The organism is Allobosea sp. P2_A10, from assembly GCF_056405115.1.
The window spans coordinates 110,119-167,016 of the sequence record NZ_JBFUCS010000008.1 but is presented as its reverse complement, the minus strand read 5'-3'; the positions used below and the strand labels follow the sequence as shown (position 1 = coordinate 167,016).

Below are 56,898 nucleotides of genomic sequence, written 5' to 3'. Positions count from 1 at the left end.
ATTCCCGTCGCCTTCAAGGCCGATGTCGCCGACCCTGCAACGGGCCTCTCGGTCCGCCGGCTCGTCCCGGACGCTGAGGGCATCGCGGCGCTGGCTGATCTCGCCTCGGGCTGGATATCCTTGTCGGCCACGCCTGTCGCGGAGCGCCAGCTGGCGCTGGTGATGTCGGATTATCCCGCGCGCGGGGGCCGGGCGGGATTCGCGGTCGGGCTGGACACGCCGGCGAGCGTGGCGACGATCAGGGCGTTGCTGGCAGGGGCGGCGTATACCCTCAGCCCTCATCCTGAGGAGCCGCGCAACGGCATCTCGAAGGATGGTCCAGTTCTCTCCGGGCTTGCTGGAGCATCCTTCGAGACGCAGCTTTTGGCTGCTCCTCAGGATGATGGCTCGCATTTGATGGCCTCCCTCACCACCGGCCCTGCCGAATTCGCCGTGCCACTCGCGACCTATCGCGACTGGCTCGCCACCATTCCCGCCACGGCCCGCGACGCGCTCATCGCCGCACATGGCGAGCCCGCCCCGCAAGACGGCGCGTTCCATTACCGCGTCGTCCGCAACGGCAACCTGACCATCGCGCTGCAGCCGCCGCGCGATGCGACGCCCGACCGCAAGGCGGTTTATCACGACCCCGATGCGCCGCCGGGCCATGCCTATCTCGCCTTCTATCTCGGCCTGCGCGAGATCCTGCGCATCGACGCGCTGATCCATCTCGGAACCCATGGCACGACCGAATGGCTGCCGGGCAAGGCGGTCGCGCTCTCGGCCTCGTGCTGGCCGCGCCTGGTCACAGGCGGGCTGCCGGTGATCTACCCTTATGTGGTAGACGATCCAGGCGAGGCCGCGCCGGCCAAGCGCCGGCTGTCGGCGATCACGCTCGGCCATCTGCCGCCGCAACTGGCGCAGACGGACGCGGCGGGCGAGGTCGCGTTGCTGCGCGATCTGGTCGAGGAGTTCTCGCAGGCGCAGGTGATGGATCCGCGCCGAGCCGACATCGTCGCACGCGAAATCCGCGACCGGGCCAAGGAGAGCGGGCTCTCCGAGAGTTGCGGCGTCACCGACGACCTCGATATGAGCGAAGCGCTCACCCGGCTCGACGCGCATCTCTGCGACATCGCCGAACTGCCGTTTCGCGATGGTCTCCACGTCTTCGGCCAGGCGGCGCATGACCCCATCTCCTCGCAGGCGGAGCGGACAAACCTGCTGCGCGCGCTCGACGGGCGCTTCGTGCCGCCGGGGCCGGCGGGATCGCCGCATCGCGGTCGCGCCGACGTGCTGCCGACCGGTCGCAACCTCTCGACGCTCGATCCCCGCGCCATCCCGACGCGAGCAGCCGCGCGGCTTGGTGCTCTGGCGGCGAAGGCGGTGATCGCGCGCCATCTGCAGGAGCATGGCGATTATCCGCGCCGGATCGTGATGGACCTCTGGGCCTCTCCGACGCTGCGCTCCGGCGGCGAGGATATCGCCCATGCGCTGGGGCTGATGGGTGTCGAACCGCTCTGGGACAGCGCCTCGACGCGGGTGACCGGCTTCTCGATCATCCCGCAGCCAAAACTTGCCCAGCCCCGACTCGACGTGACCATCCGCATCTCCGGGGCGTTCCGCGACACGTTCCCGGGCCAGATCGCGCTGCTGGATGCCGCCGCACGCGCGGTCGCGGCGCTCGACGAGCCCGACGCGTGGAACGAGCCAGCCGCCGCCCGGCGTCGCGGCGAAGCCGGTGCGCGCATTTTCGGCGCCGCGCCCGGCCGCTACGGCGCGGCGACCGCCGATCGCGCGCTCGATGGCGACTGGACCGCCCGGGACGAACTCGGCGCGGCCTATCTCTCCGCCTCCAGCCATGCCTATGGCGGCGTGGAGGGCGCAGCCTCCGCCGATGCCGGCTTCGCGGCGCGGGTGCGGTCGGCCGACGCGTTCGTGCATGTCAGCGACACCGCCGGCCGCGACATTCTCGAAGCCAGCAGCGCCGCCGACGTGATCGGCGGCTTTGCCGCAGCGCTGGCCACGCTCGGCGGCAAGGCAGCGCTCTACAGCCTCGATTCCTCAAATCCGGACGTGCCGCGGGCCCGCACCCTGCCCGAAGACATCGCCCGCATCGTGCATGGCCGTCTGACGCATCCGCGCTGGATTGCGGCCCATCTCGCCCATGGCTGGCGCGGCGCGGCTGAACTCGCGGAAGCCGTCGACACGCTCTTCGTCTTCGCGGCAAGCACGGACGCGGTCTCCGACGGCCTGTTCGACGCGGTCTTCCAGGCTTATTGCGCCGACGCCCAAGTCTGGAGCGCGCTGGAAGCCGCCAATGCGCCGGCCGCCGCCTCGATCCGCTCGCGGCTGGAGGAGGCGCGCCGGCGCGGCCTCTGGACCAGCAGGCGCAATTCGGTCGGGGCTTTCCTCTCGGCGCGCGAGGCGGCGGAATGAGCGCGCTGCCGCAACCGGCGCTCAGGCGCGGCTGGTGCCCGAGCACGCTGAAGCCGATGGAGACCGGCGATGGCTTGTTGGTCCGACTGCATCCATCGGGAGGCGTGCTGACGCCGCCGCAACTCGTCCGCATCGCCGAATTGGCGCGAGTGCACGGCAACGGGCTGATCGAGATTTCAGCGCGGGGCAACATGCAGTTGCGCGGGATCACGGCTGGCACGCATCCGGCATTGGTCGCGGCGCTACTCGGCGAGCTGCTCGTCGAAGAGCATGACGGCGACGGCCCACAGCGGCTGACGCTGGTCTCGCCGCTGGCGGGGGCCGATTCCGGTGAGTTGATCGATGCGGCTGCGCTCGCCAGTACCGTCGAGACTGCCGCTCGCATGATCCCGGGGTTGCCGGCGAAAATCCTCGTCGTTGTCGATGGCGGCGGGGCGATCTCGCTGGATGCTTTCGATTGCGATCTGCGCATCGTCGCGATCGCGGGGCGCGCAATCGCCCTTTGCCTGCCGGGCGGTGACTGGCGCGGCCCCGTTGCCACGGCCGACGCGCCGGCGATTGTCGCTGCGGTCCTGCGGCGTTTCGCAGGACATCATATCGCCTCGCCCGATACGATCCGACGGCTACGCGATCTCGGGCCGTCGGCGCTGATGGCGCTGAGCGAGTTACCCACGACCACAGCCCCACCGCCCCGGCCCGCGCCAGCACGCGCCGGTCTCTTCGCACTCGGCGACGATCGTTTCGCCGCCATCGCGGCCCTGCCCTTCGGCCGTTGCGACGCCGCGACGCTTGCCGGACTCGGCGAGGCGGCCGCAGCCAGCGGAGCAAAGCGCCTGCGCCTCTCGCCCTGGCGCGGCATCGCCTGCCTCGGCCTGACGAATGCCGCCGCGCGCAACTGGCTTGCCGCCGCCGACCGGCTCGGCCTGATCAGGCAGAACGACGATCCGCGCCTCTCGGTGCAGGCCTGCGCCGGCAGGCCGGCCTGCCTGCGAGCCGAGACCGACGCCATGGCCGACGCCGCGCTGCTGGCCGAGGCCGCGCGGCCACTGCTGGCCGGCGGCTTGAGCCTGCATGTCTCGGCCTGCGTCAAATCCTGCGCAAAGCCAGGCGCGTCCGGCCTCACACTCGTTGGCCGGGAGGGGCGCTACGGCGTGGTTCTGGACGGGACGGCGCGCGATCCGGCTCTTGCCGAGCTTGACCTTTCCGAGATCCTGCGGCGTCTGCAGCCCGGACAGGATCTTTTCACCCGCCTGCAACCGGGTTGTGCTTCGGGACCAGAGTGTTGACCACGCGTTACGACTACATCCAGGACGGCGTCGCGATTTATGAGCGCTCCTTCGCGATCATCAGGGCGGAGGCCGACCTGTCGCGTTTTCCGGGCTCGGCGGGGCGCGTCGTCGTCCGGATGATCCATGCCTGCGGCATGACCGACCTGCCGGCCGACGTGGCGATGTCGCCCGATTTCTGCGTGGCGGCCGAGACCGCCCTGCGGGCCGGCGCGCCAATCCTGTGCGACGCCAAGATGGTCGCCAATGGCGTGACGCGCAGCCGCCTGCCGGCGAAGAACGAGGTGGTCTGCACGCTCGACGAGCCCAGCACGGCGGTGCTTGCGATCGATATGGGCACAACGCGTTCGGCTGCGGCGATGGAGTTGTGGCGGCCCCGGCTTGCCGGCGCGCTCGTCGTCATCGGCAATGCCCCGACGGCGCTGTTTCGCCTGCTCGAAATGCTCGATGCCGGCGCGCCGAAGCCCGCCGCCGTGATCGGCATCCCCGTCGGCTTCGTCGGCGCGGCCGAATCGAAGGAAGCGCTGGCGCAGGATGGGCGAGTTCCTTTCCTCGTGGTGCGCGGACGACGCGGCGGCTCGGCGATGGCGGCGGCTGCCGTCAATGCGCTGGCGCAAGAGAAGGAGTGAGCCGGTGAGCCTGGAACCGGCGAAAGTGCTGCTCTTCGGCGTCGGGCTCGGCCCCGGCGACCCCGACTACATGACCGTGCGCGCCCGCGACATCATCCTGAAGGCCGACAGGCTGGTGCATTTCTGCAAGCGCGGCCGGCGCGGCAACGCCCGCATCACCGCCGACGCCGTGATCGCGCCCGACGCAGCCCGCGAGATCGAGCTTGCCTTCCCCGTGACGATCGAGGTTCCCGTCGAGGATGCCGGCTATACCGGGCCGATCGCGGCTTTCTACGACGAGGCCGCCGAGACGCTCGCAAACGAGATGCAGGCAGGCCGCACCATCGCCGTGCTCTGCGACGGCGACCCGTTCTTCTACGGCTCATTCATGCATCTGTGGCGGCGGCTTTCGCACCGCTTCCCGACCGAGGTGGTGCCCGGCGTCACCGGCATGGCGGGCGCCTGGACGCGCGCGAACGCGCCGATCACCTGGGGCGACGACGTCATGACCGTGCTGCCGGGCACCTTGTCCGAGGCGGAGCTGGTCCGACGTCTCGTCGACACCGACGCCGCCGTGATCATGAAGCTCGGCCGCAACCTGCCCAAGGTCCGGCGCGCGCTGAAGATCGCCGGGCTGATCCATCGCGCTGTTTATGTCGAGCGCGCCACCATGGCCGGGCAAATCGTGCTGAAGCTCGGCGACAAGCCCGACGACGAGGCGCCGTATTTCTCGATGGTGCTGGTCCCCGGCGAAGGGCGGCGGCTGTGAGCGGCTCGCTCGCCATCGTGGGCCTCGGCCCCGGCGAGGCGCATTGGCTGACGCCGGCCGCGCAGGCGGCGATCGAGGCTGCGACCGATCTCGTCGGCTACGGCCCCTATCTCGCCCGCATCCCGCTGCGGGAAGGCCAGACCAGGCACGGCTCCGACAATCGCGTCGAGATCGTCCGCGCGGGGCATGCTCTGGAACTGGCGGCCTCGGGCAAGACCGTCGCGGTGATCTCCGGTGGCGATCCCGGCGTCTTCGCCATGGCGGCTGCCGTGTTCGAGGCGCTCGACGGCGGCGATCCGGCCTGGCTTGCGCTGCCGATCGCGGTCGAGCCCGGCATCACCGCCATGCTGGCCGCGGCGGCGAGAGCCGGCGCACCGCTGGGCGGCGATTTCTGTGCTATCTCGCTGTCTGACAATCTCAAGCCCTGGGAGGTGATCACGGCGCGGCTCGAGGCGGTGCTGTCAGCCGATCTGGTGATCTGCCTCTACAACCCGATCTCGAAGGCGCGGCCCTGGCAACTCGGCGCGGCGCTCACGCTCGCGGCCCGGCATCGCGCGGCGGACACGCCGGTCATCTTCGCGCGCGCGGTCGGGCGTCCCGACGAAGCCCTGCGTGTGCTGACCCTCACCGAGGCTGTGGCGGCCGCCGACAGCGCCGACATGGCGACGCTGGTGATGATCGGCGCATCCTCGACAAGGTTGATCGCGCGCGCGGGCGGCGCGCCTTATGTCTACACGCCGCGCTCGGTGACGAGCAGCCCCTGCGCCACCAGCCAGGGCAGGACCTGATCGATATGCTCGACGCATTCGACATCGGGCTTGCGCGGACGCTGCACCATGATCACGGGGAGCCTGAGCCGACGCGCCGCCACGAGCTTGCCGGCCGTCGCGTCACCTCCCGAGTTCTTGCTGACGAGAATCTCGACGCGCTCGCGCGCCATCAGCTCTTCCTCGTCATCGGCATGGAACGGGCCGCGCTGCTGGATCACCGTGACATCGTGCAGAGGCAGGCGGTCGCCGATCGGCTCGATGGCGCGGACGAGATAGTGGTGGCGCGGCGAATTCGCGAAGAGCGGCAGCTCGAGGCGTCCGATCGTCAGGAAGACGCGCCTGGGCTCGGTTCCCAACGCCGCAACGGCGGCCTCCATGTCGAGCACGCTGCGCCAGCGATCGCCGTCCTGCGGCGTCCACGGCTTGCGGCGGATCGCGATCAGCGGCACGCCTTCGGCCTTGCAGGCGGCCTGCGCATGAAACGGCATGATCGCAGCGAAGGGATGCGTCGCATCGACGACCGCGACGATGCCTTCCTCCCTCAGATAGCTTCGCAAGCCGTCGATGCCGCCGAAGCCGCCGACGCGGACAGGAAGGTTCAACGGTCGGGGATCGACGGTGTGCCCGGCCAGCGAGATGATGGCGCGAATTTCGGGAGCCTGCTCAGCGAGATGCTGGTCAAGCGCTGCCGCTTCGCTCGTGCCACCCAGGATGAGGACGGTCATGTCACTGTTTTCGCCTGAATCTGACGTGCTGTCGAGCAGTCCGTTCGCGCCCGCCGCGCCATGGCTCGCGCTGGTCGGCCTCGGCGAGGATGGTCGCGCCGGGCTGTCTCCGGCTGCAACCGCCGCGCTCGACGGCGCGGAACTCGTGGTCGGGGGCCGGCGGCATCTGGCGCTCGCAGCCCCGCTTGCAGCCGAGACACTGGCCTGGCCGAGCCCGCTCACCGAAGCCTTCCCGGCGATCCTGGCGCGGCGCGGCCGCAAGGTCTGCATTCTCGCCTCGGGCGACCCGTTCCATTACGGCGTCGGCGTGCAACTGGCGGCGTTCGTTCCCGCCGCCGAGATGACGGTTCATCCTCAGCCCTCGGCCTTCTCGCTCGCCTGTGCGCGGCTGGGCTGGGCGCAGCAGGATTGCGCGCTGGTCTCGCTGCATGGCCGGGCGCTGGAGCGCGTCATTCCGCATCTCCAGCCGGGCGCGCGGGTGCTGGCGCTGTCATGGGACGCAGCCACACCCTCGAAGCTCGCCGCACTGCTGGCGGCGCGCGGCCTGGGCGCTTCGCGCGTGACCGTGCTGGAGGCGCTCGGCGGACCGCGCGAGCAAATCCGCACCGAGCTTGCCCAGGCATTTGCGCTGGCCGGCATCGACCCGCTCAACCTCGTCGCGATCGAGGTCACCGCCGAAGCGCAGGCGCGCATCCTGCCTCTGGCCTGCGGGCTCGACGACGACTGGTTCGAGCATGACGGCCAGATCACCAAAGCCGATATCCGCGCGATCACGCTATCGGCGTTGCGGCCGCGCGCCGGGGAACTGCTCTGGGATGTCGGTGCTGGTTCAGGCTCGATCGGGCTGGAATGGTGCCTGCGGCATTCGCAAAACCGCGTCATCGCCTTCGAGGAGAAGCGCGAACGGGCCCAGCGCATCGCTGCGAACGCGACGGCGCTGGGGGCGCTTGCGGTCTTCATCGTCGAAGGGCCGGCTCCCGCGGGCTTTGCCGGCCAGCCTGCACCGGACGCCGTCTTCATCGGCGGCGGGATCGGCGACGCCGGTGTGTTCGAGACGGCATGGGCCGCGCTGAGGCCCAGCGGGCGGCTCGTCGCCAATGTCGTGACACTGGAAGGCGAGGCAAGGCTGGCGGAACTGTTCCGAGAGCATGGCGGATTGCTGCGCCGCATCGGCGTCGCCCATCTCGACCGGGTCGGGACGCTGCATGGCTGGCGAAGCGCAATGCCGGTGACGCAATGGCGCGTGGTGAAGCCGTGAGTTCCAGCCGCGCTGTCCCCACCCTCGGCGTCATTCCGGGCGCAGCGCTGCGGAGGCCCGGAATCCATCGTAGGGCGCCGTCCATGCTTTACGATGGATTCCGGATCGGCGCGGCTGCACCGCTTGTCCGGAATGACGGAGAGGGTGAACTGAGCGAGTTCCCATCATGACGGTCGGCCGCCTCATAGTCGGCATCGGATTGCGGCCTGGAACGGTCGAGGCCGATCTGCGCGACTGCCTAGAGCAGGCGCTGGCGGCAGCGGGGCTTGTCGGCCAGATCGTTTCGCGCATCGCGACGCTGAGCGCACGTGCCTCCGAGCCGGGGCTGATGGCGCTGGCGATAGCGCGCAGCGCGGATCTCGTCGCCATTCCCGACGAGGCGCTGAAAGGCTTCGAGGCCTCGTGCGCGACGCGCTCGACCCGGGTCGCCTCGCTCTACGGCGTCGGCTCGGTTGCGGAGGCTGCCGCGCTGGCCGCCGCCGGCCCGGGCGGAACGCTGATCCTGCCGCGCATCGCGACCGCGCGCGTCACCTGCGCGCTGGCGAGGGCCGCGTCATGACGGTCCATTTCATCGGCGCAGGGCCGGGTGCGCCCGATCTCATCACCCTGCGCGGTCGCGACCTGATCGCGGCCTGCCCCGTCTGCCTTTATGCCGGCTCGCTAATCCCCGGTGCGATGCTCGACTGGTGCCCGGCGGGAGCGCGCATCGTCGACACCGCCCCGCTCGATCTCGACGCCATCGTCGCGGAAATGCAGGCAGCGCACGCGGCGCAGCAGGACGTGGCGCGGCTGCATTCGGGCGATCTCTCGATCTGGAGCGCAACGGCTGAACAGATGCGCCGGCTCGAGGCGCTCGGCATCCCATACACGGTCACGCCGGGCGTGCCGGCTTTCGCGGCGGCGGCGGCCAGCCTGAAGCGCGAACTGACCCTGCCGGGCGTCGCGCAATCGCTGGTGCTGACACGGACTTCCGGACGCGCCTCGGCGATGCCGGAGCGCGAAAAGCTCGCGACTTTCGCAGCTTCAGGCGCGACGCTGGCGATCCATCTCTCGATCCACGTCATCGGGCAGGTCGTGGCGGAGTTGTCGCCGTTCTACGGCCCGGATTGCCCGGTCGCGATCGTATTTCGCGCCTCGTGGCCCGATGAGCGCGTGCTGCGCGGCACGCTGTCGAGCATCGCGGAGCAGGTCCGCGAATCCGGCCTCGAACGTACGGCGCTGATCCTGGTCGGGCCGGCGCTGGGCGCGAACGATTTCGGCGAGAGCGCGCTCTACTCGGCAGGCTACGACCGCCGCTTCCGGCCGGGGGGCGGGACATGACGGCGCGCGGGCTGATCATCGCGGCGCCGCGCTCCGGTTCGGGCAAGACCACGATCACGCTCGGCCTGCAGCGGGCGCTCGTCCGGCGCGGGCTGATCGTGCGCGGGCTGAAATGCGGGCCGGACTATATCGACCCGGCCTTCCATGCGGCTGCGACGGGCGCGTCCAGCGCCAATCTCGACTCGTTTGCGATGCCCGACGCGCTGCTCGCCGGCATCGCTTATACAGCGGCAGACAATGCCGATCTCATCATCGCCGAAGGCTCGATGGGGCTGTTCGATGGGGTGCCCGGTCCCGAAGGCCATACCGGGGCAAGCGCCGATATCGCCGCGCTGATGGGCTGGCCCGTCGTGCTGGTCATCGACGTGTCCGGACAGGCGCAATCGGCGGCTGCCATCGCGCTCGGCTGCATGCATTACGACCGGCGCATCAGGATCGCCGGGGTGATCCTGAACAAGGTCGCCAGCGAACGGCATCGCCGGCTCGTCGGACAGGGCATGGAACGGATCGGCCTGCCCGTACTCGGCGCGCTGCCGCGCGAGGCCAGCCTGATCCTGCCCGAGCGCCATCTCGGGCTGGTGCAGGCCGGTGAAACCGAAGACCTGCATGCACGACTGGAGGCGCTGGCCGACGCCGTCGCAGCGGCGGTCGATCTCGATGCGATCCTGTCCGCCGCCGGCGAGACGACGATGGCCGCGCCGCTTGGCCCCATCCCTACCCTGCCCGCGCCCGGACACCGCATCGCGATCGCGCGCGATGCGGCGTTCAGCTTCGTCTATCCCCATGTCGAGGCCGGCTGGCGTGCGGCGGGCGCGGAGTTCATGCCCTTCTCGCCCTTGCGCGACGAGCCACCGCCCGAGGATTGCGACGCCTGCTGGCTGCCCGGCGGCTATCCCGAACTCCACGCGGGGACGATCGCCGGAGCGAGAAACTTCCTTGACGGCCTGCGCGCCTTTTCAGCGACGCGTCCGGTGCATGGCGAGTGCGGCGGCTACATGGTGCTCGGCCACAGCCTGATCGACGCAGAGGGCGTCTCGCATGCGATGGCGGGGCTGCTCGGCGTCGAGACATCCTTCGCCAGGCGCAAGATGAACCTCGGCTATCGGCGCGCCGTCCTGCAGGCGGACGGCCCGCTCGGACAGGCCGGACAGGCCCTGACCGGGCACGAATTCCACTACGCCACGATCGTCGCGCAGGGCGATGACGAGCCGTTCGCGATGGTCACCGACCCGCATGGCTCGCAGCCAGCCCCCGCCGGCAGCCGGCGCGGACTGGTCACCGGGTCGTTCTTCCACGCCATCGCGGTTGCGACGTGAGTTTGTCTTTCCATCCGTCTCTCTCCAGCCCTCATCCTGAGGAGTGCTCCGCAGGAGCGCGTCTCGAAGGATGCTCCAGGAGCCTCCGGAGACATCTGGACCATCCATCGAGACGCCGCTTCGCGGCTCGTCAGGATGAGGGCTGAGATTGTGACGAGTCCTTCACCACCCGTCTTCGACGCCGCCTTCGCGGAGCAATTCGCCGCGCTGCTGGCGTGGCGGCGCGATGTCCGGCGCTTCCGGCGCGAGGCCCTGCCTGAAGGACTGGTCGAGCGGCTGCTGGCGCAGGCCGAACTCTCGCCGTCGGTCGGGCACTCGCAGCCCTGGCGCTGGGTTCGTGTCGGCGACGAGGCGCAGCGCGAGGCGGCGCGGGCCAGCTTTGCGCGCTGCAACGCCGATGCGCTTGGCGACTATGTGGGCGAACGCGCGCGGCTCTATGCTTCGCTCAAGCTGGAGGGGATGCGCGAAGCGCCCGAGCAGATCGCGGTGTTCTGCGACCATGGCACTGTGCAGGGCCACGGCCTCGGGCGCAAAACGATGCCGGATATGCTGGACTATTCGGTCGTCGCCGCAATCACGCAGTTCTGGCTGGCGGCGCGTGTCGCGGGAGTCGGGGTGGGGTGGGTGTCGATCCTGGAGCCGGAGGTGGTGCGGGAGGCGCTGGGCGTACCGGCCGAATGGAAGCTGATCGCGTGGCTCTGCGTCGGCTGGCCCGAGGAGGAGCAGGACGTGCCGGAGTTGGTCAGAGCGGGCTGGGAGCGGAGGCGCTGACCACATGTTTTGAGGGTAAAGCACTGGAAGAACCCCTCTCCTGTAAGGAGAGGGGCAGGGGTGAGGTGACGAACGTTTCGGGATCGGCTTCTACCGACGTGCGGATGGTATCGCGTCTCGCTGGTCGATGGACCGACCCCTCACCCTGCCCTCTCCCTACGGGAGAGAGTTCCCCGTGCTCTTCGTCCGAAGGGGTAGACCTTAAAGCGCGACCTTGAACGCCGCCTCGGTCTTGCCCCTGATCTCGTCGAGCGTGACGCCCTCGGCGAGTTCGATCAGGCTCATGCCGCCACCGTTCTCGTCGATGGCGAAGACGCCGAGATCGGTGATCACCATGTCGACGACGCCTGCCCCGGTCAGTGGCAGGTCGCAGGCCTTGAGGAGCTTGGCCGATTCCGAGCCGTCCTTGTTCCTGGCGACGTGCTCCATCACCACGACGACCTTCTTGACGCCGGCGACGAGGTCCATCGCGCCGCCCATGCCCTTCACGACCTTGCCGGGGATCATCCAGTTGGCGAGGTCGCCATTCTCCGCGACCTGCATGGCGCCCAGGATCGACAGGTCGATATGGCCGCCGCGGATCATGCCAAACGAGTCCGCCGAGGAGAAATAGCTCGTCGTCTTCAGTTCGGTGATGGTCTGCTTGCCGGCGTTGATCAGGTCGGCGTCCTCCTCTCCCTCATAGGGGAAGGGGCCCATGCCGAGCATGCCGTTCTCCGACTGGAGCTGCACCGACATCCCCTCGGGAATGTAGTTCGACACCAGCGTCGGGATGCCGATGCCGAGATTGACGTAAAAACCGTCCTTGAGTTCCTTGGCGGCGCGGGCCGCCATCTGTTCGCGGGTCCAGGGCATTGTGGTTCTCCTCAGGCCGCGCGCTTGCGGACGGTGCGCTGTTCGATGCGCTTGGCCGCGTTGGTGACGTGGACGATCCGCTTCACGAAGATGCCCGGCGTGTGCATGTGGTCGGGGTCTATCTCGCCGGCCTCGACCAGATTCTCGACCTGGGCGATCGTCATCCGCGAGGCGCTCGCCATCATCGGGTTAAAGTTGCGGGCGGTCTTGCGGTAGACGAGATTGCCCTCGGTGTCGCCTTTCCAGGCGTGGATCAGCGAGATGTCGGCAAAGATGCCGCGCTCCATGATGTAGCGCTCGCCGTCGAAGACGCGCTCCTCCTTGCCCTCGGCGACCAGCGTGCCGACGCCGGTCTTGGTGAAGAAGGCCGGGATGCCGGCGCCGCCGGCGCGGATGCGCTCGGCCAGCGTGCCCTGCGGGGTGAATTCGAGTTCGAGTTCGCCGGCGAGATACTGCTGGGCGAAGAGCTTGTTCTCACCGACATAGGACGAGATCATTTTGCTGATCTGCCGGGTCTCCAGCAGGATGCCCAGGCCCGCGCCATCAATGCCGGCATTGTTCGAGACGAAGGTCAGGTTTTTGGCGCCGCTGTCGCGGACCGCCTCGATCAGCAGATCGGGAATGCCGCAGAGGCCGAAACCGCCGGCACAGATCGTCATGCCGTCCTTGATGGCGCCTGCAAGCGCCGCCTTGGCGTCAGGAAAAACCTTCTTCGACATCGCTTTGCCTTTGCCGCTGGAATGGGAGCGCCGGAGTGTCCCACAGCACTAGCCGAGCCCAAGGGGCGGTTGCAACATGAAGCGTGCGTGAAACCCGATGAACTGTTGCGCACCGGGCAAGGCAGGCGGCGCAACGGGCCCGCCAGTCCTGCCAACGGCGTTTTTGCTTGATCCTGTTGCGACGCGGGCGGACAATCGGGCGATGTTCAAGCCGGCCAGCCCCTCGACATGACCTCGCATACGCCGATGCGCCCGGAATCGCCTGGCGGCCTGATCGAGACAGATCAGCGCTCGCGCGAGATCTTTCGCCAGATCGTCGATGGCTACCTCGCCAATGGCGAGCCGGTCGGCTCGCGCAACATCGCGCGCCTGCTGCCGATGACATTGTCGCCGGCGACGGTGCGCAACGTCATGACCGATCTCGAACTGGCCGGGCTGATCTATGCGCCGCATACCTCGGCGGGGCGCCTCCCCACGGAAAGAGGCCTGCGCTTCTTCGTCGATGCGATGATGGAGGTCGGCAACCTCACCTCCGACGAGCGCACGCGCATCGAAGCGCAGATGAAAGCCGCGGCCACAGGGCGCACGCTCGACGGCACGCTGACGGAAGCCTCGGCGCTGTTGTCAGGCCTCTCGCGCGGCGCGGGCGTCGTCGTCACCACCAAGGCCAATGCCAGGCTGAAGCATATCGAGTTCGTCCGGCTCGATCCGGCACGCGCGCTCGTCGTCCTCGTCGCCGATGACGGCACGGTCGAGAACCGTCTTCTGGCGCTGCCGCCAGGCCTGCCGGCGTCGGCCCTGATGGAGGCCGGGAATTTCCTCAACGCCCGCATCCTCGGCAAGACGCTGAGCGATCTGCGCCGCGAGATCGCCGAGCATCGCGCCCAGATGGAAAGCGAACTCGACGTGCTGACGGCGAGGCTGGTCGAAAGCGGGATCGCGACCTCGTCCGGCCCGTCGAGCGACCGCCACCTGATCGTGCGCGGACAGGCCAACCTGCTGGAAGACCTGAAGGCGCAGGACGATCTGGAGCGTATCCGGCTGCTGTTTGGCGACCTCGAGACCCAGACCGACGTGATCGACCTGCTCTCGCGCGCCGAGGCCGGCGACGGCGTGCGCATCTTCATCGGCTCGGAGAACAAGCTGTTCTCGATGTCGGGCTCGTCGATGGTGGCCGCCCCCTTCCGCGACGCCGAGCAGCGCATCGTCGGCGTCGTCGGCATCATCGGCCCGACGCGGCTGAACTATGCCCGCATCGTGCCGATGGTGGACTATACCGCCAAAGTGGTCGGGCGGCTGCTGGACGGGCCGCGGTGAGGCTGGCCGTCGCGGCGCTGGGGCTCTGGCTGATGGCAAACCCGGTCAACGCCGCCGACAATGAACTTCTGGCCGCCGTGGCGTCAGGCCGTTCGGCCGACGTCTCGCGTCTGATCGCGGCAGGCGCCAATCTCGAAACGCGCGATGCCCAGGGCCGCAGCCCGTTGTTGCTGGCCGTGGCTGGCAAGCACAGTGCCATCGCGACCGCGCTGATCGCCGCCGGCGCGAGCCCCGATGCTCAGGCGGCGAACGCCGACACGCCCTGGCTGCTCGCCGGTGCGCTCGGTGCGACCGACATCATCAAAACGATGCTGCCGCGAAAGCCCGATCTCTCGCTGCGCAACCGCTATGGCGGCACGGCGCTGATTCCGGCCTGCGAGCGGGCCCATGTCGAGGCCGTGGCGGTGCTGCTGACCAGCGGGATCGATGTCGATCACGTCAACAATCTCGGCTGGACCTGCCTGCTCGAGATCGTGATCCTCGGCGATGGCGGCGTACGGCACCAGCAGGTGGCAAAAATGGTGCTGGCGGCCGGCGCAAATCCCAATCTCGCCGACAGGGACGGCGTCAGCCCGCTCGCCCATGCCCGCATGCGTGGCCAGAACGCTATCGCCGCGATGATCGAGCAAGCTGGCGGACGTTGAGGCTATGGCCTGCGATTTGGCATTGGCTCCCCGACAGGTTACCTCTGCCGCGAAAGCGAGGCTTCTCGCGCACAGATCACGCTCGCCCAAGGCCTTAAGATCATGACCGATACCCTCCCCGACCGCCTGTCCTCGAACCCCAACAGCCCGTTCTACAACGAGGAACTGCTGTCGCGGGACATCGGCGTGCGCTTCAAGGGCGTCGACAAGACCAATGTCGAGGAATACTGCGTCAGCGAGGGCTGGGTCCGCCTGACCGCCGGCAACGCCAAGGATCGCTTCGGCAACCCGATGACGGTCAAGCTCAAGGGCGAGGTCGAGCCCTATTTCCGCCAGGCCGCGTCCGAAGCCTGAAGCTACTCAAGCCGGCTCTTGCCGAAGCAGGCTCTTGTAGAAGAACGTCGAGCCGCAATCGGCGCCATCGGGCATCAGCGCATAGCGCGGAATGGTGCCGACCTCGGTCCAGCCCAGTCGGTTGTAGAGTCGGCGCGCCGCGCCGGCCTCGTCGGTGTCGAGTACGAGCAGGCTGCGTCCGGCAGCGCGCGCCGCGTCCTCGGCCGCGCGCATCAAGGCCTCGCCGACGCCGCGTCGCCTCGCGCTGGAGTGGACCAGCACCTTGGCGATCTCGGCGCGGTGCGGCTGGTTAGGCTTGCCGACCAGTTGCAGCTGCGCCGTGCCGACGATGCCGGCCTCAGCCCGCGCCACGAAAAGCAACGTCCGGCCGGCTTCGACCTCATCGGCGACGCCTTTCCAGAACGCCTCGAAATCGGCTGGCCCGTTCCAGTCCATGAAGCCGACGGACGCGCCATTGGCGACGCTGTCGCGCAGGATCTCGACCAGAGCGGGACTGGCGGCCCGCAGCGCCGGCGCGGCGAGGATCTCGATTGCGATGTCAGGCATGCTGCTCATCTCCAGCTATCATCGGACAAGCCTACCGACGTGGTCAGCACGACGGCATAGCGGGCGGGCGTCTCGCCCGGATTGTGATAGGCGATCGGCCCGTCGAGCAGCATGTGCAGGCAGTCGCCCGTCGCCAGCCGGTGCTCGGCATCGTCCAGCGTCACCACCATCTCGCCCGCCAGAACCCAGACCTGCTGGTCGAGCCGCCGTGCCGTGCGCGACGCATCGAGCAGGACACGCGCTCCCGGCGGCATTTCGACCTCGACGATCTCGACGCGCGAACCCGTCCCCGGCGGCGTGACATTGCGCCGGATGTAGCCGCTGCCGGGATCGGTCCAGACCGGCTGATCGGCGCGTCGCAGCAGCGGGCCGGCCTGACGCTCCTCATGGAACAGGGCGGAGAGAAATATCCCCAGCCCGGTGCAGAGCCGGTCGAGCAGGGCGGCGGTCGGGCTCGATTCGCCGCGCTCGACCCGCGAGATCATCGCTCGGCTTACTCCGGCACGTTCGGCCAGACCATCCAGCGTCAGGTTCAGCCGCAGACGCGTCGCCTTGAGCCGCGCACCCAGTCGCTGGTCCAGTTCGAGATCGCTCATCCTCTCCATGAAAGAGGATTTATTCCACTATATAAGAAAATCAAGCGCAAAGCAGTGATCGCCGCCACCGGCTCCGTGACGCCGCGTGAACGCAGATTTCACTACATTTCGAGATATCGCGGCCGCGAGGCCCGATCGGCCCCGGTGTTTCCGGAAAAATCAGGGTTTTGCGCTTTGATGAACTTCAAACGACGCCTCGGAAAGGCGCAGGTCGCAAAGCAAGCGACAAGGTGGGGGGAAGCGACCATGAATCGCGGTCTGGAATGGTTCGGTCGTTCGGTCGTCCGCCTGATCACGCATGACAAGCGCGAGACCGTTCCGGTCGACGCCAAGGCGCTGGCGCGAATGCAGTCGGCTCTGCGACCCGGCGACGTGCTGCTGGTCGAGGGCGGCATGAAGGTCTCGACGGCGATCAAATACCTGACGCAATCGACCTGGTCGCATGCGGCGCTTTATGTCGGCGACACTGGCGAGTTCAGCGAAAATGGCGAGCCGCTGGTTCTGGCGGAGGTCGAGATGGATGTCGGCTGCGTTTTGTCCCCGCTCTCCAAATACGGCGCATTCGGCACCCGCATCTGCCGGCCGCAGGGGCTCGACGCAGAAGGCTGCGCCACGGTGGTGGCTTACGCGCTCAGCCGGCTCGGCACGCAATACGATTTGAAGAACATCATCGACCTGCTGCGTTGGCTCGTGCCGGTGCCGCTGGTGCCCTCAAGCTGGCGCCGGCGCATGATCGCGCTGGGCTCCGGCGATCCGACGCGGGCGATCTGCTCGACGCTGATCGCGCAGGCCTTCGAGGCGGCGCGCTATCCGGTGCTGCCTACCGTCGAATACGCGCAGGCGATGGACGAGGAGGATTTCGAGGAAATCCTGCATATCCGCCACCATTCGCTGTACATGCCGCGCGATTTCGACATTTCACCCTATTTTTCCGTGGTGAAACCGACGCTGGAGGCCGGCTTCGATTATCGCGCCCTGACCTGGGCCAAGCCGGAACAGGTCGGGCGCGAGCAGCAGGCGCCTGCCGGCAGGGTGCAACTGGCCTAAGAGTTAGTCCGGGCGGCGCGAGCCCTCGTCTCCAAACCCTTGGCGCAATGCAGCAACGCTGCTATTCCCGCGCCCATGAGCACCCGCAGTTTCGACAATATCCGCAATTTCTCGATCGTGGCCCATATCGACCACGGCAAATCCACGCTTGCCGACCGGCTGATCCAGCAGACCGGCACGGTCGCGGCGCGCGACATGAGCGAGCAGATCCTCGACTCGATGGACATCGAGAAGGAGCGCGGCATCACCATCAAGGCGCAGACGGTGCGGCTCGACTACCGCGCCGAGGATGGCAAGGACTACATCCTGAACCTGATGGATACGCCCGGCCATGTCGACTTCGCCTATGAGGTCTCGCGCTCGCTTGCGGCCTGCGAGGGCTCGCTGCTGGTGGTCGACGCCTCGCAGGGCGTCGAGGCGCAGACGCTCGCCAACGTCTATCAGGCGCTCGACGCCGGCCACGAGATCGTCACGGTCCTGAACAAGATCGACCTGCCCGCCGCCGAGCCCGAGCGCATCAAGCAGCAGATCGAAGACGTGATAGGCCTCGACGCCTCGGAGGCCGTACCAATCTCGGCCAAGACCGGCATCAACATCGAGGGTGTGCTGGAGGCGATCGTCAAGCGCCTGCCCGCTCCCAAGGGCGACAAGGAAGCGCCGCTGAAATGCCTGCTCGTCGACAGCTGGTATGACGCCTATCTCGGCGTCGTCGTGCTCGTGCGCGTCATCGACGGCGTGCTGAAGAAGAACATGACCATCAAGATGATGCGCGCCAACGCCTCCTATGGCGTCGACCGCGTCGGCGTGTTCAAGCCCAAGATGCTCGAGGTCAAGGAACTCGGCCCCGGCGAGGTCGGCTTCTTCACCGCCTCGATCAAGGAAGTGGCGGACACCGCCGTCGGCGACACCATCACCGACGACAAGCGCCCCGTCGCGCAGGCGCTGCCGGGCTTCAAGCCGGTGCAACCCGTGGTGTTCTGCGGCATCTTCCCAGTCGATGCGGCCGATTTCGAGGTGCTGCGTTCGGCGATGAGCCGCCTGCGCCTGAACGATGCGAGCTTCTCCTATGAGATGGAGACCTCGGCTGCGCTCGGTTTCGGCTTCCGCTGCGGCTTTCTCGGCCTGCTGCATCTTGAGATCATCCAGGAACGGCTGGAGCGCGAGTTCAACCTCAACCTGATCTCGACCGCGCCTTCGGTCGTCTATCACCTGAAGCTGCGCGACGGCACGGTGCTGGAACTGCACAACCCCGCCGACATGCCCGACGTGATGAAGATCGAGTTCATCGAGGAGCCCTGGATCAAGGCGACGATCTTCACGCCCGACGAATATCTCGGCTCGGTGCTGAAGCTCTGCCAGGATCGCCGCGGCGTCCAGACCGACCTGTCCTATGTCGGTAGCCGCGCGAAAGTCGTCTACGACCTGCCGCTGAACGAGGTGGTGTTCGATTTCTACGACCGGCTGAAGTCGATCTCGAAGGGCTACGCCTCGTTCGACTACGCCATCACCGACTATCGCGAGGGCGACCTCGTGCGCATGTCGATCCTGGTCAACGCCGAGCCGGTCGACGCGCTCTCGATGCTGGTCCACCGCTCGCGCGCCGATGCGCGCGGCCGGGCGATGTGCGAGAAGCTGAAGGACCTGATCCCGCCGCACATGTTCCAGATCCCGGTGCAGGCGGCGATCGGCGGCAAGATCATCGCGCGTGAAACCATCCGCGCCCTGCGCAAGGACGTGACCGCCAAGTGCTATGGCGGCGACGCCTCGCGCAAGCGCAAGCTTCTGGACAAGCAGAAGGAAGGCAAGAAGAAGATGCGGCAGTTCGGCAAGGTCGAAATCCCGCAGGAGGCGTTTATCGCCGCGCTGAAGATGGATTCGTGAGGCGGCGGTCCTTGCTTCAATAGGGAGCGGCCGTTCCAACGCCGATCGGCGCGCGAAATCCCCGCTCGCGTTCCCGCAGCGGCTGTCATGAGGGGCGGCGGAGCGCCGCGAGGCGCGTTGGTATCGTGCCGCTTCGTTGAGCCAGAAGCGGCGCGGCAGGGTTGAGCCACCTGCCGCACGCCCCGTGGCGCTCCGCCCGTCGGCGATTTTGGACTCCGGGCCGCGCTTATCGGGTCGAAAGCCAGCCATCGCCGCGAGCCGTTTCGACGCCAGTTCCCCTCATCGGGTTGTCGCGTCTATTCGGGCATGGGACGAAGGCGTGATGCCGCCGACCGTTCCAGCGAGCTCCTCGCGCAGGGGCCGTAGTACCCCCAGGGCGGTGCCCCGAAGCCTCCCGAGTGTGGGCTGCAAACCCACCCGCAGGCGCCGCTCACATCCCGGTCGCCAGCATGCCTCCGGACGGCCGCCCCTCGGGGATGAGGTGGTGGCAGGATAGGGGCCTTGAGGTGGGGCGGGGATAAGTTTCGCTGGAGGCGCAACGGTGTTTTCCTGCTCCCCCCGAGGGGAGAAGGGGAGCGCACGGCTGCGCCGTCGCTTTTGCGATCAGCGGCAGTCCCTCACCCCTGCCCCGCTCCCATCCGGGAGAGGGGTTCTTCCAGCGCGTCATCTCAAAGCATTGCGGATGGCGGCGATCACCGTATCGCGGTCATCGAGCACCGGCTCGTTGGAAAAGAGCAGTTCCGAGATCCATCGCAAGGCACTGTCGTGTCCGACGATGGCTCCCGGCTCGAGCTTCGCTCGCCCGGGATGACGGGAGTGGTTCCGGAGCAAGTCAGCGCGCGCTGGCGCGCGACAGATGGAACCTCGGAATCGTCCTCGCGTTCCTTATGGGGGCGACGTGCGGTCGCGACCGGAAGGGTTGCAACCGGAGACCAAGGAGGGACCGGAATGGACAGACGTTCCTTTATCACCACCCTGATCGGCGGCCTGACGGCTGCCAGCGTGGGCGGCGTGACGATGGCTGTCGCCAAGGAGGCTGCGCCAGCGATGGCCGGGCCGGCCGATGACGGTGTGGAGCTCGATTCGGCAGCGCTCGACAAGGCCGACGCTGATTTTTCGCAATATTACTATCGCCGGCGGCGATACGCGCGACGGCGCTATTATCGGCCGCGCTTCTATCGCCGGCGCTATTATGGCCGGCCCCGCTTTTATCGCCGTCGCTGGCGGCGCTGGTAGCGCGATCACAGACCCCGGGCGCATTGCGTCCGGGGCTTTTTTTCGTCTGGAGCATCTGATCGCAGGCCGGGCCTGAGCGCGCGCCGCCGTCTCAGGTGAAAAAGTCCTTGGGTATGTTCAGGAACCAGGTGCTGTCATAGCGGCGCAGGCCCGATTGCTGGTCCCGGAAGGCGCGCTGAAGCATCGCGTTGACCTCGGTGTTGAACAGCGAGCCCGAGGTTTTCGGCAACTGCTTCTCCTCGTCCGCGTTCAGGCTCGGCGCGCCCTCGACGATGGCTGAGAAGGTCTTCGTCGAGCTGTTGCGGACGATCTGCGGCTTGCCCTGCCGATACTTCAGCTCAAAACCCCATGCGACCTCCCAGCGGAAGCTGGCGACCGGGGTCAGCGTCGCCCCGGTCTTCTTCCTCTCACACAGCAGGGCGTGGAAGGAGAGGCTGTATTTGACGAGTTGCAGGAGATTGGTGATCGCCGGACTGTTCTTGAAGTCCTCGTTCCTGTTCACCATCGTCAACGGAAAGATGATGTTGGGATGGTCCCTGTGCTGGCAGGTGATGACGTCACCCGCCTCCTTCTGCCGGTTGGCCGCGTTAGGCGAACTCCAGGGCCGGTGCGTCGTGCCGCCATCGGGAAAGGTCGTGGCGTCCAGACCGAGGCCGACGCTGATCGAGCCCAGCTGCGGCTTTTCGCCAGCATACTGAGCATAAAACGTACCGAAGGTCGCGGTCTGCGTGTAGCCGTACTCGAAATCGGCCGCCCTGGCGCCGGCCTTGAGCTTGAAGTCGCTTTGACCGCTCCAGGCCGCGCCGCTGATGACCTCCTCGACCTTGCGGCCTGCGTCCAGCGTCGGAATTTCGCTGGTTTTGCAGCCTTGCGTCAGATGCAGCACGGCCCATGTCCGCGACAGGTCGAGCGCGGGCTTGACCAGACCGAAGTTGAAATTGTGCTTCAGGGTCGACATGTCGACGTTGTGGGCCATCGGAAGGCTACCTTCGGGTCGAGGGGGTCGCGGCCTGCATCGTCAGTTGTTCCAGTTCGTCAGCTTGCCCGCCGCGGGCCGGCCGAAATCCAGCCGCCCCTGCAAGCGCTCGATCAACCGGATTTCCGCATCGAGGGTCTTGATCGTCATGATGCCGACGACGTTGTCGGGCTTGGTCTGATAGCTCGCGTTGATGATCGACCGTTTGGTCTTGTATTGCAGCACGGCGGCGGCCGTGGTCTTGCCGTAGCTCCCGGCGTCGAGCTCGGCATCGGTGATCGCCGCCTTCTCGATCACCAGCAGGGCATACTGGATCAGCGCGACATGCTCGCCCTTGTCACCCGTGAGGATGTGCTGCGGGTTGGACACCGAACAGGCGACGAGGCGCTTGTTGCCCGAAAAAAGCTGGCTCGTCAGCATGACGCCCTCCCGCCGGGCATCCGGCGCGACCCTATCCTGTCGAAGACGCAAATATTGCGGCGGCGAAGGTGGTGGTCAAGCCGGAGGCTGGCTCGAGAGCGCTGCGAATACCTGCGCTCCGCCTGACAGTTCTTCCAGATGCAGGCTGCTACAGCGCAACGCCGTGCGCGCGCAGTCTAGCGCGCAGATCGATCGGCTCGACGAAGTGGACGGCCTTCATGCCGACGGAACGGGCAGCCTCGATGTTCCTGGCGCTGTCGTCGACGAAGACGCAGTCGCCTGCTTCCAGCCCGTAGCGTTCAAGCAGCACCCGGAAAATCGCGGGATCGGGCTTGATGAGACGCTCATGGGCCGAGACGATCGCGCCGTCGAAGCTCTGCAGGAAGGGGAAGCGGATCAGGCATTCCGCCCATTTTTCGCGCGAGAAATTGGTGATTGAGTAGACTTTTTCGCCCTTGGCCTTCAGCTCGGCCAGAATCGCGACGCTGTCTTCGACGATACCGGGCACGGTCTCGTGCCAGCGCACGTCATTGGCCCTGATCTGCGCCTCCCATTCGGGATGGGCGGCGACGAGCAGGGCTACGCCCTCCTCCCATGAACGGCCGCGATCCTGCTCGATGTTCCAGGCCGCCGTGCAGACGTTCTGCATGAACCAGTGCAGCTTTTCGTCTTCGGGGATCAGGTCGCGGTAAAGCAGGCGCGGATCCCAGCGCAGCAGGACGTTTCCGACATCGAAGACGACGACTGGCGTGTTGGTGGGCATGGCGAGGTCCGTGGCGAGGCGTTGCGGAATCGGTCGTTCACGCTGTTGTGTGCGAACGTGCAAGACAGAGGCAAGGCCTGTCGCGTATCCCGGTCACCGAATGCAAGTGAGATCAAGAGACGCGAGATGAGAGACGCATGACGGGGGTCGATCTGCGCGCCTATGCGCCATGGCTGGACCGGCAGGGACGGGTGTCGCCCCTGCGCGCCATCGCGTTCGCGCTGGTGCTCGTTCCGGCGCTGATCCTGATCTACGAGGCGTGGACGCATCAGCTCGGCTCGAAGCCCTGGACGCGGGCGGTGCACGACACCGGCACCTGGGCGATTCGCCTGCTGCTGGTGACGCTGGCGATCTCGCCGCTGCGAAAGCTGCTCGACTGGGGCAAGCTGATCGGCATCCGCCGCATGCTCGGCCTTTCCGTCCTGGCCTATGCCGCGGGCCATCTGACGCTCTATTGCATCGATCTCGCCTTCGACTGGGGGCTTATCGTCTCCGAGATCGTCAAGCGCTTCTACCTGACCATCGGCTTTGTCGCGCTGCTTGGGCTGGTCGCGCTCGGCGTGACCTCGACCGACGGCATGATCCGACGCATGGGCGGCAAGAACTGGCAGCGGCTGCACAATCTGGTCTATCTGATCACCGGCCTCGGCCTGCTGCATTTCGCCCTGCAATCCAAGATCGACGTCACCCAGCCGGCGCTGCTGAACGGGCTGTTTGCGCTGCTGATGCTCTATCGCGGGCTCTACCGCTTCAAGCTGAAGGTGACGCCGCTGGTGATCGCCATGGCTGCTATCGCAACGGGGCTGGCGACCGCGCTCTGCGAGACGGCGTGGTATGCGCTGACCACCGGCGTTTCCGCCTGGATGGTGTTCCAGGCCAATTTCGACGCGGTGACCTATCAGGACATCAGCTTCCTGCGGCCGGGCCATTGGGTGGCGCTGGCGGGGCTCGTGGTCGCGGCCGGCCATGCCTGGCGCGCGCCTGCGGTGAAGCCGCCGCGACGGGCGCGGCGCAGCGAAGGACTTTCCGCGCAGACGGGGTCGTGATCACGGTTGGCAGTGCTGCCGTGAGCCTCTAACCGTTAGGGATGCCTGACGATCCCAACGCCCAGCCGATAGCCGACGATCTCGCGGCGGAAGGCGTCAGCGTCTCTTCGCAATCGACCTCGCCTTTCCTGCCGCTGCGCCAGCCGATCTTCCGCGCGGTCTGGTTTGCCAGCCTCGCCTCGAATTTCGGCGGATTGATCCAGGCCGTCGGCGCGTCCTGGATGATGACCTCGATTGCGGCCTCGCCCGACATGGTCGCGCTGGTCCAGGCCTCGACGACGCTGCCGGTGATGCTGTTCTCGCTCGCGGCGGGCGCGGTCTCCGACAATTACGACCGCCGCAGGATCATGCTGACCGCTCAGGGCTTCATGTTCGCGGTCTCGATCGGGCTAGCCGTCTTCGCCTGGTTCGGCTGGCTGACGCCATGGTGGCTTTTGAGCTTCACCTTCCTGATCGGCTGCGGCACGGCGCTGAACAACCCCGCCTGGCAATCGTCGGTCGGCGACATGGTGCCGCGCAGCGACGTTCCCGCCGCCGTGACGCTGAACAGCGTCGCCTTCAACATCGCCCGCAGCGTCGGCCCGGCCATCGGCGGCGCCATCGTCGCCGCATCGGGGGCGTTTGCTGCCTTCGCCATCAACGCCGTCAGCTATGTCGCGCTGATCGCCGTGCTCTGGCGCTGGCAACCGCCCAAGGTCGAGCGCCTGCTGCCGCGCGAGACGCTGGGCATCGCGATGAGCGCGGGCCTGCGCTATGTCGCGATGTCGCCCAATATCCGCAGCGTCATCCTGCGCTCTTTCGCCTTCGGCTTCGGTGGCATCGTCGTGCTGGCGCTGCTGCCGCTGATCGCGCGCGATCTCGTCAAGGGCGGGCCGCTGACCTTCGGCGTGCTGCTGGGCGCATTCGGAGCCGGCGCGGTCGCTGGCGCGTTCATGAGCGCGCGCCTGCGGCGGATGTTGACCACCGAGGCGCTGGTGCGGGCGACCTTCTCGGCCTTCGCCGTATCGACCGCGCTCATCGCCATCAGCACAAGCCTGTGGCTGACCATCCCGGCGCTCTGCGTCGGCGGGGCCTGCTGGGTGCTGACGCTCTCGACCTTCAATGCGACCGTGCAGCTCTCGGCCCCGCGCTGGGTCGTCGGCCGGGCGCTGGCGCTCTACCAGATGGGCGCCTTCGGCGGCATGGCGCTCGGCAGCTGGAGCTGGGGCCGGGCGATCCTCTATCTCGGCACGGAGCAGGCGCTGCTGCTCGCCGCCTTCACCCTCCTGGCCGGCGCGGCGCTTGGGCTGCGCTATGCCCTGCCGCCGCTGGAGGCGCTCAATCTCGACCCGCTCAGCCGCTGGCGCGAGCCCCAGGTCGCCGTCGACATCGAGCCGCGCAGCGGGCCGGTGATCGTCACGATCGAGTTCCTGGTCGCGGAGAAGGACGTCGTCGCCTTCCTCGGCATCATGGCCGAACGCCGCCGCATCCGCCGCCGCGACGGTGCGCGCCACTGGGCGCTCCTGCGCGACCTGACCAATCCCGAGCTCTGGATCGAGCGCTACGACAGCCCGACCTGGGTCGAATATGTCCGCCAGAACCAGCGCGTCACCCAGGCCGACGCCGAGATCGGCGACCGCGTCCGCGACCTGCACAAGGGGCCCAATCCGCCGGTCGTGCATCGCATGATCGAGCGCCAGACCGGCTCGCTGCCGCTGGCGGCGGCGGTCCGGGCGCGGATGGTTACGGATGCGATCGCGGCCGACCCGCCCTCGGCGTAAGGCGCTTTTCAGCCCGGCGTCGACACCCAGGCGTGACGATGCTCGCCATTCACGCTCTTCCCCGGCGCCGGAAAGTCCCGATCGCCGAAAGCGCCGACCGCCACCGCCACGAGCTCTGGCTTACGCGAGGGCTCCCAGTAGACAGTGCTGCCGCAGCCCGGGCAGAAATGATGCGTCACGGCATGGCCGCTGTCGGATGGCCGCGTGAAACGCGCCGCTTCGCCGGAGACGTGGATTCGATCGCGAGAGAAGAAGGCCGCAATGCCATAGGTGCTGCCGGTTCGCCTCTGGCAGGCGAGGCAATGACACAGCGACACGCTGGCGGGCTCGCCATCGCAGGCGACGCCGAGCTGGCCGCAAGCGCATCGTGCCAAGCGTGTCCTCATGGAGCGCAGCTTATCAGGCCAGCCAACGACCACAACGCGATCGTGGATTCCACTCAGGCCTCAGCCGACGATCCACAGACCCGCCAGCCCGACCATGCCGACGATGATGCGCCACCAGGCGAAGAGCGAGAAGCCGCGCTTGGAGACGTAGTCGAGGAAGCTCCTGACCACGATCAGCGCCGAGAAGAACGCCGCGACGAAGCCGACGACGATCAGCAGCCCATCGTCGAAGGTCAGCAGCTTGTAGCTCTTGAGCAGGTCGTAGGCGAAGGCGCCCGCCATGGTCGGCATGGCGAGGAAGAAGGAGAACTCCGCCGCGGCGCGCTTGCTGGCGCCCAGCAGCATCGCGCCGACGATGGTCGAGCCCGAGCGCGAGACGCCGGGAATCATCGCCAGGCACTGGATGAAGCCGATCTTGAGATACATCGGCAGCGGGAATGTCGTGGCGTCGGTGTGCTTGACCTCGAGTTCGAGCTCGTCGACGACGAGCAGCACGAGCCCGCCGGCGATCAGCGCGCAGCAGACCAGGAACGGGTTGAACAGCACGCTCTTGATGAAGCCGTGCAGCACGGCTCCGATCGCAGCCGCCGGCAGGAAGGCGATCAGGACGCCGATGACGAAGCGACGCGCCGCCGGATCGCTCTTCAGCCGGAGCGCGATGTCGAGCAGGCGGCGGAAATAGACCAGCATGATCGCCAGGATCGCGCCGAGCTGGACCAGCACCTCGAAGCTCTTGCCGTTCGATTCGAAGCCGAGAAAGTGGCCTAGCAGCAGCAGATGGCCCGTCGAGGACACCGGCAGGAACTCGGTGAGGCCCTCGACGATGCCGAGCACGATCGCTTCGATGAGATTCTGCATGACCGCTGGTCCTTCAGGCGATTCGCGTGCGCTGCGGTGCTGGTAGACCGCGCGCCTTCATGGGCCAAGCTCTTTGCAATTCGGTTACCAAGTCGCAAACGGGATCCCGCCAAATCGGATCATCCGGGCGCGACCGGGTTGTGACACCTCACGCCTGCGACTATAGCAAGCGCCCGGCGCATGACTGCGCAGCGAATTCATGTCGGCCCCGCTTCAGCCGCACCTGCCTGCTTCAAGAGTGCCATGGCGACCCTGCATCATTATCCGCTGTGCCCGCATTCGCGTTTCGTCCGACTCGTTCTCGGCGAGTTCGGTTTCGAGGCCGAACTGGTCGAAGAGCGCGTCTGGGAGCGCCGGCGCGAGTTCCTCGAACTCAATACGGCGGGCACGACGCCGGTCTTCCGCGAGGATAGCGGCCTGGTCGTGCCCGGCGGCGGGGTGATCGCCGAATATCTCGACGAAACGCGCGGTCTGGCGCTGGGTCAGGGCAGGCTTCTGCCGGAAAGTCCGGCCGAGCGCGTCGAGGTGCGCCGCCTGCTCGACTGGTTCAACATCAAGTTCGACGCCGAGATCACTTCCCCGCTCGTGCTGGAAAAGGTGATGAAGCGCTTCATGGGCCGGGAAGAAGGCGGCGGCCCGCCGGAGATGAGCGCGATCCGCGCCGCGCGCGCGAATGTGCGCTATCATCTGCGCTATATCGCCTGGCTTACGGCCAAGCGGAACTGGCTGGCAGGGCCGGATTTGAGCTATGCCGACCTTGCGGCGGCGGCGCATATCTCCTGCGTCGACTATCTCGGCGACGTGCCCTGGGAAGAGGATGAGGCCGCGCGCGCATGGTATGCGAGGATCAAGTCCCGGCCGAGCTTCCGGCCGCTGCTGAGCGACCGGGTGCCAGGCATGGCCCCGAGCGCGCATTACGACAATCTGGACTTCTGAAGAACGAGCGCCTCAAGCAGGCGGTCGTAGAGCGCGCTCGCGCCGAAGGCTTCTCCATCGCCCGCATCGCCTCGGCCGCCGCGATCCCCGATGCGCCCGAACGCCTCGCGGCATGGCTCGCCGCCGGCCACCATGGCGAGATGGGCTGGATGGAGGAGCGCCGGACTGAGCGCGCCGATCCGCGCGCGCTCTGGGACCAGACCCGCTCCGTCGTGATGCTCGGCATGAGCTATGCGCCGGACGGCGACCCGCTCGCCATTCTCGGCCAGACCGACAGGGCCGCGATCTCGCTCTATGCCCGGCGGCGCGATTATCACGACGTCATCAAGGGCAAGCTCAAGAGCGTGGCGGGCCTGCTTGCGGCCAAGGGCGGCGTCGACGTCAAGGTCTTCGTCGATACGGCCCCGGTGATGGAAAAGCCGCTCGCCGAGGCCGCCGGCCTCGGCTGGCAGGGCAAGCATACCGTGCTGGTCTCGCGCGAGCACGGCTCATGGCTGTTCCTGGGCGCGATCTACACCACGGCCGAGTTGCCACCCGACGCGCCCGAAGCCGATCATTGCGGCTCCTGCACGCGCTGCCTCGATATCTGCCCGACGGACGCCTTCCCGGCGCCCTACCAGCTCGATGCCCGCCGCTGCATCGCGTATCTCACGATCGAGCATGCCGGCCATATCGATGCGGAACTTCGTCCCGGCATCGGCAACCGAGTCTTCGGCTGCGACGATTGCCTCGCCGTCTGCCCCTGGAACAAGTTCGCACAGGCCGCGCAGGAGACGCGCCTAGCGCTGAAGGACGAACTCGACGCCCTGCCTCTGGCAGAACTCGCAGCGCTCGACGACCTCGCCTTCCGGAAGCTCTTCGCGGGAACGCCGGTGAAGCGCACCGGCCGCGACCGTTTCACCCGCAACGTCCTGATCGCGATCGGCAACAGCGGCAAGCCGGACCTGTCCAGCGTCGCCGAAAGGCTGCTCGGCGATCAGTCGCCGCTGGTGCGCGCCATGGCAGCCTGGGCCTTGCTCAGGCTCGCGCCCGGCCGCGCCTGCGCCCTTGCGCCAGCGATGCTGGCGCGGGAAAGGGACGAAGCCGTCCGCACCGAGTGGCTGCCGGCCCTGCCCCAACCGGATATCGCCTCATGAAGCTCGTCATCATCGGCCTCGGCTATACCGCCGGTTTTTTCGCGCGCGCGGCGCAGGAACGCGGCTGGGAGGTCACCGGGACTGTGCGCTCCGCCGACAAGGCCGGGCGCCTGAGCCGCGAGGGCGTGCCGACGCTGGTCTTCGACGGCTTCGCCGTCTCCTCGCGGCTCGCCGCGGCGGTCGCGGAGGCCGACGCGGTTCTGGTCTCGGCCCAGCCGGGCGAGGACGGCGACCCGGCGCTCGCCAGCCTGTCAGGCCAGCTTTCGGCAGCACCTGATCTGCGCTGGATCGGCTATCTCTCGACCATCGGCGTCTATGGCGACCACGGCGGAGCGTGGATCGACGAAAACGGGCCGTGCCGGCCGACCAGCGCGCGCTCGCAACTGCGGCTCGCCACGGACGACGCCTGGCTCGCCTTCGGCGAGAAGACCGGCAAGCCCGTCCAGATATTCCGGCTGTCCGGCATTTACGGGCCCGGCCGCAACGCCATCGTCAACCTGCGCCAGGGCACGGCGCGACGCCTGATCAAGCCCGGCCAGGTCTTCAACCGCATCCATACGCAGGACATCGCCGGTGTGCTGCTGGCTTCGCTCGACCGGCCACGCAACGGCGCGGTCTACAACGTCACCGACGACGAGCCCGCGCCGCCGCAGGATATCGTCACCTTCGCGGCCGGGCTGATCGGCATCGAGGCGCCGCCGGAGCAGCCTTTCGACCCGGCGAAGCTTTCGGCAATGGCGGCGAGCTTCTATGGCGAGAACAAGCGCGTCTCGAATGCGCTGGTGAAGCGGGAACTGGCTTACACCTTCCGCTATCCAACTTATCGCGAGGCGCTGATGGCGCTGGCGGCGAGCGGCGAATAGCCCTCACGCCGCGTAGCGCTGGCCCTCGTCGCCGTAATACTCGACATAACGCCGGTCGATCGCGGCCACGGGCAGGATCACCAGCACGTCGGTGGTGCCGAATTGCCGGTCGACCACCGCGCCGGTGCCAAAGCGCGCACCGAGCCGGAGATAGCCCTTGATCAGCGGCGGCATCGCCTTCAGCGCCAGCTTCATGTCGATGGTGGCGGCGGGCAGACGATCCATCGCGACATAGCGCTCCGGTCGTGCGGACGCACCCCAGTCGCCCTCGGCGCTGGCATGGTGGTGCAGGAAGCTCAGCGGCAGCGCGAGCGCATCGGGATCGGTGCCGTCGAAGCTCGCGCAACCGAACATCGCGTCGATGCGATGGTGACGGATATAGGCCCAGATGCCGTGCCAGAGCAGCTCGACCGTCTTCTTGGTGCGGTAGGGCTTCAGCACGCAGGAGCGGCCGAGTTCGAGAAAACGGAGGCCGGTGTGACGCACGATCATCGGTGCGAGATCGAACTCGCCCTGGGTATAGAAGCCGCCCAGTCGCGTCGCCGCGCTCTGTCGCATCAAGCGGTAGGTGCCCACGACCCTGGGCTTGGTGCCGCCGAAGCGGCCGCGCGCGGCATGGTCGATCACCAGAAGATGGTCGCAATGGTTGTCGAAGCGATCGGCATCGCGACGGAACACCCGCGCGACAACGTCGGGACGCGCCGACATTTCCTGATAGAATACGCGGTAGCGCAGACGCTGCGCCCGCCAGATCTCGCGCGGCCCCCGCGCCAACCGCACCTCGAGCGAACCGCAACGGCCAAGCGTGCCCGATAGCGGATCGGTCTCGGACGGGCGGGGATTGATGCGGCGCATGGCGTCGCCAGTGATCGGCATGAACGGCGACAATCGCGAAAGCAGCGGATGGCCGGCCGGCAATTGCTTTGCCGGCTTTCCGTTCCCACGAAAGGCGTCGAGTGCCATCGCTTGTCTTGCCCCTGCGCCGTCGCGTCCGGCCACCGGTGACGCTAGCGCCGAGCATCTGACAGGATCGCGACGAAACTGCGTCAAGCCTGTGACGCAATGTCACGCCGTCATCGGAAACTCCGACATGGCGACATGTCCTGCCTCGGCGCGGTCGAGCCATTGGCGCAAGGCGGCACGATCGATAGGCTTAGCCAGGCAATCATCCATACCAGCCGCAATCGTGGCGCTGCGATCGGCCGGCGAGACATTGGCGGTGACGGCGATCAACGGCAGGGCCGAAACCACTTTCGCCTGTCGCTCCAGAGCGCGGATGGCGCGCGCGGCAGCCAATCCGTCGAGCTCGGGCATGCGGATGTCGAGCAGCACGAGGCCAAAGGCAGGCTGCAGACCGGAAAGGCTCGCCTCGATCTGAGCCAGGGCCTGACGCCCGTTGCGCGCCCAGACAGCGGTGCAGCCGAGCCGCTCCAGCGTCCGCGTCGCCAGCAGCGCGTTGATCTCGTTGTCCTCGGCGACGAGCACGGTCATGCGCCGGGCCGCGGCCGGAGCCAGCTCGGCAACCGGTTCCCGAACGATGTCCCGTGACAAACTCGGCGCGGGCTGCGGCGACAGGCGCTCATAAAGCGAGCGAGCCCTTACCGGCTTGATCAGGAAGCCGCTGAAGCCGGCCTCGCGCGGCACGCCGAACTGGCGGCGCTCGGTCGGCGACAGCATGATCAGCCGCTCGCGCAACCCGGCCTCATCAGCCGCCTGCGCCAGCGCGCGCGCCGTACCGGCCCCGACCGCCTGATCGATCAGCACCGCATCGAAGGCGGGGTCGTCACGCAGCAGCGCCAAGGCCTCGCCCGGCTCCACGACGAGCGTGGTGGCAGCTCCCGTCGCCTCGATCGTCTCAGTCAGGAAGCGCCCGCCAAACGGAGCGGCGGAGACGATGAGCACGCGCTGGTCGCACCAGTTCGGCGGCGTCAGGACCGTCGCGTCCTGCGTCGCCAGCAGCGGCAGGCGCACCCGGAACAGCGCGCCAGCGCCCGGCCTGCTCTCGACACCGACATCCCCACCCATCAGCAGGGCGAGCCGCCGCACGATCGCCAATCCAAGCCCGGTGCCCTCATGGTTGCGTGTCGACGTGTTGTCGGCCTGCTCGAATTCCTCGAAGATCGCCTGCAGGCGATCCTCCGCAATGCCCGGCCCGGTGTCACCGACGCTGATCTCGACCATGCCCTCGTTGCGAGCGAGCCGAATGCCGACGCCGCCAGCTTCTGTGAACTTGATCGCGTTTCCAACGAGGTTCAGCAGGATCTGGCGCATGCGGTCGCGATCGCCGACCAGACGGTTCGGCAGGCCCGGCGCGACGAAGGTCGCGATCTCCAGCCCCTTGGCCTGTGCGCGCGGCGCCATCAATTCGGTTACGGTTTCGGTCAGCGCGGCGAGATCGAAGGGCTCGCAGGTCAGTTCGAGCTTGCCGGCCTCGACCTTGGCGACGTCGAGAATGTCGTCGACGAGCGAAAGCAGCGCCTCGCCCGAGGTCCGCAACGCGGCGACATAGGTCGCCTGTTCGGGGTCGAGCCTCGTGTCGCCGAGCAGGTCGGCCATACCCAGGATGCCGTTGAGCGGTGTGCGGAACTCATGGCTTACCGTCGCCAGAAAGCGCGATTTGGCCTCGCTGGCGCTCTCGGCCCGACGCTGCGCCTCGACCAGTTCCTGCTCGCCGGCGATGCGGGCGGTGATATCGCGGCCGACGCGCTGCAGCACGGTCTTGCCGAACGCCACCGGAACGACTGTCTCGACCCAGGAGATCCAGCGCTCGCCCTCGGCGCTCCCGAGGCATTCGTCGAAGACACGCGTACCGTCATCGAGCGCCTGCGCCGGCCGGCTCGCGATCCGGGTGGGTTGCGCCGTACTGCCGGCGACATCGGCCTCGGAGAGACCGAGCAGCGCGGCATAGGCCGCGTTCGCGTAGACGATCCGGCCGCCATCGCGGCGCACGATAAGGTCGCCCTGCGCCTCGATCAGGCTGCGATAGCGCTCCTCGCTGTCGGCCAGCGCCCAGAGGCGGTCATTCAGCGTCTCGATGTCGGCTGCCAGATCAGTCGCCTGACCGAATATCCGGTTGCGCTGCCGCAGCATCACCACCGCAAAGACGGTCGCCGCCAGCCCGAGCGCGGCGGCGATCCAGAACGACATGGCGGCGGGCAACATATCCATGCCCCCTTGCCTATCATCGCCCGATTGAGAAACCGTTGGCTGGACCGTCGAAGTCGAGGGATTGCATGATGCAATCGGTTAACCCTGCCGCGACGGCCCAGCCGGTCACGCCGCCTGCGCGACCTGGTCGACGCGCGAACGATATGACAGCGCCTCGGCCAGATGAATTCGCCCGATCGTCGCCTGACCGTCGAGATCGGCGAGCGTGCGCGCCACCTTGAGAACCCGGTGATAGGCGCGTGCCGTCAGCCGCATCGCGTCGGCGGCGTCGCGCAGCAGCGCGAGCCCGGCCTTGTCGGGCCGCGCGATCTCGTCGAGCAGATTGGCAGGGCAGCCGGCATTGGTCGTGACATGCCCCATGCCCAGCGCCTCGAAGCGCGCGGTCTGGATGGCGCGAGCCGCCGCGACACGGGCTGCGACCTCGGCCGATCCCTCGCTCGGCGCCGGCAGGATCAGATCCGACGCCGTGACAGCCGGCACGTCGATGGTGATGTCGATACGATCGAGCATCGGACCGGAAATGCGGCTCTGGTACTGCGCCATGCAGCGCTCGTTCTGCTGGCGGCGGCAGGCGAAGCCGGGCTCGGTCGCCTTGCCGCAGCGGCACGGGTTCATCGCCGCCACGAGCTGGAAGCGGGCGGGATAGACGGCGCGATGATTGGCGCGCGAGATCAGCACGTCGCCGGTCTCCATCGGTTGGCGCAACGCATCGAGCGCCTGCGCCTGGAACTCCGGCAACTCGTCGAGGAAGAGCACGCCGTGATGGGCGAGCGAGATCTCGCCGGGTTTGGCCTGCAGACCGCCGCCGACCAGCGCCGCCATCGAGGCCGAGTGGTGCGGCGCGCGAAACGGCCTTCGGTCCGTCAGCGCGCCGTCGGCGAGATGGCCCGCGACCGAGAGCACCATCGAGACCTCAAGCAGTTCGCGCGGCGTCAGCGGCGGCAGGATCGAGGGCAGCCGGCTCGCCAGCATCGATTTGCCGGCGCCTGGCGGCCCGTTCATCAGAAGGTTGTAAGCAGTTTCGGAATCCGTTAAGGCTGTTGGAATGCTGACAAAGCTTGCTGGAGCGCCGACCGATCGGCCCATCGTCGTCCTGTATGTCAGGCTGTCGAGCGAGGAGCAGGCGGCCGGCCAAGGGCAGGAGCGGCAGGTCGAAGGCCTAATGGGATGGTGCGCCAAGGAGCGCCTCGTAGCGGATGTCATGCTCCAGGACATCGGGTTCAGCGCGTTCGTCGGCGCCCACATCCTCAAGGGCGAGTTGGGACGCTTGATCGCGGCGATCGACGCAGGGCGCGTCGCGCCAGGTTCGACCCTCGTCATGGAGAACCTCGATAGGCTTTCTCGCCAAGATCCGTTCGCCGCGCTGGCCGTGTTCAGCGGCATCCTGACCAAGGACGTCGCCATCGTCACCGTGACGGACGGCGTGCGCTACTCGCGCGATGGCACGGGCATGCAGCGCATGATGACCATCATCATTGGTGCGATGACGTTCGGTCGGAGCAACTCCGAGAGCGAGGTGAAGTCGGACCGGGTCGGTAAGGCCTGGAAGGCGAAGATCGCCAAGGCCCGAGAGGTCCATGCTCCGCACGGCAATCGGTGCCCGGCGTGGATCAGGCTGACGAAGGATGGCTACGAGCTGATCGAGGAACGCGCCGCCGAGGTCCGGTGGATGTTCGAGCAGACGATCAAGGGCCGGGGTCGTCGCCAGATCGTCAAGGACCTGATCGCGAGGAAGGTCGAGCCTTGGACGCCCGTGTCGGCCAAACGCCCGGAGCCGGTCTGGTCGGACTCCTACATCCAGAAGATCCTAACGGGAGGCGAGGCCTTCGGAGAGTACCGCCCATCCTTGAGCCCAAAGGGTCAGCGCAAGATCTCGCTTGAGCCCATCACCGGCTACTATCCGGCCGCGGTCGACCGGCTGACCGCCGAGCGTGCAAGGGCCGCCTCCGGCCTGCGAGCGGGCTCGGGCGGTCGGAAGGGTTCCTTTAAGAACCTCTTCCAGGGTCTGTGCGTCTGCGGCGCCTGCGGTGCCGGCATGACGATAGAGAACAAGGGTGCGCGGTCGTCGGGTCCCAAGCTGATCTGCCAGCGCGCGACGCTCGCCGATTGCGAACACCGGCACCGCTACGACTATGCAGCCGTCCAGGCGGCTGTGATCTTCGTCATTGAACAACGAGCGGACGAACTGCTGCAATCCTCACGCTCTCGCTTCGACGATCTCGCCGACATTGTCGCCAAGCGCAGGATCGCCCTGGCCGACGTCACGGCTCGGGCAGCCCGGCTCGCGACGCAGATGCAGCGGATCGACGACGATGACGGAATGCTCACCCAGGCTTTCCGGGAATTGCGCGACGAGCAGCGCACGATCACGGCCGAGATCGAGGGACTCGATCGGGAGGCCTCCGGAACCCGCGAGATTGCCCATGAGCAGTCCTTGCCGGCGTTGTTGGCGTTCTATCGCCGGCTCGATGCTATCCCGCCTGACGAGCGCCCAGCGGCTCGCAACGCGATCAACCAATCGCTGCGTGCCATCCTCAAGGCCCTGACGTTCAAAAACGGCCTGGTCACTGTCGACATGCTGACCGGCGAGCAAGGCTTCGCGGAGATCCCGGGGCGCGTGGCCCCGCGAAACAATCCTGGCCAGTTCGGCCGCGGCCTGGATGCGTCTGGAAAGCAGGCGCGAACTGGAATGCTTTCATCTCGGAAAATCGAGAATTGAGGGAAATTCACGGGGGTCCCAATGGGGACGATTTCAAGCCAAAACAAGCCGGCTCAGACGAAACGAAAAAGGAACAAGCCGAACGAGAACCACGAATTTATCTGGGGAATGACTTACAAGGAGGAATCGGCGGTCTCTCGAAGGGGTCGGGATTCCGTCCCGGGGCGCGGGCGCTTAGCCTGAAGGGCCGCCGCCGCGGCCGCGAAACGGGGACGACGGGCGCCCCTCCCTTCCCACACCATGGGCGATTCGCGGCGCGGCGCGCAAGCCCCGAAACCCTTCCATTCCCGATGCCGGCAGGTTGACCGATCGCCGATATTGGCTGGATTTGCCGGTCCGACCCCGCCCGGCTAGTCATGGAGGGCACGCGCATGGCGTGCGCAGACGCGGGGCCCGCCTTGTCCATCCTCCACACGCGCGTGCAGCACCCGGTCGGGCAAGGCTTCTTCCACAGCTCAACGATTTCGAGTTGGGCGGCGAACGGGGACCCCCAGGAGCTGCGCTACATCTATGACTGCGGCTCGAAGCATCCCGCGGCCCGTCAAAGGGATATCGAGGCCTATCTCGGAAGGATGGAGAGCAGAGGCGTCACGGAAATCGACGTCCTGTTCCTCTCCCATATCCATGACGACCACATCAACGGCCTGCCGAGGCTGCTCCGCAAGAAGGTCGCTCCGGGAGTGGCCTACGCGCCCAGCAGCCCCCCGGAGATCGTTGCCGACATCGTCGTGCTTCCGATGCTGGAGCCGATCGAGCGCTTGCTGGCCTTCGCCATGGCTATGGTGGAGCGGGAGAAGATCGCCGGTTCCCAATCGACCGTCGAGGGCGACGGGTTCCTCGTCGACATGACGGTGGACCCCGTAGCCGCCCTCAGAGCCCGAGGGGCGCGCAAGGTCATCGTCGTCGCAGGCGGGGATGGAGGGGCTCCCGGTCGGGAAGAGCCGCCGGCATCCGAAGACGGCGAAGGGCCTGCCAGATTGCCCGGACTTGATATCCCGCAATCGCCGTTGCGCATAATTGGCAGTCGGGCGCAGGCGGGCTCAAGCCCGATCGACGTCGATGCTGACGCCATCGAGATCACCCACAGCGAGGGCCTCGCCGTGCCGTTGGTCGGTGGCAGTCACTGGCGACTGCTGATGTACGTTGATCCATGGGCCGAAGAGAAACGAGATCTCTTGATCGCGGAACTTAAGGCGACGCCGGATAAATTGAAGGAAGCGTCCTATCTGCGTGACCTGGTGACGAACGGAATGACCACGCTGACGAGCGCATATAAAAAAGTATATGGCGACAAGAAGATCAATCTCACTTCCCTTTGCGTCTATTCCGATATCATCGATCGGTGGCGATCTTCCGAAAGCACCATCGATAGAAATAATTCTGAAGGCCTATATTTATTTTCCCTCAACAAGAAATCGGCGTGGCTCGCTACGGGTGATGCCGACCTGCGCGGAAGCCGGGCGACGTCTCTGGAAACTCACTTCGGTGAGTACCTCAAGGGCGTTCACACTCTGACGGTTCCCCATCACGGGGCGGAGCCCAATTCGGATGACGCGCTATACAAGGCCGTCAAGCCCAACCTCTGCATCGTCCCGGCCGCAAGGGTCGTGAGCGATCACGATGCGGACGGAAACCCTGTGGAGTGGTCGCACCCGGCCACCGCGGTCGTCCGACACATCGGCGACCAAGGCATACCGCTGATGATGGTGACCGATACGGAAGCGTCGCGCATCATCGAGCGAAACAGGTTCTACCGAACCTGACGAAAAAGGCCGGGGCTTTCGCTCCCGGCCTTGCAATCCCATTGATCTCGGCGCCCGCTACGCGACGTTACGAAGCCTGACCAAGTCCTGGTCCGTGTCGACCCGATTGCAGGCGTCCTCGACACGGCGGGCCTCCGCGGCGAGCCTGGCTTCCTCGGCGAGCTTGGCCTCCCGTGCCAGGCGCGCCTGCTTGGCGAGCATCGGGCCGCGATCTCGGAGCTCCAGGGCCTCCAGCGGGGTGCGGACCGGGATGTCCGCCTTGTCCGCGCCGAGGTGCTTGCCGGCATAGGCCTTGTCGAGGCCGAGATGGGAATACCACCGGTCGACCATCTGGATGCTGTCGCTGATGAAGTCCGCGGTGTCCTCCTTCGGGCAGTTACGGAGCAGGAGCATGGTCACGATGGTGTGGCGCAGCGTGTGGAAGCAGAGCTTCGTCTTCGGGACGCCGATCCGCATCCCGGCCTCCTGCACCAACTTCAGCAGAGGGGCCAGGCTGACGTAACCAGCGCCGCCCGCGCCGAAGCGCTGCACGACATGGGTCGCCCCGATGCGCTGGTCCGCCTTGTGCCAGGCTGCGGCGAGCACCCTGAACTGGCGGGCCATATAGACCGGATGGGCCTTCTTGTTGTCCCAGGTGACGATGCCGGACTCGCGCTGCTGGGGCTTGGACCTGGTACCGGTCTGGAATACGCGCTTGGACTTGAGGTCGATCCAGCCGAAGTCGGGATTGGCCTTCCAGCCCAGATCGACGACGATGCCGTGACGAGCGCCTGTGTAGAAGGCGGTCATGACGGCGCGCTGGGCCTGCCTCCCACGGAACACCGCGCGATAGCCTTCCCGGACGAACGTCTTATGGACGACGTTCCGCACCTTGCTTTCCCCCGTTTGCGGATCGACGACTGTCTCCTTCTCCCAGTCGTTGCTCGCGGCGTCCCAGATCCAGCCGCGGCGCAGGGTGACGAGGAGGCGGACGTAGGTTTCCTCGTCGAGATAGAAGTCCCGGGGCTTGGCGCGCGGCAGGTTCTTGACGCTGATGTAGATGCCCTTGTTCTTCTCGGTGTTGTATCGGTTGAGCGCCGCGCTCAGCCACCGCGCATCGTCCGCGGCGGTCGACGGCTTGACGAGATCCAGGTTGACCGTCCCGGGCCGGGCACGCTGCTTCGTGCGCCACTTCTCGTACTCCCGGAACTTCATCAGCATGGCGTCGCCGCCCAGGGCGTCCTTGCCCATCCAACCCAGGATGCGCTCCAGGGCGACGGCGCGCTTCCGCTGCAGGGCGAGCTGCTTCTTGTTGGCATTGGGCCCCGGATCCATCAGCTCCAGATACCTCGCCGCGATCTGCCGGAGCGGGACGAGCTCGATGGGGACCTTGCCGGTGAGCCGCTCGCGATCGGCCTCGCGACGGCGGTGCGCTTCGGCCAGCGCCAACTCGTTGGCGTGCTTCTCGTCCTTCCGGATGCTCATCGACAACCAGGCGCCATGCATGTTGCGATGCTCGTAGACGTCGCGCCGACCCTTCTCCCTCCTGAAGCGGACATCGTCCTCGTCGATCGCCAGTCCGGTCTTCCACTGCAGCGGCGGCTTGATGCCCGCCGCGACGGCGAGCGCGTCACGCTGGACCTCCAGCTCGAAGCGCCGGAGAGACTCTTGCTTACGATTCCTAGCCATTGTATGATCTCGTTCTCGATGACGGCTATGCCGTCGTTGGGTGATCGGCGGGAGCGGCGCTTTCTGAGGGCCACCGATCCCGCCAGCGAATTCCCGGGCTTCCGGGTACCCCCGGCGTCAGCGATGACGTCGGGGGTTTTGCTTTTCCGGCCTGCGGGCACAGGCCTTCGTCACCGCCGCCGCGAATGCGTCGTCGGTCGGGTCTTCTCGGTCGGCGTCCGTGTCGGCTGAGACCTCCCGCCCCGGAGCCGGGTGGCAGACGCTCATCGCCAACACGGCTCGCCGCGTGGTCAGGATCTTGCCAGCGACGATCGTCACCGGCAGGACTCCGTCCCGGACCGCCACCCTCAGCGAGCTCACGCTCAGGGGGCCTTCCGGCCAGAACAGCGCCGCAGCCTCGGGCAGCGACATCAGTTCGTCGAGATCCCACTCCGCCGGCGATGGCCGGGCCTCGACCCGCGTCGGCGTCGTCATCTGACCCTCCCTAGGATCCATAGTCCGGGACGGCCGTCAATGGGGGCCTGGCCGTAAACGGCACTCCAACCCATTGAAAAAGAAGAGTAATAGTCCTTGCCTGAGCCCTTCCTCCCGAAAGGATTGGCGGGGGTACCAATCCTTTGAGACCGATTTCGGCATTCCGAAATGACGGCCGTCTGCAGTGGCTTAGGAGGGGCTAAAGGATTACCGCTCCAATCCTTCAAGCCCGTGTCGGACGGCGTCGGATCGCGGTCCAGGCACCATGAAACATGGTTAACGAATCCCTGCGTTTCAGGCTTGCGGTGGCCGAAAGGGGTCATGACGCACCCCCTTCGGTGGATTCGCGAGGGCTCCTGCCGCGCCGTTCGGACAGCGGGAACGGCACGACTGTAGCCGGCGATGGCGCCATCCGGATGACGCCAGCGGAGCTCTCGGCTTCGTCAAGGGCGATCCGCCCGAGCGCGTGATACGCCGCGTAGATCGCCCGCGTGTATGCGGACGGACCGAATTCCGCGTGGATTGAGATCAATCGGGCGACGAGCATCACCAGCAGATTATCCATTGCGGGGCACCTCCCCCGTGGGCTTGACGGCATCGCTGGCGGCGACCACCGCAAGGAAGGACACTGCGTCCAGGTGACGGCGCCGCATCAGCTCTTCGGCCACCGCCTCGATCGCCGCGCGGTCTTCGCGAACAAGGCGCCGCGCCTTCTCGTGGAGCCGACCGACATCCTTAGACACCGTCTCGCGCAGCGCATTATTGAAACGCAGTTCGTCGACGGCGCGGTCCGGCTCCCCCATATGCACCAACGACGCCCCAAGACCGTAGCTTGTATGGAGCGCCGCGATCATCTGCGTAGCGACGCCAAGATCGCTGTCACGCGCGCCACCCGCGCCCGTCGAAGCATTGCCGATGATCTCAATTTCCGCGGCCCGACCTGCGAGCGAGCAGACGACATCGGTCTCGATCGCGGCGCGCGTCGGCGACTGGCCCAGCCAGCGCGTCGTCGCGGTATGGCCGGCGGCGTCACCGCGGTGCACGATCGAAACGGAATGGACCGCGCCGGCCTTGAGGCGGTGCGACAGGACCGCGTGGCCGGATTCGTGCACGGCGAACCGGCGCCGGTCTGCTTCGGGCCGGTCGTCGGGTGGCGCGATCGCATGCAGCAGATCGTCGATATGGAGATCGCGGCCCGCTTGGCGCGCGGTCGACCGAGCGTCTCTTACCCAACCCATAACTTGGGCGCCCGACGAGCCGCGAGCGAGCTCGGCCAGCGGCGTCAGGTCAGCGCCGGGCAGGTCACTGGCCAGATGCTGGCGCATGATGCCAGCCAGCGCCGGCGGGTCCGGGGGCAAAATCTCGATGACCCGGTTCAGCCGGCCAGGGCGGATCAGCGCTGGGTCCAGACGACTGCCGTGATTTGTCGCGCCGATCACGATGAGCTGGCTGGCCGGGCCGGACGTCGCGCTGTCGAGAAGAAGCAGGATCTGCGTGATGAGTGGCGTCCAGTAATCCCGGTTCCGCTCCCCAACCGTATCGCGCGACGGGAGGGCCTCAATTTCGTCGATCAGAATTGCCGCTGGCGCATTTGAGGCCGCTTGGGCGAAAACCCGCTCGGCCTCCCGCATGACTGTCGCCAAGTTTCCGTCACCGGTGCCGTTGAACCACGCCGCGACCGAAGTTGAGAAAAGGGGCAGGCGAGCGCTCTTTGCTAGGGCCCTGACGAAGGTGGTCTTGCCCAGACCGGGCGCGCTCGAAAGTACGCAGTGCCGGTCAATCTGGTCGAAGCGCAGCTCGCCCCGGCGCCATGCTTCAAGGTCCCGGAGGAGCCGCATGGCCCAGTCGTGCGCCGGCCCGTAACCATGCATGGTCTCAAGCATCGGGACGTCAGCGAGACCATGGTCGGTCACCGCCATCGAACGCGAGGCCGAGATCAGCCGCGAAACGCATTCTTCCGGAGTGGAGCCAACGCGGATCGCCGCAATGAGGTCGTGATAGTCGAGCCCAGCGGCGATCATATCCGGCATCTCGGCGGGGATATTGCCGGTGGCCTCGGCGATCGCGTGCCGGATCACCGCGTTGGTGGGCGAAGCGATGACGATGCGCGCATCGGCGGCAGAGACAAGGGCTGTGGGAAGCTGACGGTCCGGCGCGACGGCGATGCCGGCGATCGCGGCGCCATCTCCAAGCTTGCGGGAGATCGAGCCGCTGGCTGGCCGCTTGCGTGCGCCGCTCTCCGCTTCGATGACTTCGTCCCAATCGCGCAAGCCGCGGACGACACCTGCAATGGGGTCGACCCACGCCTCGGACGGCACGGTCACGATGAGCGCGAAAGACGTTGCGTTCTGGATGCGCCGGAGGGTGTCGTCAGGAATGGAGCCGTAGAGCGCCGCGTCAGGGATGGACTCGTGCGCTGGCTGGAATAGCGGTTCGTCAGGTGGCTCGAACTCGATGTCGATGTCTTCGTGGCTGATCATGGCGGCCTCGCATAGGGAGGCCGTCGCCCCGCGCTAGCGGGCGGGCGTCCTCCAGGGAATGGGTTGGATGAAGGGCATTTGGGTCCTCGCAGGCCGCGCATCGACGCTGCCCGCGGATGGCGGGCGTTTCGGCGCGGCGGTCGTTATGGTCTGGAAGGTCATGGGGAGGTCTCGACAGTGAAGGTCGCCACCCGGATGCCAGCGATGTCAGCCGGCGAGGAGGGCATGGTGGGGCATCCACGCTTTCAGCGCGAGGTCGCCCGATATCGTTGCCAGGTCCTTAATCATGACGGAACAAATAGTGAACTCTTGCCGTCACGGTCAAGAGCCGATTTGGCAACTGCTGACAGAAACGGCAACATGGTTAACAGGAATCTTCGTCTGCGACTGGCTTCTTGGAGACCGTGTCGGTGCGGCGGTCGTAGACGATGTCGAAAGTGCCGTTGCGGTCGGTCATCAACCTACGAGGCGGGCCCTTGGCGACAAGCACAGGATAGCCCTCGGCATGGTCGCGGCACTTGACCGCGAGCCAGCCCGAGACACCAAGCGTCGACCTCAGCTTCCCTTCCTCGCCGCATTCGTCGCAGCTGCATTCGGACCTCATCTCGGCCAGCAGGATCGCGTGGTCGATCGCGGCGTCCGTCTCGGCCTCGACCGGCGCCAGGATGCTGACGGCAAGGCTTCCATACTTCTCCTTGATGTCGAGGATCGAAACCCTGGTGCCAGATGGTTCGCTGGCAACGGCAGCGGAGATCCGATCGAACAGCCGGCTGACGACATCGGACCAACCGTCGCCGACCGACATGTATGGCCCTTCGATCCAGTCGGCATGCCGGGCATAGAGAGCGGCCTGCCAATTGGCAGCGGTATTGCGGCGCGACATGGGCGCCCTCCTTATGAGTGATGGATCGCCCACGGCCAGGGCCTCGCGATCGAGATGACGATGATGGCGAAGGGGGCGCCCGGCGCCCGCGTCAGGCCGCTATTCGGTTCGCCGTCATGACCGCGCGCGGGCGCTCGCCGCAGCAAGGAAGCTTGCGGGCGCCGGGCAACCGAGCAAGGGCGCGGGTCGTCGTCATGGGTCAGACGTTACAATGCAGACAGGTGGGAAGCTAGCAGGCTCGCCGCTACGCCGAACGTGAGGGCAGCCACCTTCGTGGGCGCATCGTGCGGTTCTATCCGCAGGGCTCAATGGCGATCGACGCGACGATCTCCATGCGAGGCACCGAGGAGGAATACGATCTCGATATCCTTGCCGAACTCGACATTGATCCGTGGGCCGACCCGGATGCGGTGCTCGACCTGCTCTTCGAGGCACTGAAGGACTACCCGGTCAGCAAAGGGGTCGAGCGGCAGACACGGTGCGTGACGATCCGCTACGCAGACGGAATGCATCTGGACGTCACGCCGTCCGTCCGGCTCGCCTCGACGCTGGATCGGGAAAGCCACATCTTCCACGCCAATCCCGACAAGCCCGCTTCCGAGCACTACCATGTGCGCATGAACGCCTATGGCTTCGCCGAGTGGTATCGCGCCCGGACGCCGCTTGAACGCAAGTTCGCCGAGGAGTTCAACCGGCGCTTCAATGATGCCTATGGGCTGACGGTTCGCGCCGACGCCGAATTCGACGAGGTGCCGGACCAGACGCCGCTCATCGTCAAGAACATGGCGACCGTCGCGCTGCAGCTCCTCAAGCGCTACCGCAACGTTGCCTACGCCGACGCGACGGGACGCATCCCGCCGTCCGTCATGCTGTCGTGTTTCGCTGGTCATGCGGCGGGCGGTGCGAGCACCCTGTCGGACATGGTGATCCGCCAGGCGCGCATGGTTGCGTCAGAGCTCCAGCGCGCAGGCGCCAACGGCGTGCGGATCGCCGTGACCAACCCCGTGCTGCCGACCGAATGCTTCACCGACCGCTGGCCGGAGAACCTCGGCCAACAGCAGGACTTCGCCGGCAAGCTGACCAAGCTCGCGGACGAACTGGCCTGGCTCCAGACGGCCGACATCTCGCAGGAGGACCTGGCCGAGTGGCTCCAGGCCCGCTTCGGAAAGCGTGTCGTCGAGCGTTCGATGAAGCAGCTCAACCGGCGCCTTGGACGCGCCGTCAAGGACGCGTCGCAGTCCTATACCCCCAAGGGAGGCGTCTACGTTCCCAGCGCGCCGAAGCTGGTCGGCGTCGGCGCTGCATCGGCGATCGCGACGCCCGCCCTGGCGAGGCCGCACACGTTCATGGGAGGGCGCCGTCGATGATCGGGCTTCCTTCCATCGACGAGCAGATCGCGGCGATGGCCGCGAGATGGCCAGGACTCCGCGCCCGTCGTATCGGTGACCGTGCTGCCGTCTGGCGTGGCCCGCTACGGCCGCTGATGAAGACATATGAGGTGGAGATCCTCTATCGCGCGCCGCTCGTCATCGAGCGCATCGATCCGATGAGGATGCAGCCCGACGTCGAGGTGCTATCGCCGCGCCTGAAGCGCAGGGCGCGCAGCGACGAGGGGAAGCTGCCGCACGTCTACTGGAGGGATGACGGCGAGCCGTTTCTCTGCCTCTTCGATCCGGAGGCGGGCGAGTGGTCGCCGGCCGACCTGCTCGCGGACACCACGGTGCCTTGGACCATCGACTGGCTGACTTGCTACGAAGGCTGGCGCGTCACCGGGGAATGGACCGGTGGTGGCCGCCATCCCGTCCCGTCCTCTGACGAGGGAGCGACCCCATGACCTACGTTCCTCCGCGCCGCTCGGATGGCACCATCCAGACACGCCGGGTCCGTCAGCCTTGGCCAGCGGACAAGCCATTTCGCATCCTGTCGATCGACGGCGGCGGCATCTGCGGCATCCTTCCCGCCTCGGTCCTCGCCGAGCTCGAAATGCGCTTCCTCGGCGGCAAGTCGATCGCGCGCCACTTCGACATGATCGCCGGTACCTCCACCGGCGGCATCATCGCGCTAGGCCTGGCGCATGGCCGAACCGCTGCCGAGATTCGCGACGTCTACGTCGAGCGCGGCGACAACATCTTCCCGCCGCCGACCCGGATCGGGCGCCTTGTCCGGCTCCTGCGCCGGGGCCATCGATACATCTACAACCGCAAGCCGCTCGAAGACGAGCTGTTGCGGATCTTCGGAGACGCCCCCCTGGGAGATGCCAAGACCCGGCTCTGCATCCCGGCCTTCGAAGGCAGGCATGGCGAGCCCTGGATATTCAAGACCCCGCACCATCCGGACTACAAGCGCGACCGCGTCGAGCGAATGGTCAAGGTGGGGTTGTCGACGGCTGCCGCGCCGACCTACTTCGAGGCCCTTCCGAACAACGGCTACGTCATGGTCGACGGCGGGCTCTGGGCCAACAACCCGGTCATGAACGCGCTGGTCGACGCGCTGGCCTGCTACGACCTCGACCGCGCCCAGATCGAGATCCTCAGCCTTGGATGCGGAGAGACCGCGTTCAAGGTCGACGAGCGCATGGCGAAGGGCGGCATGTTCCAATGGCGGGGCGTGATCAGCGCCGCCATGCGGGCCCAGTCCCAGAACGCCCTGGGCCAGGCCTACCTGCTCGTCGGCAAGGACAAGGTCATGAGGATCGACGCTCCCGAGAGCCCGACCCCGATCGCTCTAGACGACCACAAGCGTGCACGTGAAGAGTTGCCGGCGATGGCCCGCTCGCTGGTCGAGGGCGCCGGCCGGGAAATCGCCCGGACGTTCTTCGCGAGCGAGGCCGATGAATTCCGACCCGTCCCGATGTGATCGGGCGGGTCGTCTCAGTTAAGGCCTAGCGCCTTGAACGCCGCCGCCTTGGGGTCCCCATAGAACACGGGATCGACATGCTCGGCGACATCGCCGGTCACCTCCAGGAAGCTGCGCTTGTTCTCGATCGGGATCAGCGCACGCTTGCCGCCGTTGTCCATGGCGACCTGTAGGGGCTCTACGAGCGACCTGACGCCCTTGATGTTCCCCTGCAGGCTGAGGTCGCCCATGATCAGCATCGCAGCGGTCACTGGCACCTTCTTGAGGGCCGAGATGCAGGCGACGAAGAAGGCGACGCCGAGTTCGGCATCAACGCGGTTGCCGATCAGGTCGATGACCTCGACATGGAAGTCGGCCCCGTCGACCTCGCGAGCCAGGCCGAACTCGCCCTTCTTGGTCATCAGGTAGCTGAAGGCGCGGTTGACGGATTCCTTCATGGAGCCGGAGACACCGCCGGCAAGCCGAAGCCGGGCGTTGCCGACAGAGGTCGAGACCTCGATGCGATACATCCCGACCGTGCCGTCAGCAGCCACTCCGGCGCTGTAGACGCTGCCTGGTGCCAGCGGATCGGAAGAGAACATGTTGCGGCCACCCTGTTCGGGGACGCCAACGAAGCGCTCCTCCCCGCTCTCGCGGTCGGTGTGGCTGAACGAGACCTGGTAATACTCGAAGGAACCCATCTTCTTGAGCTGCTCCTTCACGCGACGGCGCCCTTCCATCGCGAAGTCGAGCAGCTCGGCGATCTCCTCCTTCGTCGCGGCGCCATGCGGATGGATGATCTTCATGAGCCCCGAGACGGTCTTGTTCACCGCCTTGCGGTCGCGAGCGTTCAGATGGTTGCCGTAGGAGAAGTGACGTTCCGCGACCTCGGTGAAGTTGTGCTTCCGGAGATCGCGAAGCGCCTCGGCCAGGTAGTCGACCACGAAGCCGTAGTGGTCGGTGAAAAGGTCGACCCGCATCTTGGGGATCTCCCAGCCGGGGAGGTAGAAGTGCAGCCGATCGATGAAGGCCATGTCGTCGCGGATCACGGCCGGCATCGGTTCGAAGAGATGTCCCGATTGAACCATCACCTCGACGGGCTGGTTGGTGTTGCCGAACATTGCGATGCTGGCGTCGCCGCTCGCCGCCTCCTGGCCGCGCTGGAAGGTGCCGGATTCGCAGAAGGTCTTCATCGTGGTGATGACCTCCTTCGGCATCTTCTCCAGGTCCGCGACCTCGTCGAAGCCGACGACATCCCAGATCTGGACCATGCCCTTCTGACGGCCGCCCATATGGCCGAACAGGTTGGCCACGGTCGTCGGGCCGGTCAGCAGCGACGAGTAGGGGGAGAACTCCTGGATGACGTAGCTCTTGCCCGTTCCGCGAGGACCGAGTTCGACCATGTTGTAGTTGCGCTCCGCCAAGGGGATCAGGCGAACGAGGAAGAGCATCTTCAGCCGGCGGCTCATCGAGCCCGGCTCGTAGCCCATGCTACGCAGGACGAGGTCGATCCACTCCTCGGTCGTGAACTCGGCGCGCACCGACCGATACTCCTCCAGGTCGAAGGCGGCGATCTGGATGGGGGTCAGCTTCTCGATCCAGAAGGGGTTCTTGCCCTTGCCCTCCTCGTCGTAGCGATACTTGAGATCAAGCTGAGCCCAGATGCCGCCGGTAAGGAGCCGCTCGTAGCTGCGGACATAGTCGGAGGGGACGTGGATGAACTTGTGCCCGAACTTGGACGCCTCGGCCCAGTAATCCGAGTCGACGAGCCGCACCTTGACCTTGTCGATGAAGGAGTGCCGGCCGTTCTCCTTGACGCGGCTTTGCGCCTTCTGGGCCTCGTCGTCGCGGATGTAGTTGTTGGCCAGTGTGTCGTTCACGACCTGCAAGCCCATCTGGATGGCCATCTCGTCGGACGAGGCGCAGTATTTCCCAAGGAGGAACTCCAGCACGAACACCGGCACGTTCGCGCCGACCTTGACCTTGCGGACGAGATCCTTGCGCACGACCTTGCCGGCGAAGAGCCGGTTGGCCTTATTGTCGAGTTCGTCGCGAACCGGGGGGGCAAACGCGTTCATGCTCAAACTCCGAGCCGGACCGGGAGGTCCTTGGACTGGTAGAGGACCGCATCGGTCTCGCCGTCGAGCACCTGCACGTTCAGCGTCTTAGCTTCCTCGTCAGTCAGCAGGAAGCCGACCGACAGCGTCTTGCGAGGCTCCAGGCGGATCGTGCCATCGGCGGCCTTCGGCATGTCCGCCATGCCGATGGTTGCGACTTGGCGACCCGCATGGATGGCTACGACGCGGATTGGCCGCTCCACCGAGAACAGCGTTTTTCCCAACGAGACCCTGACCGTGAAGATGCGGTTGGTGATCGCGCCATCATGCTCCACCTCGACTTGGTTCTTGGCATTGTTGATCGACTTGTCAGCCTTCAACCGCACGGTCAGGACGGGGACAATCAGCTCCTGCAAGCTGGCGCCGCCATGGTGATAGGCAAGGTCGCCTCCGGCCCTGAAGACCCCAGTGCCGACTGGCAGCACGAAGTCGAGATCCGACTGATAACCGAGCTTCGAAGCGGGAATGCGGACGGTCCCAGGCGGCGTGGCGCCGCCGTGTCCTACCCAGCAGCGCCGATGAAGGTCGACCTGGGCGCCGCCGGGGGCGTCGATGCGCATGCTCTCGTCGCGGTCATGAGCAAAGAAGAGGTGACCGTGGTCGGCCACGATGACGGCATGCTCGACGCCGGCGCTTGCAAGCTTGGTCAGGCACCGCGCCAGATCCTCGATGACGCCGGCCATCATCCGGCGAGCGTACGAGTTTCCACCTTCGCCAGCCTCGTCTATTTCCTGCGAGCGAACCAAGATCACCGAGGCGCCGGCGATCTTGGTCGCCAGCGCCTTTGTGTTGCCCTGAAGTACAGTATCCAGCGTGAGATCGATGGAGCCGGGCAGTCGGCCTTTTGCAAATAGCTGGCGGGCCTTCAGGTCCGGCAGGAAGGTGCCGTCCACCTCGGCGCCCAGCTTCCCATTCCGCTCGACGACGGAGAAGGATGCCGCCGCGCCCGGCTGAAGCGCCGCCATGCAGACCGGTGTGATGCTCGGCAGGCTGGCCACGGCGTAGCGTAGCTTCTGCTCGGTCGCGACCTTCGCGATACGAGCGGACAGCTCGACGCCCATCTCGTAGCGCATCGCGTCGACGAGGATGTAGGCGACCGGCTTGGCACTGCCGGCGATGGATTCCGCATAGACCCGGCTTTGGGGGGTGGCGCCCGGCACGATCCAATCGGCCTTCGCCAAGGCTTTCACGAAGCCCTCCGCCATACGCGCCGCGGTCTCCTCGTAGACCTGCCGAACGATCCCCAACGCCTGTTCGTCGACATGCTCCTCGCAGCTCTGAACGACCGTTTCGAGTTCGCGCTGCGCCCTGTCCAGTCGGTGCCAGCCGTTGGCGTCGGTATAGCGATCCACCCAGATCTTCACCGTGCCGTTCGCCTTCGCGATCGTGCTCTGCACCTCGCCCGCGACCAGCCCCAGGTCGGTCATCAGGCGGCATGCCTGCCAGACGGCGCTGCGCTCCTGCGAGCGCTCGATCCAGAAGCTGCCCTGGCGCTCCTCGATGATGCCGCGCGCATCGGCGAAGCGACGGGCCGCGATGAGCCTGAAGCAATGACCGACGACCAGGAACTCCTCGATCTTGAACGTGTCGATGGAGCCGAAAGCATCACCCTCGATTCCAAGGTCATCGATCCCGAGCGCTCCCTGGACGAGGTTCGCGATGTCCTCGTAGGCATCAGCGTCGTCCCGCCTGAGCCTCTCGGCGACGRCGCGCACGGCCTCGATCTGATCGCGCGCGGTGGGCGCGGATACGCCCGGCAAGGTGATGGCGGCCGACTTGGTATCGAGCAGGAACTCGCTGCCCAGCACGTGCCGCTGCGCGACCGACCTTAACCTGGGCAGGCCGGCATCGTCGGGTAGGGTCAGCCCGAGACGCACGGCGAGAAGCTTGCGGAGCTCGGGCAGGGCGCCCTTATCCTGGATGGCCTGATCGGCCTGATCGCCGCGCAGCCATCGCACGATGATGGCGATCGCGTCGGAGGTATTGTCGAAGATCCCGCGAAGGATGGAGGCGTTCTCCCCATCGGCGCTGGCCGATGCGACCTTGGCCAGGTCGTCGTAGCCGACGGCGTCGGACTTGAGGATCTCGTCGATCTGGACGTCGTTGAAGCGCTGCTTCAGCACGATCCGAGCCATCTGCTTCAGCACGGGCCGATAGACGTAGCCGGCCTTTTCGACCTCCATCAACAACGATCCCTGCTCGTCCCAAACCGTGCCTGGGACGTAGACGAGGGTCCGCTCGGGATCGTCACCGCCGGTCACGTCCTCGATGGCCAGCCTCGTCTCCAGGAACGATCCCGCGAAGGCGGTGAAGTTGGCCGGCACCTCGCCGAAGCGGACCTTGTCGAGCCGGCCGCCAACGCCGGGGTCCGCACCGGTTTCGCCGAAGAACGGTTTCAGATCGCCATTGCGATCGTAGAGCACGACCACCGTGTTGCTCTTGAGGTGCTGGGCGATCTGGGTCGCGATGAAGTCATGAAGAGGATGCACGGTTTTTCCGATCAGGCCCTGCGCCGCGAGCGGCTTCCCGTAGCAGCCGGCTCGGGAGCTTCGAGCAGCTCCTTCAGGGCGGCCTTCACGGCATCGCTGGTGCGCTCGCGGACGATCTCGTTGACCGGACGCGTTGGCACATCACGCTTTGCCCATTTACCGGATTCGGCTTCGAACCAGAACACGTCTTCCAGGTCGTGCGCGATCGCGAGGCTCCTGTCCTCGGCGCACTTGTGCACGACACGCTCCGGCCAAAGGTGCATCGCTTGATGAGACCAGTCACACTTCCCCGATTGAAGCTCTTCCCACCTGGTCCGCAACTCCTTCTGCCACTGCTTATGGTGTCCTACCATTCTCCACAGTGGCGCCATCACCAGGACCGTGCCGTCATCGAGAATGGGATTCCACAGTGGAGCGACCCGTTTCACCTCGTCGGCCAGCTGTTTGAGCTCTTCGACCAGCTTCTCTTGGTTCTCGATCTCAAGACGATCCCGGCTGGAAAGCTCACGGCCGCCCTGAGAAAGCTCGGATAGCGCACGCTCTTCGTTCGCGATTTTGGGCTCTAAGACATCCTGCTGGAGACGAAAAAAGGTTTCTGCATTAGCGCTAGGCGCATACAGCCAGATGTTATAGCGCCCCGAAGCGGTTGCAATCTGCCAGTAGATAGGTGCCTTACGCTTGCTTTTTGAATACCTCTTCAAGTGGAAATCAAAAAAATCGCGCTGAAGCCATGCACGCACGTCTGAAGAAACGGATACATCGACGCGCACTAGCACGTCCTCGACCAGCTTGGCTAAGTCATGTGGGTGGCCTGGATCATCGACTAGAAATCCCACATGTTTGTAAAACCGCTCGGCCCCCTCCGGAAGCATACCAGGGCATCTTTCAGGTAGCTCATCAAATGGCTCCGGCTCCGGTGGCGGGGAGCGCTCTCCCCCTGCAAGACGCCAGTCAAAGCGACCGAATGCTACGCCAACAGTCCAACTGAGCAGACCATCGGTCTGATCGACGGGAGCATCAGTGTCATCATCATCGGTATCGCTATCGAGAATGTCTTCTTTTCCATCCGTCGACTCGCTTATAGTGCCTACTTCGCGAAGCGCATCTGCTCGGTCAGCATCACTAAAGCCGTAAAGTTCAAAAGATATGGCATCAACATTGGATTGGACTTGAGCAAGATTTTTCTCTATTAAATTTGGATCGTATCCTCCTAACCGACTACGTAGTAACATCGGGAGGATGAATGCGTGTGACGTTTCTTCTGTTGTGTCGAGATCACGCTTAAGAGACCATGCTTTGCGGGCTAACGCTCGCAGAGTATCAGCTTGCATTTTGGAGGGCTCTGCGCGAGGCATTGCCTGCAAAATTCCAACTATAAATTCCGGATAGCCGAAGCGCCCTAATGCAGTCTTGAAAATGTAATCAAAAGCTGCGCTATTGAAAATAGCGAGCGTGTGCGTTTTTTCGCCTGCAAGTGGAAAGGCAGAATATCCTCTGACTGAAAATATGCTTCCTTTGGGCAATGACTGAGGCGAAAATCGCTTAGCGCGCAAAGGCCATGTTATCCCAGGCTTGAAATATAAATCAGTGCTTTTTATTATTCGAGACCAGCCGGAATTACCATACAGAGGGTCGGCCCAAGCCTTCATTTCAAGACCGTCGTCGGACCAATTTACTACTAGACTTAAATCGCAATAGTATGGTGAGTGGCCGCCCCCCTTGGCAAAGGGAAACCAGCGCGGCAGGGCAGGAAGCTCTGATTTAGGCTCCCACCAAGCACGGACAAAACGGAAATCATCGGAAGTTTGGAGCCCAACTCGAACTTTGCGACCGTCTGATTCAAATGGCGGCATTCGAGTGAAGGTTTCACGGATTGCTTTCGAGACCCAATAAGCGAACGGCTTGCCCGGTATTGGATCAAAAGCTTGGTCGGACACTGCAAAATGGCGCGGCTCCTGCAATCCATTACGCAAGTTAGAACAAGCTGACCTTAGGGCATCCTGCTTATTTATGTCCGAATGAAAGCGGATAAAATCGATCATCTACGCTTCTCCAGAACATAAGCCGCGGCCTCCACCATGGCATCATCCATAACTCCGTAGCCTAAATCTGCCATGACCTGCGGCTGTGAGATGCCCATTATTATTTCCTCTCGCCATTCTTTGAAGCTTTTCAAAAAGAAACAAGTGCGAGATGTAATTGCACCAATTCTTCCGCCTCGCCTCATCAGTTCCAAGCCACGTTCAATGAAGATGGCGAGAAGATCATTCTTACTTCGGGGATAAGCTTTGATGAGATGATCCTTTGTCCCCGTGGCCAGCGCGCCAAATGGGGGATTCATAACAACAACGTCGAATATTCCGCGGGACAAATCGATGATTCGCAATCCCTGCAATGCATCCTCGGCAAATAGGCGGCCTTGGTAGTTCGAGCGCGACTCCTTGGCAAAACGCCTCAATGCATCTCCCAAGCGCATTTCTGCCTGCTGCCAGTTCGACATGTCCTGCTTTGCGAACATCGCGCCGTGATCCTTGAAAACTTGCCGGACCAGTTTCGGCAACTCTTGCTCGACACGCAGAAGCACGCCCAACTCGGGCAGTCCCTTCAGCAGGAACAGCGTCTTCTCGAACAGCTCGGCATCCAGTGCACCGAGACCTTCCATGAAGCTCTTTCGAAGGTCGAGCTCGGCCGGCGGTGGCACCGCGGCAACGATGTGGCCATGCAGTATGCGCGGGCGATCCTGCGCCCTGACATTCCCCTCATGCCAGGCGCGCTGGGCCCGCAGCCAAAGGGCCAGGGAAGCGATCTGTGCCGCACGCGGGTCGATATCGACGCCGTAGATGTTGTTCTCGATGATCAGCCTCGGCACGTCGCGCAGGAAGGCGTCCAGATCGACATAGGTCTCGGTAAGCGGCTTCAGACCGGCGTGCCCGCCCGTCACCTTGTCGAGCGATCCGGGCCCATGGGTCTGCTCCCAGTCCCAGGCCTCTCGATAGATCACGTAGAACAGGTCGAAGGCGTAGAGCCCGAAGTGCATCGAGCCGCATGCGGGATCGAGCAGCTTGATCGTGCGCGGATCACGCAGGCTGCCAGCCGGCTCGTGCTTCTCGTCCGGCTTGGCCAGAAGGTACTGGCACCGATCCCGCAGGCTCGTCTGGGCCCCTGTCCAGTTGAACCACAGCCGGCCCAGCGTGTTGTCGACCAGGAACTCGACGACGTATCGAGGGGTGAAGAACTGGTTCCGGATCGCCAGTTCGCGGCTATTGCGCGGCGCCTGGGACTCGTCGCGCATCTTCCGGCGTTCGTCGGTGGTATTGAAATACTGGTAGACCCAACCGATCGTCTCGTCCTCGAACCATACGCTGGCCAACTCGGGTGCGTTCAGGATGTCGAGCAGCGTCTCGAAAGTGGCCCGCTTCGGCCAGAGCGCCGACGCAGGATCACGCCGGTCGAACAGGACCTTCACCTCGGTGGACAGCTCGTCGAAGACGGATTCCAGATACAGACGATACCCTTCGCCGTCAGGCAGCAGCCTGATCCCCGGGAGAAGCCCCGTGAACTCCAGGTAGCCGCTGGACTGGTCGCCGCGGGTCACGCACTCCAGGACTAGGTTGCGGGCCTCCAGAAGCTTGAGGGCGGCGTAGCGGTTGAACGTCGTGAACGCGGCATCGCGGACATAGTCCTTGACCGCGTCGGCGGGCTTCATCCCCGCCGCTTGCTTGTGCTGGATCGCGGCCACGATCCGGGGGCGAAGCAGGCGCTGGCGTTCGGTCAGGTGGATGCCCGGCTCGGGCGCGATCACGCCATCGGGCATCACGTCGTAGGTGCCCTGAAGCTGCTCGTAGATGTCCTGCGTCAGCAGGGTCCTTGCGCGCTGCGTCGCACCCTGGAGCAGGTTGCGTGTGTCCTTCTCCATCACACGCTCCAGGTCGCCACGACCTTCTTGCCGGCACCGATGAGGCGGGTAACCTCCTCGCGGATGCCGGCAAGGGTCTGGTCGAGCTGTTCCACGGTCTCGATCCCGTCCTGGAAGAAGTTGGCGACATGCACGGTTGCTAGACGCTCGCCCTCAAGCAGCTGGTGCATCTTGTTGATGGCGGCACGCAGCCTTCCCTCGCAAGCGTCGGCTTCCGACCGAAGGTGGTGGATCGTCTGGTTGTTGAAGGTGCGATCGGCACGAAGGCGAAGGGGGCCCGCGATCTCGTCCTGCTGCGCCGGCGTCAACCGTGGCCATTCCGCGCGATGCGCGAGTCGTTCGAGGGCTGCGACATAGGCCGTGACACGGCCATCCAGGGCCTTGTCGTAGCGTCGGCGATATTCGACATCGATCTCGCCGCATATCTGCTCGATGCGGTGCAGTTCCCGGTAGAAGGTCTCGCGCTCCAACAGGTCGCGGAGCGTGTTGCCCTGTCCAATCAAGCCTTCGCCGAGATCGGCCTCGTCCACCAGCAGCGGCCAACGCACGCGCAGGCTTTCCCTTGCCCTGGCGAGCATGGCCACCCGAGCGTCATCGAGAACCTTGTCGACCTCGCCCGCATGCTGGATCGCCTCCCGGATGGCGGCGTGCGACGCGTTGAAATCCAGGATCGCGTTGGTCTCGCTGCCGCGCCGGATCGCCTTCATCTGGTCCGAAGCCTGCTCGACCTTCTCGCGTCCAGGCAGGCTGGATTCCCGCAGGCGCCCGAGGACGGCAAGCACCCTGTCCTCCGATCGCGTGATCGCGGCTTGGATCGCCTTGGCGACGACGGTCTCGGAGAGTTCCTTGATCTCCTCGCCGAAGGTCGTCTTGTAGTTCTCGGCTGCGTGCGCGATCTCGCCGAAGTCGACGCCCTTCTTCGGCCGGAACGTGGTCGCGCGGAAATGCGATGCGTTGTTGAACGCGTCGCGCGCTGCCACGCTCGTAGCGTCGTCGATGCCCTGGCCCTTGTGCTGGGCCTCGATCTTGCCGGCCCTGAGCAGCGACAACGTGAAGAGGCGTACGGCGTCAAAATCCCAACCGAACGGCGCGCGCCCAAACGCTTCCTCAAGCAGGCGGCCAAGGGCGTTTTCCCCGTAACCCGCCTTTTCCTCGATCTGCCCGAGGATCTCGGATAGCGGCGAGCGATCGGCCTCAAAAACGGTCCGCCCGTTCTCGGTCTTGATCAGCTTCAGCTCGTTGAACACCGCGGGAAGCCCGTTGAGGTTCTCGGCGGCGAGCAGGACTTCCAGGCCCTTCTGGAGATCAGCGCGCTTGGCCGAGGCCTCGCGGAAACGGTCGTAGACGTCTGGGAGGACGGCCTTCATGACCTCCACCGCGGCCTTGGCCACATCGGCTGCGGACCCGGGGCTCCGGTCATTGCCGCGGAAGAAGATCCCGCCGGAGAGGCATGCGGACTTGAGATAGGCCTTCAATTGGTCCGTATGGCGCCTCAGGCGAGCCTTTTCCTCGGTGATGAGGTTGCTCTCGTCCACGGTGGTCGGCCCGTGCCCGTGGTTCGTCACCATCTGGGACGATCGATGGGCTTCCAGCAATTCCCTGCGGATGTCCGCCGTCAGCGTCGCGACCCAGAACACGGTGCCGGCCTCGGCCTGGCTGCGAATGCGGGCCTCGGCAGACATCTTCCCGGATTCGTCGGCATCGCCGGCGATCTGCAGATTGAAAGGGATGTCGCCCTTGGCGAGTTCGTTGCCGGCGACGATCAAGCCCGCCTTGAACGGCTTCGTGTCATGCAGGCTGTAGGTCGGGGCCGGCGCCCAGAACCCGGCGATCGTGTCGGCGATCCACTTGTTGTCGCTGGAGCGGCTTCCGGCGATGGCGGTGCGCCGCTGCTCCCAGTCGTCCTCGGCGGGCGTGGGGATGCGATAGCCGCCATCACCCATCCGGATGACCAGCGCCGTCTCCAACGCCTTCAGGGCGTCCTTGACGGCCGCCAGCTCCGCGTCGCCGGTGATCGATGGGTGCAGCGCGGCCGCGATATTTTCGGCGGTGCGGTGGACGCTCTTCACGAACTGGAGGAGGCAGATCACCTTGGCGACGGCCTGTGCAAGCCTGACGCCGGGAACGCGGTCTGGGATGGCCGTGATCTTCGCCCGGATGTCCGACGCGATATTGCCCTCTACGAGGTCGTAGACCTGGTCCAGGCGCACCAGGTTGCCGATCGGCTGGCTGGCGATGTCGATCGACTGATGGATGAGCAGCTGCTGTGCCAGCTTGATGATCGTGCGGTTGGCGCCGCCGACGTGCTTACTCGCGCCGCCTTGTGTGCGCAGGCCCGACACGATCTGGATGATCAGGTCGATCTGGTAGGGCAGCAAGGGATAGAGGTCGACGAACCGCTGCCGCGTGAGCTCGGGCAGGCTGATGTCGGCGGTGACCTTGGTGGCCTGGGCAAACCGGCCGCGATGGTCGTCGAAGAGCTTGCCCAGGACCGCCTCGGCATTTGCGTTCTTGGAGAGCACACGCCGGCTGGTGACCTCGGAGATGTCCGATGGCTCCAGGTGAACCTGCGAGGGGAAGCGGTCCATCAGGCGGGCAAGCTCGATTCGCCGGTCGTCGAGGCCGCCTACAAGCTCGCTGAGCTTTTCCTGCGACGTGACGGCGATCCAGTGACGGCCGCGGCCGTGGATACCGAGTTGCTGCACGATGGCCTGCAGGTCGAGCATCTTCTGGACGTCGCGCGCGACGAACTGGCCGACCTCGTCGACGACGAAGATCATCGAGTGGCCCGACTTGCGCCGGTTCATCA

At 65.9% G+C, this 56,898-nt stretch carries 48 protein-coding genes and 1 pseudogene (2 of these 49 cut by a window edge); 26 read left to right on the top strand and 23 right to left on the bottom strand.

The window, feature by feature from the left end; genetic code table 11:
• The 5 genes in view from cobN to cobJ are tightly spaced (at most 4 nt apart) and all read left to right on the top strand, a layout consistent with a single transcriptional unit that may run on beyond the window.
• Window positions 1-2,415, top strand: partial view of a cobaltochelatase subunit CobN gene (cobN, locus tag AC1DZY_RS13770; protein ID WP_476820684.1) — the 3' portion only. The gene continues 1,101 nt to the left of window position 1, outside the view; 2,415 of the gene's 3,516 nt are visible here — the last part of the coding sequence; its start codon lies off the left edge, out of view; its stop codon occupies window positions 2,413-2,415.
• Complete coding sequence (cobG, locus tag AC1DZY_RS13765; RefSeq protein WP_476820683.1) at window positions 2,412-3,701, top strand: precorrin-3B synthase; 1,290 nt, start codon at window positions 2,412-2,414, stop codon at window positions 3,699-3,701. Before cobN ends, cobG begins: the two co-directional genes overlap by 4 nt.
• Window positions 3,698-4,330 (top strand): precorrin-8X methylmutase, encoded by a 633-nt coding sequence (locus tag AC1DZY_RS13760; protein WP_476820682.1) that lies wholly within the window; start codon window positions 3,698-3,700, stop codon window positions 4,328-4,330. Before cobG ends, AC1DZY_RS13760 begins: the two co-directional genes overlap by 4 nt.
• Window positions 4,331-4,334: 4 nt before the next feature.
• Window positions 4,335-5,078, top strand: coding sequence for a precorrin-2 C(20)-methyltransferase (locus AC1DZY_RS13755; protein WP_476820681.1), 744 nt, complete (start codon window positions 4,335-4,337; stop codon window positions 5,076-5,078).
• Window positions 5,075-5,866 (top strand): precorrin-3B C(17)-methyltransferase, encoded by a 792-nt coding sequence (gene cobJ / locus AC1DZY_RS13750; RefSeq protein WP_476820680.1) that lies wholly within the window; start codon window positions 5,075-5,077, stop codon window positions 5,864-5,866. Before AC1DZY_RS13755 ends, cobJ begins: the two co-directional genes overlap by 4 nt.
• On the opposite strand, the gene AC1DZY_RS13745 is transcribed toward cobJ, so the two are convergent.
• The gene (locus AC1DZY_RS13745) at window positions 5,809-6,573 is read right to left on the bottom strand and encodes a cobalt-precorrin-6A reductase (RefSeq protein ID WP_476820679.1); all 765 of its coding nucleotides are present in this window, start codon (window positions 6,571-6,573) and stop codon (window positions 5,809-5,811) included. The genes cobJ and AC1DZY_RS13745 overlap by 58 nt on opposite strands.
• Between AC1DZY_RS13745 and cbiE the strand changes: the two genes are divergently transcribed.
• From cbiE to bluB, 5 genes are all read left to right on the top strand, one after another.
• A complete protein-coding gene (gene cbiE, locus AC1DZY_RS13740; RefSeq protein WP_476820678.1) occupies window positions 6,572-7,831 on the top strand; it encodes a precorrin-6y C5,15-methyltransferase (decarboxylating) subunit CbiE in 1,260 nt (419 codons plus the stop codon). The genes AC1DZY_RS13745 and cbiE overlap by 2 nt on opposite strands.
• Before the next feature lie 166 nt (window positions 7,832-7,997).
• The gene (locus AC1DZY_RS13735; RefSeq protein WP_476820677.1) at window positions 7,998-8,390 is read left to right on the top strand and encodes a cobalamin biosynthesis protein; all 393 of its coding nucleotides are present in this window, start codon (window positions 7,998-8,000) and stop codon (window positions 8,388-8,390) included.
• On the top strand, window positions 8,387-9,151 hold the full coding sequence (cobM, locus tag AC1DZY_RS13730; protein ID WP_476820676.1) for a precorrin-4 C(11)-methyltransferase: 765 nt from the start codon (window positions 8,387-8,389) through the stop codon (window positions 9,149-9,151). Before AC1DZY_RS13735 ends, cobM begins: the two co-directional genes overlap by 4 nt.
• Window positions 9,148-10,467: a cobyrinate a,c-diamide synthase gene (locus tag AC1DZY_RS13725; RefSeq protein ID WP_476820675.1), complete on the top strand. Its 1,320-nt coding sequence runs from the start codon at window positions 9,148-9,150 to the stop codon at window positions 10,465-10,467. Before cobM ends, AC1DZY_RS13725 begins: the two co-directional genes overlap by 4 nt.
• Window positions 10,468-10,602: 135 nt before the next feature.
• Window positions 10,603-11,238: a 5,6-dimethylbenzimidazole synthase gene (bluB, locus tag AC1DZY_RS13720; RefSeq protein ID WP_476820674.1), complete on the top strand. Its 636-nt coding sequence runs from the start codon at window positions 10,603-10,605 to the stop codon at window positions 11,236-11,238.
• A 201-nt stretch (window positions 11,239-11,439) separates the two neighbouring features.
• On the opposite strand, the gene AC1DZY_RS13715 is transcribed toward bluB, so the two are convergent.
• Both AC1DZY_RS13715 and AC1DZY_RS13710 read right to left on the bottom strand, forming a co-directional pair.
• Complete coding sequence (locus AC1DZY_RS13715) at window positions 11,440-12,093, bottom strand: 3-oxoacid CoA-transferase subunit B (protein WP_476820673.1); 654 nt, start codon at window positions 12,091-12,093, stop codon at window positions 11,440-11,442.
• A gap of 11 nt (window positions 12,094-12,104) precedes the next feature.
• Window positions 12,105-12,812: a CoA transferase subunit A gene (locus AC1DZY_RS13710; protein WP_476820672.1), complete on the bottom strand. Its 708-nt coding sequence runs from the start codon at window positions 12,810-12,812 to the stop codon at window positions 12,105-12,107.
• Between the two features lie 228 nt (window positions 12,813-13,040).
• Here AC1DZY_RS13710 and hrcA point away from each other — a divergent pair, with 228 nt between their 5' ends.
• The 3 genes from hrcA to AC1DZY_RS13695 all read left to right on the top strand — a co-directional run bounded on the left by hrcA (window position 13,041) and on the right by AC1DZY_RS13695 (window position 15,127).
• Window positions 13,041-14,129 carry a heat-inducible transcriptional repressor HrcA gene (gene hrcA, locus AC1DZY_RS13705; RefSeq protein WP_476820671.1) on the top strand — a complete coding sequence of 363 codons (1,089 nt, stop codon included), beginning with the start codon at window positions 13,041-13,043 and terminating at the stop codon, window positions 14,127-14,129.
• On the top strand, window positions 14,126-14,773 hold the full coding sequence (locus tag AC1DZY_RS13700; protein WP_476820670.1) for an ankyrin repeat domain-containing protein: 648 nt from the start codon (window positions 14,126-14,128) through the stop codon (window positions 14,771-14,773). Before hrcA ends, AC1DZY_RS13700 begins: the two co-directional genes overlap by 4 nt.
• A gap of 102 nt (window positions 14,774-14,875) precedes the next feature.
• A complete protein-coding gene (locus tag AC1DZY_RS13695; RefSeq protein ID WP_476820669.1) occupies window positions 14,876-15,127 on the top strand; it encodes a DUF3297 family protein in 252 nt (83 codons plus the stop codon).
• Between the two features lie 6 nt (window positions 15,128-15,133).
• Here the strand turns inward: AC1DZY_RS13695 and AC1DZY_RS13690 are convergent, their stop codons facing one another.
• Window positions 15,134-15,673 (bottom strand): N-acetyltransferase family protein, encoded by a 540-nt coding sequence (locus AC1DZY_RS13690; protein WP_476820668.1) that lies wholly within the window; start codon window positions 15,671-15,673, stop codon window positions 15,134-15,136.
• Window positions 15,674-15,678: 5 nt separating this feature from the next.
• Window positions 15,679-16,269: a helix-turn-helix domain-containing protein gene (locus tag AC1DZY_RS13685; protein WP_476820667.1), complete on the bottom strand. Its 591-nt coding sequence runs from the start codon at window positions 16,267-16,269 to the stop codon at window positions 15,679-15,681.
• A 246-nt stretch (window positions 16,270-16,515) separates the two neighbouring features.
• Between AC1DZY_RS13685 and AC1DZY_RS13680 the strand changes: the two genes are divergently transcribed.
• The 3 genes from AC1DZY_RS13680 (at window position 16,516) to AC1DZY_RS13670 (ending at window position 20,433) form a co-directional block, all read left to right on the top strand.
• Complete coding sequence (locus AC1DZY_RS13680) at window positions 16,516-17,316, top strand: C40 family peptidase (protein WP_476820666.1); 801 nt, start codon at window positions 16,516-16,518, stop codon at window positions 17,314-17,316.
• Window positions 17,317-17,391: 75 nt separating this feature from the next.
• On the top strand, window positions 17,392-19,197 hold the full coding sequence (gene lepA / locus AC1DZY_RS13675) for a translation elongation factor 4 (protein WP_476820665.1): 1,806 nt from the start codon (window positions 17,392-17,394) through the stop codon (window positions 19,195-19,197).
• A 948-nt stretch (window positions 19,198-20,145) separates the two neighbouring features.
• Entirely contained in the window at window positions 20,146-20,433 is a 288-nt protein-coding gene (locus AC1DZY_RS13670; RefSeq protein WP_476820664.1) for a hypothetical protein, read from the top strand.
• Between the two features lie 91 nt (window positions 20,434-20,524).
• Here the strand turns inward: AC1DZY_RS13670 and AC1DZY_RS13665 are convergent, their stop codons facing one another.
• From AC1DZY_RS13665 to AC1DZY_RS13655, 3 genes are all read right to left on the bottom strand, one after another.
• On the bottom strand, window positions 20,525-21,409 hold the full coding sequence (locus AC1DZY_RS13665) for a hypothetical protein (protein WP_476820663.1): 885 nt from the start codon (window positions 21,407-21,409) through the stop codon (window positions 20,525-20,527).
• Between the two features lie 42 nt (window positions 21,410-21,451).
• Entirely contained in the window at window positions 21,452-21,829 is a 378-nt protein-coding gene (locus tag AC1DZY_RS13660; protein ID WP_476820662.1) for a hypothetical protein, read from the bottom strand.
• Between the two features lie 148 nt (window positions 21,830-21,977).
• Window positions 21,978-22,592, bottom strand: a complete 615-nt coding sequence (locus tag AC1DZY_RS13655) for an HAD family hydrolase (RefSeq protein ID WP_476820661.1) — start codon at window positions 22,590-22,592, stop codon at window positions 21,978-21,980.
• Between the two features lie 137 nt (window positions 22,593-22,729).
• On the opposite strand from AC1DZY_RS13655, the gene AC1DZY_RS13650 reads away from it, so the two are divergent.
• Both AC1DZY_RS13650 and AC1DZY_RS13645 read left to right on the top strand, forming a co-directional pair.
• A complete protein-coding gene (locus AC1DZY_RS13650) occupies window positions 22,730-23,638 on the top strand; it encodes a protein-methionine-sulfoxide reductase heme-binding subunit MsrQ (protein WP_476820660.1) in 909 nt (302 codons plus the stop codon).
• A gap of 41 nt (window positions 23,639-23,679) precedes the next feature.
• On the top strand, window positions 23,680-25,398 hold the full coding sequence (locus tag AC1DZY_RS13645) for an MFS transporter (RefSeq protein WP_476820659.1): 1,719 nt from the start codon (window positions 23,680-23,682) through the stop codon (window positions 25,396-25,398).
• Between the two features lie 8 nt (window positions 25,399-25,406).
• Here AC1DZY_RS13645 and AC1DZY_RS13640 read toward each other — a convergent pair whose 3' ends face one another.
• Together AC1DZY_RS13640 and AC1DZY_RS13635 are read right to left on the bottom strand one after the other, a co-directional pair.
• The gene (locus tag AC1DZY_RS13640) at window positions 25,407-25,772 is read right to left on the bottom strand and encodes a GFA family protein (RefSeq protein WP_476820658.1); all 366 of its coding nucleotides are present in this window, start codon (window positions 25,770-25,772) and stop codon (window positions 25,407-25,409) included.
• Between the two features lie 72 nt (window positions 25,773-25,844).
• Window positions 25,845-26,642, bottom strand: a complete 798-nt coding sequence (locus AC1DZY_RS13635; protein ID WP_476820657.1) for an undecaprenyl-diphosphate phosphatase — start codon at window positions 26,640-26,642, stop codon at window positions 25,845-25,847.
• Window positions 26,643-26,885: 243 nt separating this feature from the next.
• On the opposite strand from AC1DZY_RS13635, the gene AC1DZY_RS13630 reads away from it, so the two are divergent.
• From AC1DZY_RS13630 to AC1DZY_RS13620, 3 genes are read left to right on the top strand one after another with little or no spacing between them, the layout of a single operon-like run.
• A complete protein-coding gene (locus tag AC1DZY_RS13630; RefSeq protein WP_476820656.1) occupies window positions 26,886-27,578 on the top strand; it encodes a glutathione S-transferase family protein in 693 nt (230 codons plus the stop codon).
• Window positions 27,476-28,714, top strand: a complete 1,239-nt coding sequence (gene queG, locus AC1DZY_RS13625) for a tRNA epoxyqueuosine(34) reductase QueG (protein ID WP_476820655.1) — start codon at window positions 27,476-27,478, stop codon at window positions 28,712-28,714. Before AC1DZY_RS13630 ends, queG begins: the two co-directional genes overlap by 103 nt.
• Window positions 28,711-29,577 (top strand): SDR family oxidoreductase, encoded by an 867-nt coding sequence (locus tag AC1DZY_RS13620; RefSeq protein WP_476820654.1) that lies wholly within the window; start codon window positions 28,711-28,713, stop codon window positions 29,575-29,577. Before queG ends, AC1DZY_RS13620 begins: the two co-directional genes overlap by 4 nt.
• 3 nt (window positions 29,578-29,580) lie before the next feature.
• On the opposite strand, the gene olsB is transcribed toward AC1DZY_RS13620, so the two are convergent.
• The 3 genes and pseudogenes from olsB to AC1DZY_RS13605 form a co-directional block, all read right to left on the bottom strand.
• A complete protein-coding gene (gene olsB, locus AC1DZY_RS13615; protein WP_476820653.1) occupies window positions 29,581-30,540 on the bottom strand; it encodes a l-ornithine N(alpha)-acyltransferase in 960 nt (319 codons plus the stop codon).
• Window positions 30,541-30,642: 102 nt separating this feature from the next.
• A complete protein-coding gene (locus AC1DZY_RS13610; protein WP_476820652.1) occupies window positions 30,643-32,745 on the bottom strand; it encodes an ATP-binding protein in 2,103 nt (700 codons plus the stop codon).
• A gap of 105 nt (window positions 32,746-32,850) precedes the next feature.
• Window positions 32,851-33,759: pseudogene (locus tag AC1DZY_RS13605) on the bottom strand (YifB family Mg chelatase-like AAA ATPase); the annotation flags it as partial.
• 31 nt (window positions 33,760-33,790) lie between these two features.
• Here AC1DZY_RS13605 and AC1DZY_RS13600 point away from each other — a divergent pair.
• Window positions 33,791-35,464 (top strand): recombinase family protein, encoded by a 1,674-nt coding sequence (locus AC1DZY_RS13600; protein WP_476820651.1) that lies wholly within the window; start codon window positions 33,791-33,793, stop codon window positions 35,462-35,464.
• A 398-nt stretch (window positions 35,465-35,862) separates the two neighbouring features.
• A complete protein-coding gene (locus AC1DZY_RS13595; protein ID WP_476820650.1) occupies window positions 35,863-37,227 on the top strand; it encodes an MBL fold metallo-hydrolase in 1,365 nt (454 codons plus the stop codon).
• A 57-nt stretch (window positions 37,228-37,284) separates the two neighbouring features.
• Here AC1DZY_RS13595 and AC1DZY_RS13590 read toward each other — a convergent pair whose 3' ends face one another.
• From AC1DZY_RS13590 to AC1DZY_RS13570, 5 genes are all read right to left on the bottom strand, one after another.
• The gene (locus AC1DZY_RS13590; RefSeq protein WP_476820649.1) at window positions 37,285-38,895 is read right to left on the bottom strand and encodes a site-specific integrase; all 1,611 of its coding nucleotides are present in this window, start codon (window positions 38,893-38,895) and stop codon (window positions 37,285-37,287) included.
• A 117-nt stretch (window positions 38,896-39,012) separates the two neighbouring features.
• The gene (locus AC1DZY_RS13585) at window positions 39,013-39,369 is read right to left on the bottom strand and encodes a hypothetical protein (protein WP_476820648.1); all 357 of its coding nucleotides are present in this window, start codon (window positions 39,367-39,369) and stop codon (window positions 39,013-39,015) included.
• A 319-nt stretch (window positions 39,370-39,688) separates the two neighbouring features.
• Window positions 39,689-39,934, bottom strand: coding sequence for a hypothetical protein (locus AC1DZY_RS13580; protein WP_476820647.1), 246 nt, complete (start codon window positions 39,932-39,934; stop codon window positions 39,689-39,691).
• Window positions 39,927-41,849: an AAA family ATPase gene (locus AC1DZY_RS13575; protein WP_476820646.1), complete on the bottom strand. Its 1,923-nt coding sequence runs from the start codon at window positions 41,847-41,849 to the stop codon at window positions 39,927-39,929. Before AC1DZY_RS13575 ends, AC1DZY_RS13580 begins: the two co-directional genes overlap by 8 nt.
• Before the next feature lie 364 nt (window positions 41,850-42,213).
• Complete coding sequence (locus AC1DZY_RS13570) at window positions 42,214-42,765, bottom strand: hypothetical protein (protein ID WP_476820645.1); 552 nt, start codon at window positions 42,763-42,765, stop codon at window positions 42,214-42,216.
• A gap of 251 nt (window positions 42,766-43,016) precedes the next feature.
• On the opposite strand from AC1DZY_RS13570, the gene AC1DZY_RS13565 reads away from it, so the two are divergent.
• The 3 genes from AC1DZY_RS13565 to AC1DZY_RS13555 are packed head-to-tail and all read left to right on the top strand — an operon-like array spanning window position 43,017 to window position 45,588.
• Window positions 43,017-44,099, top strand: coding sequence for a nucleotidyltransferase domain-containing protein (locus AC1DZY_RS13565; RefSeq protein ID WP_476820644.1), 1,083 nt, complete (start codon window positions 43,017-43,019; stop codon window positions 44,097-44,099).
• Complete coding sequence (locus AC1DZY_RS13560; protein WP_476820643.1) at window positions 44,096-44,566, top strand: type II CBASS E2 protein; 471 nt, start codon at window positions 44,096-44,098, stop codon at window positions 44,564-44,566. The genes AC1DZY_RS13565 and AC1DZY_RS13560 overlap by 4 nt, the downstream gene beginning before the upstream one ends.
• Window positions 44,563-45,588, top strand: a complete 1,026-nt coding sequence (locus tag AC1DZY_RS13555; protein WP_476820642.1) for a CBASS cGAMP-activated phospholipase — start codon at window positions 44,563-44,565, stop codon at window positions 45,586-45,588. The genes AC1DZY_RS13560 and AC1DZY_RS13555 overlap by 4 nt, the downstream gene beginning before the upstream one ends.
• A gap of 14 nt (window positions 45,589-45,602) precedes the next feature.
• Here the strand turns inward: AC1DZY_RS13555 and brxL are convergent, their stop codons facing one another.
• The 5 genes in view from brxL to brxC are tightly spaced (at most 11 nt apart) and all read right to left on the bottom strand, a layout consistent with a single transcriptional unit that may run on beyond the window.
• Complete coding sequence (gene brxL, locus AC1DZY_RS13550) at window positions 45,603-47,645, bottom strand: protease Lon-related BREX system protein BrxL (RefSeq protein WP_476820641.1); 2,043 nt, start codon at window positions 47,643-47,645, stop codon at window positions 45,603-45,605.
• 2 nt (window positions 47,646-47,647) lie between these two features.
• Window positions 47,648-50,173 carry a PglZ domain-containing protein gene (locus AC1DZY_RS13545; protein ID WP_476820640.1) on the bottom strand — a complete coding sequence of 842 codons (2,526 nt, stop codon included), beginning with the start codon at window positions 50,171-50,173 and terminating at the stop codon, window positions 47,648-47,650.
• Window positions 50,174-50,184: 11 nt separating this feature from the next.
• Entirely contained in the window at window positions 50,185-52,215 is a 2,031-nt protein-coding gene (locus AC1DZY_RS13540; protein WP_476820639.1) for a BREX-1 system adenine-specific DNA-methyltransferase PglX, read from the bottom strand.
• On the bottom strand, window positions 52,212-54,089 hold the full coding sequence (locus tag AC1DZY_RS13535; protein ID WP_476820638.1) for an Eco57I restriction-modification methylase domain-containing protein: 1,878 nt from the start codon (window positions 54,087-54,089) through the stop codon (window positions 52,212-52,214). Before AC1DZY_RS13535 ends, AC1DZY_RS13540 begins: the two co-directional genes overlap by 4 nt.
• Window positions 54,089-56,898 carry the 3' portion of a BREX system P-loop protein BrxC gene (gene brxC / locus AC1DZY_RS13530; RefSeq protein WP_476820637.1) on the bottom strand. It continues 733 nt past the right edge of the window, so 2,810 of the gene's 3,543 nt are visible here — the last part of the coding sequence; the start codon falls outside the window, past its right edge; its stop codon occupies window positions 54,089-54,091. The genes AC1DZY_RS13535 and brxC overlap by 1 nt, the downstream gene beginning before the upstream one ends.

Bases quoted from the DNA above. Each gene is read 5' to 3' on its own strand.
- AC1DZY_RS13575 (WP_476820646.1), bottom strand. From the start codon at position 41,849: ATGATCAGCCACGAAGACATCGACATCGAGTTCGAGCCACCTGACGAA.
- AC1DZY_RS13585 (WP_476820648.1), bottom strand. From the start codon at position 39,369: ATGACGACGCCGACGCGGGTCGAGGCCCGGCCATCGCCGGCGGAGTGG.
- AC1DZY_RS13560 (WP_476820643.1), top strand. From the start codon at position 44,096: ATGATCGGGCTTCCTTCCATCGACGAGCAGATCGCGGCGATGGCCGCG.
- lepA (WP_476820665.1), top strand. From the start codon at position 17,392: ATGAGCACCCGCAGTTTCGACAATATCCGCAATTTCTCGATCGTGGCC.
- AC1DZY_RS13620 (WP_476820654.1), top strand. From the start codon at position 28,711: ATGAAGCTCGTCATCATCGGCCTCGGCTATACCGCCGGTTTTTTCGCG.
- cobM (WP_476820676.1), top strand. From the start codon at position 8,387: ATGACGGTCCATTTCATCGGCGCAGGGCCGGGTGCGCCCGATCTCATC.
- AC1DZY_RS13635 (WP_476820657.1), bottom strand. From the start codon at position 26,642: ATGCAGAATCTCATCGAAGCGATCGTGCTCGGCATCGTCGAGGGCCTC.
- AC1DZY_RS13735 (WP_476820677.1), top strand. From the start codon at position 7,998: ATGACGGTCGGCCGCCTCATAGTCGGCATCGGATTGCGGCCTGGAACG.
- AC1DZY_RS13535 (WP_476820638.1), bottom strand. From the start codon at position 54,089: ATGGAGAAGGACACACGCAACCTGCTCCAGGGTGCGACGCAGCGCGCA.
- AC1DZY_RS13695 (WP_476820669.1), top strand. From the start codon at position 14,876: ATGACCGATACCCTCCCCGACCGCCTGTCCTCGAACCCCAACAGCCCG.
- AC1DZY_RS13690 (WP_476820668.1), bottom strand. From the start codon at position 15,673: ATGCCTGACATCGCAATCGAGATCCTCGCCGCGCCGGCGCTGCGGGCC.
- AC1DZY_RS13650 (WP_476820660.1), top strand. From the start codon at position 22,730: ATGACGGGGGTCGATCTGCGCGCCTATGCGCCATGGCTGGACCGGCAG.
- bluB (WP_476820674.1), top strand. From the start codon at position 10,603: ATGAGGGCTGAGATTGTGACGAGTCCTTCACCACCCGTCTTCGACGCC.
- AC1DZY_RS13655 (WP_476820661.1), bottom strand. From the start codon at position 22,592: ATGCCCACCAACACGCCAGTCGTCGTCTTCGATGTCGGAAACGTCCTG.
- AC1DZY_RS13540 (WP_476820639.1), bottom strand. From the start codon at position 52,215: ATGATCGATTTTATCCGCTTTCATTCGGACATAAATAAGCAGGATGCC.
- AC1DZY_RS13610 (WP_476820652.1), bottom strand. From the start codon at position 32,745: ATGGATATGTTGCCCGCCGCCATGTCGTTCTGGATCGCCGCCGCGCTC.
- cbiE (WP_476820678.1), top strand. From the start codon at position 6,572: ATGTCACTGTTTTCGCCTGAATCTGACGTGCTGTCGAGCAGTCCGTTC.
- AC1DZY_RS13665 (WP_476820663.1), bottom strand. From the start codon at position 21,409: ATGGCCCACAACGTCGACATGTCGACCCTGAAGCACAATTTCAACTTC.
- AC1DZY_RS13715 (WP_476820673.1), bottom strand. From the start codon at position 12,093: ATGCCCTGGACCCGCGAACAGATGGCGGCCCGCGCCGCCAAGGAACTC.
- AC1DZY_RS13555 (WP_476820642.1), top strand. From the start codon at position 44,563: ATGACCTACGTTCCTCCGCGCCGCTCGGATGGCACCATCCAGACACGC.
- AC1DZY_RS13680 (WP_476820666.1), top strand. From the start codon at position 16,516: ATGAATCGCGGTCTGGAATGGTTCGGTCGTTCGGTCGTCCGCCTGATC.
- AC1DZY_RS13725 (WP_476820675.1), top strand. From the start codon at position 9,148: ATGACGGCGCGCGGGCTGATCATCGCGGCGCCGCGCTCCGGTTCGGGC.
- AC1DZY_RS13590 (WP_476820649.1), bottom strand. From the start codon at position 38,895: ATGGCTAGGAATCGTAAGCAAGAGTCTCTCCGGCGCTTCGAGCTGGAG.
- AC1DZY_RS13685 (WP_476820667.1), bottom strand. From the start codon at position 16,269: ATGAGCGATCTCGAACTGGACCAGCGACTGGGTGCGCGGCTCAAGGCG.
- queG (WP_476820655.1), top strand. From the start codon at position 27,476: ATGGTATGCGAGGATCAAGTCCCGGCCGAGCTTCCGGCCGCTGCTGAG.
- AC1DZY_RS13670 (WP_476820664.1), top strand. From the start codon at position 20,146: ATGGACAGACGTTCCTTTATCACCACCCTGATCGGCGGCCTGACGGCT.
- AC1DZY_RS13660 (WP_476820662.1), bottom strand. From the start codon at position 21,829: ATGCTGACGAGCCAGCTTTTTTCGGGCAACAAGCGCCTCGTCGCCTGT.
- AC1DZY_RS13630 (WP_476820656.1), top strand. From the start codon at position 26,886: ATGGCGACCCTGCATCATTATCCGCTGTGCCCGCATTCGCGTTTCGTC.
- hrcA (WP_476820671.1), top strand. From the start codon at position 13,041: ATGACCTCGCATACGCCGATGCGCCCGGAATCGCCTGGCGGCCTGATC.
- AC1DZY_RS13710 (WP_476820672.1), bottom strand. From the start codon at position 12,812: ATGTCGAAGAAGGTTTTTCCTGACGCCAAGGCGGCGCTTGCAGGCGCC.
- AC1DZY_RS13580 (WP_476820647.1), bottom strand. From the start codon at position 39,934: ATGGATAATCTGCTGGTGATGCTCGTCGCCCGATTGATCTCAATCCAC.
- AC1DZY_RS13645 (WP_476820659.1), top strand. From the start codon at position 23,680: ATGCCTGACGATCCCAACGCCCAGCCGATAGCCGACGATCTCGCGGCG.
- cobG (WP_476820683.1), top strand. From the start codon at position 2,412: ATGAGCGCGCTGCCGCAACCGGCGCTCAGGCGCGGCTGGTGCCCGAGC.
- olsB (WP_476820653.1), bottom strand. From the start codon at position 30,540: ATGGCACTCGACGCCTTTCGTGGGAACGGAAAGCCGGCAAAGCAATTG.
- brxL (WP_476820641.1), bottom strand. From the start codon at position 47,645: ATGAACGCGTTTGCCCCCCCGGTTCGCGACGAACTCGACAATAAGGCC.
- AC1DZY_RS13745 (WP_476820679.1), bottom strand. From the start codon at position 6,573: ATGACCGTCCTCATCCTGGGTGGCACGAGCGAAGCGGCAGCGCTTGAC.
- AC1DZY_RS13600 (WP_476820651.1), top strand. From the start codon at position 33,791: ATGCTGACAAAGCTTGCTGGAGCGCCGACCGATCGGCCCATCGTCGTC.